Here is a 57671-nt window from a genome sequence, read left to right as displayed (position 1 = left end):
AACACAACTTGCATCAAGCTCTACCATTATGGTGGCATTTTTTAAAGAGGAGTGAATTTTTTTCAAGTTTTTATTTTTGATAAATCCAAAGCTTAAAAGTCTATTTTTGAGTTCTTTTTGAGCGCTTAAATTGACAATAATAGCCTTTTGTCCATCTTTTAAATTATCTAAAGTCATTGTAATTCCTAAATTAATAATAAATATTATAATAAAAAAGTGTAATGAAATTATCCTTCTTATAAAAAGAAGGATTAATATTTAAAAAGAAAAGTGGTTTAAATTTTCTAGATTGATGATTTGATCTAGAATTTTGTTAGCTTTAGCATTATCAAGGTAAATTTGTGCATTGGCTAAAAATTTAGCTTTTAATTCTTCAAAACTTAATGGATTATCAAAATTACCTTTATTTATAAAAACATCTTTTTGGATTGTGCGTCCATCTTGCAAACTGGCTTCTAAATGCCCTGGAAAATATTTTGGAAAGCCTTGAGATTTTCTTTTTTCGTAACTGATTTTTTTAGCAAATTCTAGTACTTCTTCACGCTTTAAATTTTCATAAGATTCAAGAGTGATTTTACCATCAAAGAATCCTAGAGTCATTAAAAAAGCATGGAAAATTTAGCTTCATAAGCACTATTTGGAGTGTATTTTGCTTCCAAAGGATCGCAGATAAAAGAAACAGGAACTTCATCTACAAAACAATGAATACTTTTAATTTCATCAGCTTTTAAACCATCATTTTTTAAAGCAATAGCACAATCAATAAGCCCATGAGCAAAATGACAACTTGGATAAGGCTTGATTCTTGCATAGTTTGCCAAATTTCTCCTAAGGCTTTGTTAAGTTCTGTTTTATCGCATTCTTCTTCTATGCCAAAACATTTAAAGATATTATCCCTACCTTCAAAAATACTCAAAGGTCCACTCATATGGTTTTTAGCAAAATGAGCTACTATAATACCGTTTTTAATAGCATTGGCAATATGCAAAACTTTTGAATTAGATCCATTGGATAAAAACTCATTAATCCCACTTGCAAAACTTCCTGCAAGTCCTAAAGCATTGATGATTTGTTCTTTGTTAAGATCTAGCAAGATTGCACTTGCACTTACGCTTCCAAAAATTCCTGCAATAGCAGTGGTATGAAAACCACGCTTATGAAAAGTACCTTTGCTTGCAATGCCTACTCTAGCTGCAATTTCCCAGCCTACTATAAAAGCTTTGATGATTTTTTTCGCATCTTTGTTAACATGAAAACCATAACTTAAACAAAGTGGAGTTAAAATTGCACTTGCATGCAAAATCGCTTCTGTATGTGTATCGTCAAAATCTAACGCATGAGAAGCAATGCCATCTAGCATGGCTGCGTATATAGGATCTAATTTTTGATCATTTACCCAAATAAGAGTATTTTTTTCTGTGCTTAAATTTTCAAAAGCTTTAAAAGCATTTAAAACACATTCTTCTTTGCTTGCTGCTATAGCTGTTCCAAGGCTATCAAGCATAAGTTCTTTAGCTCTTTGAACAACTGTATTAGGGATATTTTCATATTTAAGATTGAAAATAAAATCCGCTAAAATTTCACTATAGAACATGATTTTTCCTATTTTAAAATAGCACTATTTTTGATTTTTTCCAAAAATTCATCTACAAGTTTTGGTGCATATCCTACATAGGTTGTTGCATCAAGCAAAGCATCGATTTCTTTTTCTTTCAATACCTTAGATACTCTTTTATCTGCAAGTAAAACTTCTTTAAAGGTTTTTTGTTTTTCGATACCTAGCATAGCATTTTCATAAACAATCTCATGGGCGTGTTGTTTTCCATAATGATCGCTTAATGCAAACATAACACGCTCTGCTAAAACAAAACCATTAAGAGTATTTAAATTTTTAAGCATTTTGTCTTTTTTTACTTCTAAATCACTAAGAGCGAATTTCATATTTGCTAAAACCACAGAAAGCATTAAAAACATTTCAGGTAAAAGCTTCCATTCCATTTTTCAAACTTGGACCATCTCTTTCATGTTCATGTCTTTCAATATCACTTAAAATGGCTAAATTTGCTTTAAAGGCATTGCTTACTGTAACTGCATTTTCGCTTACTGCAGGATTTCTTTTGTGTGGCATAGTGCTTGATCCTACTCGTCCTTTGCCAAAAGGTTCAGCAACTTCATCAATTTCATTATGTGAAAGGATTAAAATTTCATGAGCGATTTTGTTAAAGGTTGCGTTGATATTGCCTAGTACAAAACCAAGTTCTATAAAGCGATCACGTGCGCTCTGCCAAGAAATATTAGGCACATCAAGTCCTAAATTTTCTAAAGTGAGTTTTTCTACTTCATTGCACTCATCACTTAAACTTGCTTTAGTTCCTACAGCGCTTACTATACTGCCTACATAAAGTCTTTTTTCAAGTTCAAGTATTCTTTCAAAATGACGCTCAAGTTCGCTTAACCAAATAGCCACTTTATGTCCAAAAGTAATAGGCAAAACTTGAAGTGCCAAAGTTCTTCCCATCATAGCAGTATTTTTATGGGTTTTAGCTAGTTTTGCTAGGGCTTTTGCGATAGCTTTTAATTCGCTTTTTATAAGAGTCATTGCTTCTTTAAATTGTAAAACCAGTCCTGTATCGATGATATCTTGAGTGGTTACTCCAAAATGTACATATTCGCCTAAATTATTATCGCAAGCTTTTTCTAATCCTCTTACAGTAGGAACTAAAGGGTGTTTGGTCTTTTTAAATTCAGCAAAGATAAAGTCCATATCCATAAATTTATAATGAGCTTTTTTTGCGATCTCATCAGCTGCTTTTTTAGGGATAATTTTAAGTTTTGCTTGTGCTTTTGCTAAAGCTGCTTCAACATCGAGCCATTTTTGTATGCGGTTTTGTTCGCAAAAAATAGCACGCATTTCCTGCGTGCTCCATGAGTCTGCTAGTAATCTATGATCAAATACGCTAATTCCTGTCATCTTATCTCCTTATTTTTTAATACTATCAAAAGCTTGTGTTAAATCAGCAATTAAATCTTTAGTATCTTCAAGACCTATATGAAATCTTACAAATGGTCCTCTTGCACTTAGGTCTGTTGCAGTTCTAGGTGGAGTAGTTACGGTGGCCAAGCTTTCATATCCACCCCAGCTAGCACCAATTGAAAAGTATTCTAGTTTATCTACAAATTTAATAGCATCATCTTTGCTATAACCTTCTGCAAATTCTATGGTAATCATACCATTTGCACCTTTATGATCACGCATGAAAATTTTATGATTTGGGTGGGATTTGAGTTTTGGATAGAAAATTGTTTTAATTTCTTTTCTACTTTGTAAAAACTCTACAATTTCATCAGCACTTTTTTCATGGGCTTTCATTCTTACATCTAGTGTTCTCATACCACGAAGTACTAAGTAAGCATCATCAGGACTTGTTGTAAAACCTAAAGCTTCTGGAAGTTTGTCAAAATTTTTCCATTCTTTTTCGTTGATTACTACTATACCCATGGTTACATCAGAGTGTCCGCTAAGATATTTTGTAGCGGCGATAACTGAAATATCCACTCCAAGTTCTAAAGGATTTAGAAAATATCCACTAGAATAAGTATTGTCAATAGCTACAGGGATATTATGCGCATGGGCAATTTTGCAAAGTTTTGGTAAATCTATGATTTCATAAAGTATAGAACCTGGACTTTCACATAGGATAAGCTTGGTATTAGGTTTGATTTTTTCTTCTACATCACTTGCATCAGCTTTTAAAAAATCAATTTCAATGCCCATTTTTTCTAAAAATAATTCGCAAATCGTTCTTACAGGCCCATAAATTGCATCAGTGATTAAAAAATGTGTATCTTTGCTTGCATAGTTTAAAAGCACCATAGCTAATGCTGCAAGTCCTGTTGGGAAAAGTTGTGCTCTATAACCACCCTCTAGAGTGCAAATAAGTTTTTCAAGTTCAAAATTGGTTGTTGTTCTTCTAGCTCCATAACTTAAAACACGATCTGTTTTTCTTAATCCTCTGTATTTTTGCCAAGTTGCGTGATCTTTAAAAAGTATGGTTGATGCACGCATAAGTGTAGGATTGACTGATCTTACTTCAGCGCCTTGATCGCCTCTGCCACAATGAATAAGTTTAGTTTTTGAGTTCATTTTTTCTCCTTTTTAAAGATAGATATAAGTCATAATAACATTTACAATAGCCGCTACAAGCATAGGAATAGCTGTTCTTTTAACCACGGCAAAAGGACTTACTCTTGCAATAGCTGAGATAGCTAAGATCGCTAGTGCAATAGGACTAACACATCTTCCAAAGCCCGTCATGATTTGAATCGGTGCTATCATAGTGATAGTTTCAACTCCAAAGTGTTTTGCTATATTTGGGATAAGTGGGGCAAAGCTAAAAAATGCCGCATTTCCTGAACCCATTAAGAAAGCACAAACCGCAAGTAAGATTGAAACAGCGATAATAATAGCCAAAACTCCAAATCCTGCATTTTTGCAAAATTCTATTAAAGTATCTACAAAACCTACAGATAAAAGACCACTTGCAAATACTTGACCACAAACGATGAGTGAAACTGTGATAACAAATAAATGTCCCATTCCTTTAAAGAAAATCATCATAGAATTAAGAGTTTCTACTATACTTTTATAGCGTATCATTTCAAAAATAATAGCCACAAAAGTTGAAATCACCATTGCTACTGGAACATTCATTTTAATTGCAGTGCTAGCAGCTGCTTTAACTTCTTCAGCGCTACTTATTCCCATTAAAACCAAGATGCTATCAAGCACGGAACTAAATCCTAGGATTAAAACCAAAGGAATTATAGGTAAAATCGCATAAATTCTAGGAGGCTTTTTAAGTTCTTTTTCTTTACCTTCATTTTCATTTAGTTCTTTTTTCAATTTCTTGCGCATTGAAGACAAAATTATCTTTTTTGTCAAAAAATTTATTGCAAAGATATATTGCAATACTTACAGCTATAATGATAGGCAAGGTTGTAGGGAGTTGATAATGAACAAAATAAATTGCAGGATCAACTTCAGCTTTTTCTGAGGCCATGATCACATTTCCACTTCCAGGTCCATGATCGATATATTGACAAATAGCAATCACACTTAAGGCAGAAAGTTTTGAAACACCAGAGCGTACAAGTATAGGATACATAGTAACCATAAGTAAAAGTGCCAAGTCTGCGTGAGAAGGGATGAAAAGAACTAAAAATTGCACGATAAAATAAGCAACTATGAGTAAAACATAAGGAGATTTTACGGCTTTTAAAGGTTTTTCAAAAACTTTAAAAAGTGCATAAGAAGCCCCTACATGATCCATATAAGCAGAAAAACCTGCTATAGTCATAAGTGTAAGTCCAAGCTCTACTAATGTACTTGGACATGGTTTGATTAAAAACTTGAAAAATATCAAAAAAACCTAGATTTAAAGAATCTTTGGTAACAATGTGTGGAGAAAGTCCAAAAATAGCAGCTAAGGAAAGTAAAAGCAAGCCACTTAAAAGCAGTGCCATGTGAGCATTGATTTTTTTATAAAGCATAAAAACAAGTAAAAAAACACTAAATAAAGAAAAAACAATACCTAGCATATTTTATCCTTTTTGAGCGATGACCTCTATCTCTACTTTAGCTTTTTTTGGTAGATCTTTTACTGCAAAAGCACTTCTTGCTGGATAAGGAGCTTTAAAAAATTCAGCATAAATTTCATTAAATGCTACAAAATCATTAATATCAGCTAAAAAGCAAGTGGTTTTAACCACTTTATCATAACTGATACCATTTTCTTCTAAGATAGCACCGATATTTTTCAAAGATTGTTTGGTTTGTTCTTTGATATCATGGCTTTCTATTTCGCCTGAATCAGGGTTGATAGGAAGTTGTCCTGATATAAATAAAAGTCCATTTACTTCTCTGTAAGCTGAGTATGGACCAATGGCCTTTGGATAGTTTGACATGAATTCTCCTTTGTTAAATATAGATTAAGCAGAATGCATTTTATCACTACAATAATAATTTGTCAATAGTTTATTATCATAATAATAAAATTTTATTTTTAAGAAATGTTTTAAAGTATAAAGAGTAGAATTTAATATTATATTAATTTTTTATTGAAGGCAGTTTTATGGATGAGGGACAAAAACAACAATTTATAAAGTTGACATATTTTTTAGGAGAAGTTTTAGGTGAGCAATATGAGATAGTTTTTCATGTAATTACTGAAGATGGGGCCTATATTGCAGCAATTGCTAACAGTCACATTAGTGGAAGAAGTTTAGATTCTCCCTTGACTGCTTTTGCAAGTGAGCTTATGCAAAATAAAAAATATTTAGAAAAAGATTTTTTATGTGATTATAAGGCTCTTGTTGGAAAATCAAAATTAATTAGAGGATCTACTTTTTTTATTAAAAATCATGACAAATTAGTAGGTATTTTGTGTATCAATCATGATACTAGCATTATGAGAGATTTAATATGTAAGATGATTGATTTAGAAAAAATTGGAGATATGGGTGATATTTTAGGAAATATTAGTTTTTCTCAAAATGATTCAAGTATAGAAACATTAAGTCACTCGATAGAGGATATTTTAGTTCAAAGCGTAGATTCTAGTTATTTAAATTCTGATTATCAATTAAGCATTACTCAAAAAGAAGAAATTGCTGAAAAGCTATATGAAAAAGGTATTTTTAATATAAAAGGGGCGGTTCCTATCGTAGCAAAATTTTTAAAAATTTCAGAACCTAGTGTCTATAGGTATCTGAAGAAATTTAAAAAATAACTAAAATTTTTTGATAAATTTTAGTATTTTTAGGCTTATTTTCTTTAAAAAATTATTTTTAGATTTTTTGAGTAAAAATTCTGCCACATCTTTGCGTCCAAACATAATAGCAAAAGTATAAGGTGTCATTCCTAAACCATTGTTTTCATCAATATTTGCTCCATATTTAACTAAAAGTTCACACATAGGTAAGTATCCTTTAAAACAAACTCCCGCTAATGGGGTTTGTCCACGATCGTTTTTTTCATCTACTTTTGCACCTTTTTCTAAAAGCATTTTAGCGCTTTCATAAGAATTATTATAAGCTGCAAGCATAAGCAAGCTATCGCCTTTATGAGTTTTTAAATTTACATTTAAACCTGCTTCTATCATGATTTTAAGATTTTCACATTCATTATTTCTTGCAAAATTAAAAGCCATTTTGCAAAGCTCTTCAAATCTTTTTTCTTCTTCTAAACTAAGAGTTGTCATTGTTTTTCCTTAATTATTATAATCTTTAGTTTGCCACCAAAAGTGGCAAGTAAAAATTATTTTTCTAAAGCTTTTTTAATTCCTTTTGCATAATCAGGTGAAATTTTTTCAAAATGTTCTAAAGCTCTAGTGATAATTTTTTCATCAACTCCCTCCATAGAAGCGGCGATATTATGAAAAAGTTGAGTTTTTTGATCATCATTCATAAGATTAAATAAAGCTCTTGGTTGAGTATAAAAGTCATTATCTAGTGGAGCATATCTTTGTGCTACGCCTTCTAAGACTAAATCAGGTTCAAGATAGCTTTTGTCTTCTTTTGGGCTATTATCATAGCTGTTTGGTTCATAATAAGCTGCATCATTTTTATAACTATCAAAATTCATAGCACCAGCGACATTGTAAGTATTCACTTCGCTTTTTGCACGATTTACGGGCAAAAGATGATAATTAGTTCCTATTCTATATCTTTGTGCATCAGGATATGAAAAAATTCTAGCTTGCAACATTTTATCAGGGCTAAAGCCAATTCCAGGAACGATATTGCTTGGACTAAAGGCAGCTTGTTCAACTTCATTAAAATAATTTTGAGGATTTTTGTTTAGAATCATTTCGCCTATATCCATCAAAGGCACAAGACTATGAGGCCAAATTTTTGTTAAATCAAAAGGATTAAATCCAAGTTTTTCTATATCTTTTTCAGCAAGAATTTGAACTTGAACTTTCCATTTTGGAAAATCTTTATTTTCTATAGCATTATAGAGATCTCTTTGATGACTTTCTCTATCTTTTGCTATAAGCTCGGCAGCTTCTTGGTTGGTAAGATTTTTAATCCCTTGTTGGGTTTTAAAATGGAATTTCACCCAAAATCTTTCATTTTTATCATTAATAAAACTATAAGTATGGCTTCCAAATCCATGCATATGACGATAACTTGCAGGAATTCCTCTATCGCTCATAAGAATGGTTACTTGATGTAAACTTTCAGGACATAAACTCCAAAAATCCCAAGCAGCATTATTACTTCTTAGATGAGTTCTTGGATCTCTTTTTTGAGTATGAATGAAATCAGGAAATTTATACGCATCACGGATAAAAAAAGTTGGAGTATTATTTCCTACTAAATCCCAGTTTCCTTCTTTGGTGTAAAATTTAATGGCAAATCCACGTACATCACGCTCAGCATCTGCTGCACCTGCTTCACCTGCAACAGTAGAAAAGCGTAGGAAAAGAGGAGTTATTTCTCCTTTTTGAAATATTTTTGCCTTAGTATAAGCAGATAAATCAGCGGTGATTTTTATTTCTCCATAAGCCCCACTTCCCTTGGCATGAACGGTTCTTTCTGGAATTCTTTCTCTATTTTGATGAGCAAGTTTTTCAAGCAAAAGATAATCTTGCATAAGCAAAGGTCCTTTTGCACCCGCGCTTAATGAATTTTGGTTATCGGCTATAATGTTTCCAAAATCGTTAGTCAATTTTTTCATTGTTTTCTCCTAAAATAATAAATTTTATCAATTAGTAAATTATATCTATTAAAAATTAAAATTAACTGAATAATTGCATTTTATTGATAATAAATTTCAAAATAAATTTAGTTTTTTTATATTATAATAATAATTATCAAAATATATTTTAAAAATCACAAAGGAGAATTTATGTCAGTTTTGGTTATTGGTGCAGATGAAATCACTCCTATTAGAGCTGTTTTACATGATTTAGGTGCTAAAAAAATAGAACACTGGGATGCGCGTAATGAAAATAGAGTTAATCGTAAGCCGATTCCTTGTGATACAGAATGTATAGTAATGTTAACAAGCTTTTTAAATCATAATACTATGAAAAAAATCAAAAATGAAGCTAAAAAGCGTAAAATTCCATTAGTTTGTGCAAAAAGAAGTGTAAGTTGTGTGTATTGTGAATATTGTAAAATTTTTAATCTTAATAAAGAATTTTCTTGCTATAAAGGTTAAAGATGTTATTTGGATTTGATGATAAGCAAGAATTTATACCGCAAATTTATCGCTATTTAAACAATCAAGAGCTTATGTTGACTTTTTTAACTCAATATAATGCGAGCGTTGATAGCGCTCTAAAAATTCCTCTTTCATATGCAAAAAATACCAAGAGTTTAAAAATGATATTTGGAAATTTTTTACATGATATAATGCATGTTTCATTTGGTAAGATTCAAAATATAAATATCAAGCTTAATGCATACGCTTTTTACTTTCAAAAAAGAAAAAGCTTAATTTTTAATACTAAAATATCTAAGAATGTCGATCTTTTAAGACTTTTAAGAATTTATCTTTATGGCATTTGTTTTGATGCGCAAATTTTATTTAGCTCTTATGTTTATGATAAGGTTTCTTTTCAAAATAATGGAAAAAATATAGATCAAGATGGTGATCTTATTATAATAGATAAGAAATTTGCAATTTTACCACTTTGCAAAGAGATTAATACACATAATTTAAAAATTGAAAATGAAATTCATGGATTATTGAATTTGATAAAAGAAAACAATTTTGAAAAATTTTATATTGTTTGTCCGCGTAACAAAAATTTCACACATTTTATTGAAATAAAACATTTTTTGTGTGATTTAAACAAAACTATGTTAAAATTAGTTCCGTATAAAATATCAAATCAAATTATAAGGAGAAAATAATGTCAGTAGCAGTAATCTATGGTAGTGCTATGGGGAATACAGAAGGAGCGGCTAATACAATTGCTTTAAAACTTGGAATTAGCGATGTTTTTAATATCTCAGATATTGATGCAGCTAAAATAAATTCTTACGATAAATTAATTTGTGGAACTTCAACTTGGGGAAGTGGTGATTTACAAGATGATTGGGATGGTTTTGATTTTTCAGGGCTTAGTCTTGGTGGAAAAACCGTAGCTGTATTTGGTATGGGTGATAGTGAAAGTTATTCTGATACTTTTTGTGGTGGCATGGGTAAATTAGCTCAAAATTTAAAAGATGCAGGCGCAAATTTGGTAGGAGAAGTTTCAACTGATGGTTATACATTTGAAGCAAGTGATGCGGTTGTAGATGGTAAATTTGTTGGACTTGCTCTTGACAATGATAATCAAGAAGATCAAACTGAATCAAGAATTGATGCTTGGATAGAACAAATCAAACCTTATTTTGCTTAATAATTCTTAAAATCAAGAGTTTTTATACTCTTGATTGTCTTTTCTTAAAAATAAAAAAACTCACTATTTGATTTATAATTTTATTTTCTAAAGATAATTGACAGCGTTCTTTATTTCCAAGATAAGCTGTTCTTGCAAGAAGACTTGTTTTTTGAGAATTGTGATTTTTAGAGTTGATTTGTAAATTAACTTGCATAGTATAGTAGTTTTCTACCATCCATTCTCCATCGCTTTCCAAAGGATCAAAATCATAAAAAAATCTTGCTGAAGTTGTGATTTTTTGAGCATAAGAATGCTTTTTCATATCTACAAGATTGATTAAAATTTCATAATCTGCATTCTCTTTTACTTCTTTTAAGCCTAAATTTTTAAGTTTTAAAGCCAAATCTCTATCTAGAGTAGTTTGAAGTTGACTAGGATTTTGAAAGGAAATTTTAAAACTTTGTTGTTTTTGTGATCTGATAAAAATGCCTTCATTGCTTGTTTGAATAAAGCTTTGTGTGAAAGTTGCATTGGTGCAAGCACTCATAAAGAGTGTTATAAAAAAGCTTAAAATTAAAGTAATTTTAGACATTAGGTTTATTTAATAATAGTTGGAGTAGCGCTAAGACCTAATGAGCGATATTTTTCATATAAGGAAAAAACTTCTTTTAATTCTGCATCGCTTACTTTTGGATAATTTTTGATATTTGCATCATAGTATTTGTTTAAAATTGCGATTTTTTCTTTATCATTTTTTGCTTTTTTTGCTTCTTTGTAGATTAGAGCGGATTTTTCAAAAGCAGATTTTCCATGTACTGGAGTTAAAATATAATTAACTTGATAGTTTTTAAGTTCATTATCAATTTGAGCTAAATGTTCTCTACAATAAGGGCATTCAGGATCCGAAAAAACATAAATTGCAGGTTTATTTTTATCTCCCAAAGCTATTACCATGGTTTCTTTTTGTGTTACAGCTTTAGCATTTTTTGTAAAATTTTCTCTTGCTTCTTGAAATTTTTTCATTTCATATTCTTGAGCATAAGAAATTCCCGTTTTCAAGTCGATAAGATCAGGGGTAATAAGACTATCTTTTGTAAAAAGAATGTTTTCTTGTTTTTGTCCATTTAATTCAACGCTTACAATAACACTTTCAAAACCCGTATTACCAACCTTTTGACGATTTGATACACTAACGGTAGTATTTGGAAATTGTGCTTTAATGCTTTTTGAATAAAAATCACTAATTTCTGAATTACTTGCAGCAAACAAAGATGCTGAACAGGCAAGAATTAAACTTAATTTTTTCATAGTTTACAAATCCTTTAAATAAATTATGTTTAATTCTATAATGATTTTCTAAATGTTTGTTAAAAATCTTTTTTCAGCTTCTTTGCTTACTTGAGGAAATTTGTCTAAGTATTCTAAATAAGCAATAGCATATTTTCTTGAAAGATTGAAATATTCTTTCATACTTTGCACATCAAGACTTTGATTTTTTAATAAATTTAAACATTCTTGCATAAGTTTTTCAAGAGCTTGTTTTTCTATAAAAAGATTGTGTGAAAGTCTTACAACTAAGCCTTTTTGGGTAAGTTTTTTGAGTATATTATCTCCGCTTTTTCTATCAAGTTCTAAAAAATCATAAAGATTATAAGGAGCTTCGGGTTTAATACCTTGTTTTTTTAAAATTTCATACATTTGGTTATTGTTTTTTTCTTGAAGTTTTTCAAAATCTATGCCTTTTTTAAAATAAATTCCATTTTGAAAATCCAATAAATTTGACATCTCTTTAAGCCCGAGTTCGCAAAAATTTTCACTTGCCCAAGTAATCCTTAAAGCTAAAGAATGTGCTGAAAGCATGGCATAAGGATTTTTTTCAAGTATGAATTTGATGAAATTTTTAATTTCTTCTAGACTTTGTAAATGATATACATTAAGATTTTTTTCATCAACAAATACTTGATTTAATTCTTTTGCTAATTTCAATGCTTTTTGATGAGAAAGTTTAAATCTCTGATAACTTGAAAGCAAGCCAAAGCCGTATTTGTGTGCGTCTTTTAAGAAAGAAAAAGCCGCTTTAAAATCTTTATTTTTCAAAAACATTAAAAATTTATTTTTTTGTTCTTTTTTTAAAGGTTCGCTTAAAGGATTTAAAACCTTACCACCGCCTATAACACGATTGTTTTGTAATAAAATAAAAGCCTCATCAAAACTTAAAAATACATTTTTATCAAAACTAAAATGCACAAAAAATTCATCATTTTCTAGTTTTTTTAATATATTTATTTTGCATTCTATTTGTCTTGAACCCACGCAAAAAATCATTTTGCTATTTTGTAAATTTTTTGCTTTAACTAAAGCATCGCATTCTTTAAAGGCTTTAAAATAACCTTTTTTACTTAGTAAATAACCTTTTTTCAACTCTTTATAATCACAATTTAAACTTAAAGCCACACGGTTGCAAGCTTTGATTTGCTCTAGATTGGTATCGTGATTTTGTATATTTTTAACAATGAGTTCTTTTTGAGTGTCTAAACAGATGATTTTTTCATTTAAAGTGATACTTCCTTCATTCAAGCTGCCTGTAACGACAGTTCCTATACCTTTTAGAGAAAAAACTCTATCGATATAATAATGAAAAATCAGTTCTTCATCATTTTCTTTGTTTTCTATGGTATAAAGATAATTTTTTAATTCTTCTATGCCTTGATTATTTTTTATACTGGTATGAAATACTTTTAAAATGGGATAATCTAAATTTTTTAACTCTTCTAAAATTTCTACACTTTTTTGCTCTATGTTTTCACAAAGATCGCATTTGCTAAGTACTAAAATGATATTTTTAATATCAAGAATTTTTAAAATTTCTAAATGTTCTAAACTTTGTTCTTTTAAACCCTCGTTAATATCTACGACAAATAAACAAACACTAAAGCCAAAAGCTCCACTTACCATAGTTTTAACCAAATCTTTATGTCCTGGAACATCGATAAAAGAAATGTTTTTATCTTTTAATTTAAGATTTGAAAAACTTAAATTAATGGTGATTTGTCTTTCTTGTTCTTCTTTTAAACTATCGCCTTCAAAACCATTTAAAGCTTTAATGAGTGAAGTTTTTCCATGATCAATATGTCCTGCGGTTCCTATAATAACAGATTTCATAAGTTTTCCATTTGATTAATTGTAAGAATAAGTTTTTGAAGTTCATTTTCTCGTATAGTTCTAAAATCAAGAACAAATTCATCATTTTCAATGCGTCCTATGATATTTTCTTTTCTAAATCGAGTTTGTAGTTTTAAAGCATCTCCTTGAAAAGTTAGTATATAAGTATCTAAACTTTTATCAGGCATAGAACCTCCTCCTACTAAACTTTTGCTTTTTTTGAGTTGGGTTTGAAATTTTAATTCTTTTTGCACTCTTAAAGCTTTTTCTTCTATAAAGGATAAGTCATCATTTAAAAGTTTTAAGGTAATAATTTTTTCATAATCTTTTTGTAAATAAGCTTTTAAGCTTTCATTTAAAAAAGATAGGGTTAATTTATCCACTCTTAGCATTCTTAAAAGTTGATTTTGTTTAAGTTTTTCTATGAGTTCTTTTTTTCCAAGTATAATGCCTGCTTGCACACTACCAAAAAGTTTATCTCCACTAAAACTTAAAATATCACATTCTTGTACGAGTTTTTTGATTTTAGGTTCATTTTTAATCAGCTTTTCATTTAAATTTTCACACCAGCCAGAACCTAGATCATAATAACTCAAAAGCCCTTTTTCTTTTGCTAGTTCATGTAGATCTTTTATATTTACTTCACTATGAAAACCCATAAGAGCGAAATTAGACTTGTGGGTTTTTAAAATTAGAGCGGTATTTTCACTGATAGCTTGTTCATAGTCTTTTAAGTGTGTTTTGTTACTAGTTCCAACTTCGCAAAGCTTTACACCTGCAGCTTTTATCACTTCAGGCACACGAAAACTTCCGCCAATTTCTACAAGTTCTCCTCTTGAGCTTATGACTTCTTTATCATAACAAAGAGAATTAAGCACTAAAAAAACTGCTGCAGCGTTGTTATTGACTACTAAAGCATCTTCGCATTCAAAAAGCATTTTAAGTTTTTCCAATACCAAAGCATAGCGAGAGCCTCTTTTTCCATTTTCTAAATCAAACTCTACATTAGAATAATTACAAATGATATCTTTACACGCTTCATAAAGTTCTTCATGGATTACACTTCTGCCAAGGTTTGTGTGTATAACCACTCCGCTTGCATTAATCACACTTTGTAAATCTTTGCGGTAAAAAGTTTTGATTTCTTTTTTGATTTCTAAAAGTAGTTTATCTTTAGAAATTTCATCTTGGGAAAAATTTTCTTTTAGTTTTGCGACAACTTTTTTACAAAAAAATGCTTTGATATAAAAAGGATAGGATTTTAAACTCTCATCTTCAATAAGAGTGTTAATCTGTGGAAAAGTTCTAAATTTGTTCATCTTAAGCCTTAAGAAAATATTTGGTTATTTTAACATAGAATTTATAAAATGATGTTTTAAAGAGATTAAGGAAGACAATGCAAGATTTTGTTTATATAAAAAATGATGTTTTAATCCCTTTGCCTGATGCTATTGAAATTTTAGATCAGGCAAATGATAAAGAAGCATTAATTTGCAATGATAAAAATCAAAAAGCACAAATTTATGCCCCTGAGATTAATTTTTATCTTAAAAATTCTCAAGATGAAATTTTAGATCAAAGTAAAAATGTTTTAACGCTTTATAAAGCAAGAGCTAGCGTTTATGATTTAGGGCTTGATTTAGAACAAAGCAAAGAAGTGCAAAATCGTTTGATTTTAGTAGATAGTGATACTCAAACTGTCGAGTTTTTAAAAGAACATGGATTTAAGGTTATTGCTTTAAGCAGTGCAGAAATTTTAGCTGTTTTTGGAAGTGTAGGGGAGCTTTGTGCTGTGGTTAAAAATCAAGGCGAAGAAGTGGAAATAGATTTTGATTTTTTACTTTTTAAAGCTGAAGATTTAAGCGTTGTGCGTAAAGATTTTACAAGACAAAGTGGATGTTATAATCTTTTAAATTTTGAAAATCTTGAAGTATTGCTTGAGTTTTTGCAAAGTAAAAGTCCAAAATATCCTTATAAAACTTATATTAGCTATAATGCTAGCGTGTGTCAATACCACGAAAGACGCAGTGAACATTGTGCAAAATGTGCTGAAATTTGTCCTACTGTAGCGATTTTAAAAGATGATGAAAAAAAGCATTTAGAATTTTCTCAAGTGGATTGTTTGGGTTGTGGAGGATGTATTAGTGTGTGTCCTAGCGGATCGCTTGATTATGCTCCTATGCCAAGAGAAAGTTTTTTTACCCTTTGTGAGTTTTATAAAGATAAAAAAATTTTAATTATTCCTAAAAAAATGTCTTTAGAAAATTTAAACCTTGCTTTACCAAAAGATGTTTTACCCTTTATGATAGAGGGTGAAAAATGGCTTTCTTCTATGCATTTTTTAACACTTTTGCAAAATAGTGGTGCAAATTTGGTTTTTTATACGGACTTTGTATCTCGTGGTAGCAATGAAGCCATTATGCTTTTAAATACTTTTTTTGAGAGAAAATTTCAAAAAAAAGCTATTTTTGTTGCTAAAGATGAAAAAGAATTGCAAAATGTTTTAAAAGAGCAAGAATTCATACAAGATTTAAAATATGATTTTCATAATAACACCTTAACTACAAGAGAAAATTTTGCCAAAAGAATGCAAGAAATGATAAAAAATGAAGATTTTGGTAGTATAGAAAGTGGCGAATGGTTGCGTTATGGTAAGGTAGAAATCAATCCTAATACCTGTACGCTTTGTCTTTCTTGTGTGGGTGCCTGTAATGTAGGAGCTTTAATCGCTGATAAACAAGAAAATGCTTTGAAATTCAATGCTTCTCTTTGTACGACTTGTGGGTATTGTGAGTTAAGTTGTGCTGAAAAAGATACTTTAAAATTATTTCGTAGTGGAATGGAGTTTAGAGCTTCTTATTTTGAATATCAAACCATGGCAAAAGATGGGCTTTTTTCCTGTATAGAATGCGGTAAAGAATTTGCGACCAAAAAAGCTGTAGAAAAAATAGCCAATTTAATGAAACCTAAATTTGGTAATGATGAAAATAAAATCAAAACACTTTATTGCTGTGCAGATTGCAAGGCAAAAGTGATGATAAAAGCAATGGGTTTTGCGGGGCAAAATTAGATCTTAATTTTGCCTTCTAATTCTTCTTTATTTGTAAGTTTGCTATCAAATTTAACAACAAGATTTTTAGAGTTTTTATAAATATCTACAACCCCTAAATTTTCACTAAAAGTACTGAAATTTAAAGGTGTTTCTAAAGGTAGATAAAGGTTTTTAAAATCAGCTGGATTTTTTAAGAAAAATAATGCTACAAGCCAAATTAGAGCTAAAATTACTAAAATAATAGCTAAAAGATTTAAGGCATCTAGATGTAAAAATATCCCTCCGATAATACCACCTATAAAACTTCCACCATATCCAAAAGCATTAAACAACCCTAATGCCGCACCTTTTTCATGAACTTTACAAAATTTTGATGCACAACTTTGCATAATAGGCTCATGTAAATTAAAACCTATAAAAAAAATCACAACTGCTATGATAAAAAAATCTATAGAATTACTAAAAGCAAAGAAAAGATAAGAAAGTATGAAAAAAACAATTCCTAAGAGTAAAATTTGTTTAGCTAAACCTCTTTTTTCGCCTAAACTTCCAGCAAAGCCCATAGCGATAAAACCTGCTACCATAGAAGCGCTATAAACAATCCAAAGTTTATCAGAAGCAAAGCCTAAATGTTTTACTAGAATGATAGGAATGCTTAAAAATGCTATACTCATAAGCATTTTTTGCATGAAATTAGTAAGATTCATAAGGGCTAAATTTTTTTGTTTAATAAGATGAAAAAAAGGAGTTTTTTCATTTTCATGAGTGATTTTGTTTTCTTTAGGTACAATAGTATAAAGCAAAATTATACATAAAAGAGACAAAGCTGCACTAAGATCAAAAAGGCTAGATAAACCCCATTTTGCACTCATTAAAGGAGAGATCACCATAGAAGCTGCAAAACTAAGTCCTATAAAAGAACCCATTACCGCCATGGCTTTACCACGATTTTCTTCTGTGATAAAATCACTTATCATTGCTGTAGCCACAGCTCCAATAGCTCCTGCACCTTGGAGCATTCTTCCTAAAAGCATGGTGTAAATATTTTCCGCAAAAGAGCAGATTAAAGAGCCTATTATAAAAATAATCAGTCCAATGAGCATGGTTTTTTTACGACCAATTTTATCACTTAAAATCCCAAAAGGCACTTGTAAAATCATTTGAGTTAAGGCATAAACACCAACTAAAAGTCCCACTAAAAATTCATTAGCACCTTCAAGTTTTAAAGCATAAAGACTTAAAACTGGCAAAACTATAAACAGCCCAAAAAATCTTGTTCCAACTATGAAAGATAAGGGTAAGACATAATTTAGCATTATCAATTTCCTATTAAATTTGAAATTTAAATTAGGATAATTTTACTATGAAATGGATTAAGCATTGATTAACATCGTTTTATCATTTGATATTTAAAAGCTACGCACAAGGATAAATTTTATAAAATCATATTTTTGTTTTTGATATTATTTTGGAGCTTTTGTTATGAAGATTATCCTAGCTACGAGCAATAAACATAAAGTTTTAGAACTTAAAGAAATTTTAAAAGATTTTGAAATTTATGCTTTTGATGAAGTTTTAATGCCTTTTGAGATTGAAGAAAATGGAAAAACTTTTAAAGAAAACGCCTTGATTAAAGCAAGAGCGGTTTTTAATGCTTTGGATGAAAAGCAAAAAAAAGATTTTATCGCTTTAAGTGATGATAGCGGCATTTGTGTAGATGTTTTAGAAGGAAATCCAGGAATTTATTCTGCTCGATTTAGCGGTAAGGGCGATGATAAAAGTAACCGTGATAAACTTGTCAATGAAATGATAAAAAAAGGTTTTAAACAAAGTAAGGCGCATTATGTTGCTGCTATTGCTATGGTAGGTTTGATGGGGGAATTTAGTACGCATGGAACCATGCATGGAAAAGTAATAGATACAGAAAAAGGTGAAAATGGTTTTGGTTATGATAGCCTTTTTATTCCAAAGGGTTTTGATAAAACCTTAGCCCAACTTAGCGTGGATGAGAAGAATAATATCTCTCATCGTTTTAAAGCTTTAGAGCTTGCAAAAATCATTTTAAAGATTTTAAATAAAGGATAAAAATGAAAAATTTTTTAAAATATATAGCTATTATTGTTTTAATATATGCTCTTTATGTTGGTTTGGAAACTTGGTTTTCTTAGAATAAATAGTTATTAAAAAGCTTGGTAATAAGAACAAACTTCCACTTAAAAGCAAAATCATTACAAAAACGGTTAAAATTCCAAAATAAATCGTTGGAATGAAATTACTACTCATCATAACACTAAAACCTAAAACTATGCTAATTGTGGTATAATAAAGTGCCGAACCTATACTAAGGTGAGAAATCATAATGGCTTCTTCTAGGCTTTTGTTTTTAATTTCTTCCCTAAAACGATAAATATAATGTATAGCATCATCAACGCCTATACCTATAGCAATAGCAGCTATAGTAATACTCATCATATCCAAAGGAATACCTAAAAGCCCCATAAGAGCAAAAACCACACTTAAAGGAATAACATTTACCAATATAGCCGCAACTGAAAATTTTAAATCTCTAAAAACAATGATAAAAAGTATAAAAATAGCTAAAATTACAAATATAAGAGTATCAAATTGCGATGAAAAAAGACTTTGGAGCATATTATTATAAAGTACCATTATACCTGTGATTTGAACTTCTACTCCATCATTTTTTACAAGCTCGTTGAGCTGTTTTTTAAGATCTATTAAAAATTCATTACGTCTTAAATTCGGATCAGAATCAACAATACGCATACTAAATCTTAACTCGTTATTCTCTATACTTACAAAAGGTGAAAGCAAGTCTTGTTTAAATTTAGCAGGTAAATTCTCATTTAAAAACGCAAGAGCAAAATCATCTAACTCTTTTCCATCGTTGATATTTTTCCCTAGGGTTAAAAGACTATTAAGACTTAAAATCGAGCCTACAAATTCTTTATTTTCTAAAAATTCATGAACTTTTTTTGCAATGCGTGTTTTTTTAGAGTCAAACCAATAAGTTTCTTGTGTGGCTAAATTTTCAAATTCGCTTTCAAAACTATCAAGAGTATTGCTTGTATTTTGATCGTTTTTATTATTTGGAAAACGAATGATGACTTCTAAAGGCAAGGTTCCACCTAGATTTTTATCAATAACCAAAAGTCCTTTTTTGATTTCACTGCCATCTTTGAAATAATTGACAAAAGAATTTTCAACTCTGAGTTTTGAAATGCCTATTAAAGCTAAGATTATAGCAAGAACTGAAATTCCATAAATCATGCGACGCTTTTTAGGATCAAGAGCGGTTTTAGCACAAAAGGCTAAAAGATTAAATTTAAACTCTTTTTTATGATAGTTTTTTGGTTTTAAAAGAACTAAGATACTTGCTAAAAATAAATAACTAAAGATAAGAGCTAAACCTATACCTATACTCATCATAATACCAAGTTTTATGATAGGTTCGATATTTGAAAGCATTAAAGAAAAAAATCCTATCATCGTTGTAACAATGGCATAAAGGCTAGGATTTGCTTTGGCTAGTAAGGTTTCAAGCACTATGCGCTCAACTTTAGCTTTGGGATGATTTTGGGTATTTTCGATAAAATGCGTGATCAAATGAACAACTACACTTAAGGTGATAATTAAAACCAAAGCAATGTAATTTGATGAAATAACTGTGATTTGAAAATTTAAAAGTGCAAAAACTCCACTAGCTGCACTTAAGCTTATAAAACAAATAAAAAGAGGTAAAAAAACAAAGCGCCATGAACGGAAAAAATAATAAAGTGCAAGTCCTAGTAAAAATACAAGAGAAACACCATAAAGCACAAGATCAGATTTTATATAAGCTATCATATCATCAGCGATCATGCTTACGCCACCAAGGTAGAGCGTATCTTTATTTTTTTCATAATTTCGAACTATGCTTTTAATAGTATCTAGACTTTGTTTCGTGATAACTTTTTGCTTGTCTTGATGTTCTTTTATGGCAAGACGAATTTGATCTTTTTCATCGGTAGCAAGATCGCGTTTTTCTATAAGATTATTATAAACTGTATCAGGCTTTAAGTAAATAATAAGCCCTGTTACTTTTCCATCTTTTGAGATGATATTATTTTTATAAAAGGGACTATTTAAAATTTCATTTCGGGCTTTTGTGCGGTTTATATCTTGGCTTTCTATGTTTGGGATATTTTTTAACAGTTCTTTTAAATCCGTATTTTGTGAATTTTGAAGCAAAGGGGCATTGATGATGCTAAAAACGCGCTCTACTAAAGGGGCCTTTTCTAATTCTTCATGAAGTTTTTTTAATTTGGCTAAATTTTCATTTGAAAAAGGTTTTTCATCATAGGGTTTGAAGGCTAAAAGTAAAAAATTATCACTTTTATAATGTTTTGAAATTTCTCTAAAAGTTTTTAAATCTGTATCATCTTCTAAAAGTAAACTTTCAGCACTTGCATCTACACTAAGCTTAAAAGCAAAAAAGCTTAAAAACAGGCATATAAACAAGGTTCCAAAAAAAGTACTTTTTGGACGAGAAATAAAAAACTTTAAAAGCTTTGCAAACATTATTCTATGACAATACTTTCAAGTTTTTGAAGTAGGGCATCAAAGCCTTGGTTGGTTAAAATATCTCCAAATTGTGATCTATAAGTTTGTACTATACTCACACCTAAAACATCTACATCATAAATAAGCCAGTTATTATTATCATTGTAAAATTTAAAAATGATATTTTTTTCTTCCCCATCTACTACCATAGAAGTAGTTAAAAAATAGCGTTTTTCATTTTTTAACTCACCATTTTTGACCTTTAAAACCTGATCTTTATAAAGACTGAGTTTATCGGTAAAACTTTTTTTAAGACTTGCTTCAAAGGCTGTGGTAAATTTTTCTTGTTCTTTTGGATTTAATTTAGAATAATTTTTCGAAAGACTGAGTTTTGCCATGAGTTTATAATCTATTATGCTATCAAAAAGTTTAAAAATTCCATCAGCAGCTTGTTTTTTGTCTTCTTTGCTATCTTGTAAAAGTTTTAAGCTTGCATCAATGTTTTTTTGCATAGTACTAGAAATTTCATCTAGCTGCAAGGCAAAAGCATTAAAAAATAAAACCAAGATTAAAAATATTTTTTTCATTATTTTCCTTTATTTGCTAAGTTCATTGCGTCTTTGCTCGTAAGCATCACGCAAGAATGGATATAAATTAGGCGTGTTGTGATAAATTTCATCAATTTCATCAAGTCTAAAACTAAGTTCATTACCAAATCCATAAGCACTTATAGCTATACTTGCCCAAGTAGGATCAATGTAAGCAGTAAAACTTGCATACCAAGTTGCAGGTAAAGCAAGAGTATCTCTAAGATTACTAGGGCCGAGTATAGGTAAGACAATATGAAAACCGCTTCCTACACCCCAGTGAGCCAAAACGGTTCCTAAGTCCGCGGGATGTTTTTTAAGACCCATTTTTGATGCCACATCCATAAGTCCACCAAAGCCCATAATGGTATTGGCGGTAAATCTTTTAAATTCTTCTCCCGCTTCTTCAAATTTAAACTGCAAAATATTGCCTACAAAACGCAAAGGAGCAAGTAAATTATCAAAGAAATTTCTTACCCCTAATCTTATAAATTCAGGAGTGATAGTGTTATAGCCCTTAAGAACGGGACGCAAACCATAATCATACAAAGCCACATTAAAACTTGTCATAGCTTTGTTATATCCTGAAAGTGGATCGTTTACTTGATAGTTTTGGTATTCTTGTTCGAAATCATCTAAATTTTGTTCTTTAGCAAAAGCAAAAATAGCAAAAAAAAATAAAATAAAAGATATAAATTTTATTCTCAAGCAAAAACTCCTAAAAATTTTAAAAGTAAAATTATAGCAAATTTTTAATCAAGGTTTATATCCCAGTAAAAATCCACCCATTCAGTAGCTTCTTTTACTTTAAAATCAGGCTCTAAAAGAGCGGTTTTTTTGTAAAAAATGGTTGTAATTTTAAGTTCTATATGAGGAAATTTTTCAAGCAAAACTTTTTTTATTTCTGCTAAACTTTCTCCACTATCTACTATATCATCAATGAGTAGAATTTTTTTGTGCTTGCTTAAATCAGGAATGTTAAAAATTTCAATAGTATCAAGTTTTTTCGTATTATCGTAATGAATTGAGTTTAAAGCAAAAAGTTGACGCGTTTTTAAAGCCGCTGCTAAAGAGTGTCCTAAACTCATTCCCCCTCTTGCTATAGCTAAAAGTGCATCAGGGTTAAAATCTTCTTTAATTTCTTTAGCAAGAATTTTTACATCTTCTTTAAATTCTTCATAGGAGTAAAATATCATTATATATCCTTATTTATTGTAGTGCCATAAGTAAAAAATTACCCAAAGATAATAAACTTAAAACTATAATGCCAAGATTGATTTTATCCCATTCGCGTTTAAAAATTCTTACAAGTAAATAAGAAAGAAAACCAAAAGCAAAACCTGTGGTGATGGAGTAAGTAAAAGGCATCATGATGATAGTAAAAAAGCTTGCTACAGCTATAGCACTATCTTTAAAATCTATATTTTTAACTTCCATAAACATTAAAATTCCAACCATTACAAGTACGGGGTATATTGCGTTTGCAGGAATGGCTTTAAAAAGTGGCAGTAAAAAAAGTGTAAAAGCAAAACAAATAGCTACAACTAAAGCTGTAAGCCCAGTTCTTCCTCCGCTTTCAACCCCTGTAGTGCTTTCAACAAAGGCTGTAACTGTAGAAGTGCCTGTCATAGCTCCTAAGGCTGATCCTGTTGCATCTGCCATTAAGGTTTTGCTTAGTTTTTTTTCTCCATTTTTGGGATCATCAAAAATCTTTCCTCTTTCACCCACACCTGTGATAGTTCCTATGCTATCAAAAAGTTGAGTGATAAAAAAAGTAAGAATTATAGGTATCATAGTAATATTTAAGGCGCTTTTGATATCAAGTTGTAAAAAGATGGCTCCTAAACCATTTTCCATGCTAAAATTTGGCCAAGAAAAGATTTGCACAGGAAAACTTGCATTGTCTAAATGGAAAATCCAAGCAATAATAGAGCTTGCTAATACCCCCAAAATAAAAGCTCCGCGAAGTTTTATAGCCCAAAAAAAGATGATTAAAGCTAGAGCAAAAATTCCAAAAAGCACATGAGGGCTTTTGAAATTTCCTATGCTTACTAAGGTATCTTTATTATGCATTATCACACCCATTTGACTTAAGCCTAAAAATGCAATAAAACAACCTATGCCCGCACAAATTGCAAGGCGTAAATCTTTTGGGATATTGCGGATTACCCAAAGGCGAAAATGCGTAAAAGAAAGTATGAGAAAAATAATACTTGAAATAAAAACAGCTCCTAAGGCACTTTGCCAAGCTATGTTTTGACCTAAACAAACCGCAAAGGTAAAATAAGCATTTAAACCCATTCCTACACTCATAGCTACAGGAGTATTGGCAAAAAAAGCATTAAAAGCACTTGCAACTATGGTAATTAAAGCTGTTGCGGTGATTAAAGCTTCTATAGGCATTCCTGTATTTCCTACTATGCTAGAATTTACGGGGATAATGTAAACCATAGCTAAAAAAGTAGTAAGTCCTGCTATAACTTCGGTTTTAAAACTCGTATTGTTTTCTTTGAGTTTAAAAAAGCTCATTTTTTCTCCTTAGTAGGTTTTTAGCTCATTGTATAAACTATCGCGTTCTACAGGAATAAGATTTGAAGTTTTTATCATATCGATAAAAGTTTTTAAACTTGTGCCTTTGGCGGACTTTGCACCACCTGCACTTTGTATACTTTCTTTTTCTATAGTGCCGTCTAAATCATTAGCTCCAAATTCTTGTGCTACCATGGCTAAATTTAAAGTCATTGTTGCCCAGTAAGCTTTGATATTTTTGATATTATCAAGCACTAAACGAGAAATGGCAATGGTTTTTAAAATTTCTTCACTATCCATGATTTTATCAGTTTGTATAAAGCTATTATCCCTTTGCCAAACTAGAGGGATAAAAGCATTGAATCCACCGGTTTGATCTTGAAGATCACGCAGTCTTAACATATGATCGATCCTGTGATGTCTTTCTTCTATATGTCCAAAAAGCATGGTAGCATTACTTTGCTTGCTTTTTTCATGCCAAAGTTTATGAATTTTAAGCCAATTTTCACTGCTAACTTTTCCATGACAAATTTTCTTACGCACTTCTTCATCAAAAATTTCAGCTCCACCGCCTGGCATGGAATCAACGCCGTATTCAAGCATTTTTTCTATCACTTCTTCATAACTCATTTTAAAACGACGATGTAAAAAATCAATTTCAGCAGCAGTCATAGCTTTTACATGAAGATTAGGATATTTTTCTTTTATCATTTTAAAAATTTCTAAATACCATTGCCAAGTTGTATCTTTGTTGTGAGCTGAAACGATATGCACTTCTTTGGTTTCTCGTTTTACAGTTTCATCGACGATTTTCATGATTTCTTCATGAGTCATCAAATAAGGATTAGGATTTTTTCGGTGCGCTGAAAAGGCGCAAAATTTACAGGTGTCTGCACAGATATTAGTTGGGTTGATATGGCGATTGATATTAAAATAGACTTTTTTTCCATGAAGTTTAGTGCGTTTTTTGTGAGCGTATTTGCCTAAGGTAAAAAGATCTAGATCCCAAAGTGCATTGGCTTCTTCTTGGTTTAATCTTTCTTCATTTTCTAGTTTGGCGATTAAATTTTTCATTTTAATTTTACTCTTTTGCTGTTTTTAAATAAAGCATTATAATTTTTGCTTACTGAAAAAGAGTTTATAGAAAAAGCCAAAATAAAAGATATTTTTGTTAAGATTATTATTAAAATATTAAAATTTTAAAGAGAGTAGAAATTTTGTTAAATAAAGAATTAGAAATTTTTAAAAAAAATCTTAGTTCCTATACCCAAAGTTGTAGAAAATTTTTTCTTAAGCAAGGGGCGTTTAGCTTATATCATTCTAAAAATATGGATAATTTCATAAAAAAAGCTTATGATATAGTTCTTAAAGATTATTTTGATGATTTTTCACCTCCAAGTGATAATATCCCTTTTTGTGTTTTAGCAAGCAAAGCATATGCAAATAATAGTCTTTGTTTTAATGAAAGTATTTCTTTGATTTTTGTTTATAAAGATATTAAGGCTTTTCATTTAAAACCTATGATTAAGGCTTTTATCGAAATTTTAAATGATGCGCATTTGCAAATTGATTCGGTTATCTTAGAATTTAATGGACTTTATAATGCTAGCAATGAGCTTAAGACTTCTATAATACAAACTCGTTTCATATGTGGTTCTAGGATTTTATTTAAAGGGATTAAGACAAAATTTGAGAGTATTTTAAAAGAAAATAAAAATGATTTTGCCAAGCTTTTGCTAGAAAATTTTAAAGAATTTGACATTCCATTTATAAAGCAAGAATTTAATATCTTAAAAGATTTTGGCGGATTAAATCATTTAAGATCCTTAGAGAGTTTGCTTGTTCTTTTTAAGACTTCTCCAAAAAATTATGCTTTAAATTTTATAGATGAAAAAAATTTAAGCGAGTTGCGTTTAGCTGGAGATTTTTTACTTTCTTTAAAATCAGCGATGAATTTATTAAGTGCTAAAGATGAGGATGAATTTTTACTTATTAATGTTCATGATTTGAGTGAATTAATGTATAAAAAAGCTAAAAAACATTTTGGAGCAAATGAGTTGTTGGTTCAAAAGGCTTTGCAAAGTATGCATACTATAGGTTTTTATACACACTTTTTAGCAAAGCAAATTCAAGATGGATTAAATCATACTCTTAAACAAGAATATAAATTTAAAACTCTTGTGGAAGTTTTAGAATACTTATTAAAACTTGAAGATAAACATGTTATTTTCGATCTTAACTTGGTTTTTGCCCTAAGAAGATTGAAATACGGTAAAAAAGATATAGAAAAAGCTTTAATACTTTTTGAGAAAATTTTTTATAAAAGGCATAGTTTTTGTGTTTTAAAACTTTTGCTTGATAGTGGAATTTTAAAAGATTTATGTAAGCCTTTTTGGACAGTTCGTTTTTTAAGCGATGAAGAAGGAAATTATAGTTTTGATGAGCAAGTTTTTCTTATGTTAAGTGAATTTGAAAAATACGAAGATGAGCTTGAGATACTCCAAAAACTTAAAACCGATGAAAAAATGATTTTAAAGCTTGTGATACTTTTAAGCGCTATAGAAAGTGAAAATGAAATTTCTTTAGCAGGCATATATAGAGCGTATTGCTCTAAATTTGATTTAAAGAATGAAATTTTAGAATGGGGTCTTAAGATATTTAAAAACAATAATGCCTTAAAAGATCTTGTAGAAAAAGAAGATATATACAATCCTATTGTTGTAAGTAGCTTGGTTTCTAAGCTAGAAAATTTAGAAAATTTAGAGCTTTTATATACTTTAACTTGGCTAAAGGCTAAGGCTTTAAATTATAATGCTTTTTATTTTAGAGTTCTTGATAAACTTTTAGAAAATGCAAAACAAGGTTTTGAAGATGAAAATCTACTTGAAGAAAGCGCAAGAAGAGTAAAAAAAGAATTAACACTTAAAAGAAGTAAGATTTTTTTAGAGCAAGATGAAATTTTGCAAGATAAAATCATACATATCAAATCAAATCTTTTTATTATAAAAAATACTTTTGAAGATATTGTTATGATTTCTAAATTAGCCAAAGAAAATGATTTTAAATTTTGGTTTAATAATGAAACAAATCTTAGTTTGCAAATTGTTGCACCACTTCATTTTAATATTGCCATTATTTTAAGTTCTTTAACAAATTTAAATCTTATTTTCATGAATTTTTTTGAACTTTTTGATAATAAAATTTATTTAAGATTTGAATATGATAATATTATCAGTGATGAGCAAAAACTAAAACTTTGCGAGCTTTTAAATTCAAATCTTTCTGGTTTTAATTTGAAAAAAATTAAAAAGCCAATCATTAAAAAAGATGAGTTAAAATTAGACTTAAACTATTCTAAAATGTATGCTAAATTAGGTCTTAATACGAAAGATCAGCAGGGTTTAATGGCGTATTTGATGAATGTTTTTAATGAACTTGAACTTGTTTTATGTGCAGCAAAAATTCAAACCATAAGACAAAGGACGCGTAATATTTTTATTTTTCAAAAGAATGAAAAATTAGAACATAGCGAGCAAAAGTTAGTTAATTTATTAATAAGTGAGTAAAAAAATGTGTGGAATCGTAGGTTATATAGGAAATAATGAAAAAAAACAAATTATACTAAATGGACTTAAAGAATTGGAATATCGTGGCTATGATAGTGCGGGTATGGCAGTGATGCAAGAAGGAGAGCTCAGTTTTTTTAAAGCTGTAGGAAAGCTTGAAAATTTGGCGAATAAATGCACGGATTTTGAAAGTCAAGGTTATGGTTTTGCTATAGGTCATACAAGATGGGCAACTCATGGTAAGCCTACTGAAATCAACGCACATCCTCATTTAGGACAGTATTCTTGTGTGATTCACAATGGTATTATAGAAAATTATAAAGAAATCAAAGATAAACTTGAAAAAGAAGGCGTGAGTTTTTTAAGTCAAACCGATACAGAAGTTATTGTCCAGCTTTTTGAATTATATGCAAGAAATTTGGGAGTTTTTGAAGCTTGGCAAAAAACCATCAAAGAACTTCGCGGTGCTTTTGCTACTTTGTTAGTAACAAAAAAAGATCCCAATCATGTGTATTTTGCAAAAAATGCTGCTCCTTTGATTATCGGTAAAAATGCAAATAAAGAATGGTATTTTTCTTCAGGTGATGCGCCTTTGATAGGAAGTTGTGATGAGGTAATGTATCTTGAAGATTTAAGCTTGGGATACGCGAGTAAAGATGAGCTTGTCGTTTATGAAAATGATATTTTAAAATCACTTTGTTTTTCTAAGCTTTCAGGCGATAAGGCTTATGCAAAAAAAGACGGCTTTCGTTTTTTTATGGAAAAAGAAATTTATGAACAAAGTCGCGTGATGAGTGAAGTTTTAATGGGGCGTATTCAAGGCGATGAAGTCGTTTTTGATGAGCTAAACAATGAAGATTTAAGTCAAGTAGATGAAATCACGCTTTGTGCTTGTGGAACAAGCTATCATGCTGCAATGGCAAGTGCTTATTTGTTTGAAAGAATTGCTAAAGTTAAAGCTAAAGTAGAAATTGCAAGTGAATTTCGATACCGTGAAGCAATTATAAAAAAAGATTCTTTATTTATCGTTATTTCTCAAAGTGGAGAAACAGCAGACACTTTAGAGGCTTTAAAGATTGCAAAAGAGCAGGGTGCTAAGACTTTTGCAATTTGCAATGTGGATAATTCTAATATAGTGCGTTTAGCACATCTAAGTCTTTTAACTCGTGCGGGCATAGAAAAAGGAGTTGCTTCAACTAAAGCTTTTGCTACTCAGGTTTTAACACTTTGGATGCTTGCTATTTTTATGGCACAAAAAAGAAATTTAAATGTTTCTGCTGAAATTAAAGCACTTTTGCATACTCCAAATTGCGTGAGTGTAAAACAGGCTTTACATGAAAAAATTCATCGTTTATCCAAGCGTTATTTAGATGGACATGGCTTTTTCTTTATAGGCAGAGATGTGTTTTATCCTTTGGCTTTAGAAGGAGCTTTGAAACTTAAAGAATTATCTTATCTTCACGCTGAGGGTTATCCTGCAGGAGAGATGAAACATGGCCCTATTGCTTTGGCTGATTCTAAGCTTTATACTATAGCTTTAATGCCAAAGCACATGCTTTATGAAAAAACAAAATCAAATGTTGAAGAGCTTATTGCTAGGGATTCTACAGTGCTTAGCATTTCACCTTTAGAATTTGATTTAAGTGATGATTTTATAAAAACCAATGAGCAAGATCATTATATGTGTGAATTTTTTGAAATGATGGTCATTACTCAACTTTTGGCGATGGAAATTTCCATAAGACTTGGCAATGATGTGGATATGCCAAGAAATTTGGCTAAAAGCGTAACGGTAGAATAGAAATGAAAAAATTTTTTTGTTTAACTTTAGTTTGTAAACTTTTTGCTTTAAGCGAATTTGAACTTCATCATATTGATAAAGTACATAAGCTAGGGTATAGTGGAGATACTATTATAATAGGTGTAGCCGATGATGCTTTTAATCAAGATCATATTAGTTTAAAGGATAAGATTTTAAAGTCTACTTATCCTACTGATACAGCTGGGAAACAGCTTATACCTGATTTGAAAAAATCAACACACGGAAGTCATGTAGCAGGTATAGCTGTTGGAGCAAAGATAGGCGATAGCAAACCTTATGGAGTGGCTTATGGGGCAAAATTTTATGGAGCTGGGGTGTTTCCAAATGGCTCTTACACTCAAATTCCTGATATTTATAATTTTTTCAAAGATGTGAGTATTATTAATAATAGTTGGGGTATTAATTTTTATCCTTATTTTAATCTTAAGGCTTCAAATTCTGGATTAGTAGATTGTGCTCAAACTAATCAAGGGACAAGCTATAATATCTGTAATACTCCTTTGGAATATGTTATGAAAGCAGATAAGGTTGCTAATGATATGATGAGGCTTAGCAAGGACAAGGGAGTATTAAATGTATTTGCTGCTGGTAATGAAGGAATTCTTAGCCCTGCTTTGCATGCGATTTTACCAAGTTATGATGAATCTTTAAGAGCTTGGTTGGCTGTTGGAGCTTTGGATGCAAATGAGATTACTTTAGAATCAGATGGGACTTTAATAATTAAAAGTCAAGGTTTGGCTGATTTTAGTAATGGTTTTAAGGGAGCTACGAATTTTTCTTTAGTTGCTGCTGGAGTAAATATTAATAATGTTGATTCAAGCACTAATGATAAGTTTACAAAAAAAAGTGGAACTTCTATGGCAGCACCTATGGTAAGTGGAACAGCGGCACTGGTCAAGCAAAATTTCCCCTTTTTGGATGGTAAGCAAATTGCTGATATACTGTTAAGTACAGCAAATAAAAATTATAAGGCTCCAAAATTTACTGTTAAACAAGTAACCGATGGAACAAATCAACCTAAATTTCTTATTGTGTATATTTCGCAAGATCCGCCTAGGATAGAAGATGAAATAAAACGGGATTTAAAACAGCTTTACAATGGAATACAAGTTCAAGTTAATGGACAATGGATTGATTATAGTGATTATATTTGGGATAATAGAGATAGTGCGCAGTCACAAAAACTTAATACTTCTACTATTAGTTCTATTAATGGAGTAGTTAGAGTTGAGAAAGAAGAATTATTTGGACAAGGAATTTTAGATGCACAAAAGGCGTTAAAAGGACTGAGTATTTTAGATGCAAACAGACTCAGTGATCAGGATGTATTAAAATATGAGCAAGAACCTAATACAGCTTATTATACTATAAACACTGCAGGTTATGATGCTGAATTTTCTAATGATATTAGTCAAAGAAAATGGGATGAAAGTACTCATTTATCAAGTGCTATTAATAAACCTACACATTTAGCTAATCTTAACATAGGATTATCTAAAGAAGGTGAAGGTATTTTGATTATCAGTGGTCAAAATACTTATGAGGGTGCAACTTTAATCAAACAAGGAGAATTAAAGCTTAAAGGAAAAGTTAAAAATAATGCTTATGTAGAACAAAAAGCAATATTAAGCGGTAATGGTATTGTAGGGCAAAATTTAAACAATAAAGGCATAGTTAGACCTGGAAATGAAGATTTGAATGATTTAACCGTGCAAGGAACTTATACTCAAGAAGGAGTTGACTCTAAATTGCAACTTGATTTTGGTAATTATAAAAATTCTAAACTGATTGCAAAAACTTATGATATTAAGAGCGGGAATTTAGAATATATTCCTTTACCTAAATACTATATCTTAAATAAGCCAGTGAAAATTAATTTAGGAGATTTGGAAAAAAGTTTATCATCTTTTAATCATGTTTTGATACAAAATACCTATGCTTTAAATTTTGATTTTGTTTTAAGTGATGATTTAGTGAGTATTAATAAAACCTTAATAAAACCTAATTTAAAGCCAAATGCTTACGAAATTCCTAATACAAGCTTGGGAAATGCTTTAAGACAATTGCGATCTAGGGCAGACTTGAGTCAGACTTATCAGGAATTTTTTGCTTCTTTAGATAATGGAATAGATGTAAAGACTAAATTAAATAGAATAGAAGGTTCAGGGTATTTAAGCACTTTTAGTAATCATAATCAATCTAATTTAATGCAAAATAATATGTTATTTACCCTTCATCCTCTTAATATTAATAATTTTGCACAAAACAATAATATCTTACTTGCTAGTACTTATTTACCTAGAATTTTTAGCAATGAAGAATATTTTTGGCATCTTACTCCAAGTTATAAATACTATAAAGATAAAGATTTTTCAGGTCAAAAAACAGGTGCTAATATCTCTTTAGGAGAAAATTTCTCATCAGGCTTTTTAGCTTATGCTTTATCTCTTTCTAGCGCTAAATTTAATTTTAATAATGGTAGTGATTTGAAGAGTTATAACATGGATTTATTGCTTAATTATAACCATGATTTAGATTTTATAAAAATATTAAGTGGATTAGGTATAGGTGTAGGATTTAATACTCTTAATCGTTTTGTAGTAGAGCAGCCAATTGAAGGCAAATATAAAACATTGCAAACTTCAGCCCAGCTTGGTGTAACTAAAGATATTATTTTAGGTCAAGATTTTATTTTTAATCCTTTAATGTATTTTACACATAGTTTTTTTTATCAAGAAGATTTTAAAGAAAATAAAAGTCCTTTTGCTAAAAATTATGAAAGTTTAAAACATCATAGCATAAATGCAAATTTAGGTTTTAATCTTGCTAAAAATATAGAGCAAGATGATTATCAAGCTTCTTTTTCTACTTTTGTAATTTTTGAAAAAAGAATTTATGGAAGAACTTTAGAAAATAAGGCTAGTTTTGTTGATTTTCCTATTACTTTTATTCAAAAATATAAATTAAAAGATAATATTTTAAGTCAAGGTTTTAATTCAGAATTTTTATATAAAAACAATGTATTTTGGCAGTTTATGTTAATGAATAGATTTTCTCATAATGCCTATGAATTGCATTTAATGAGTTCAGTAGGAAAACGTTTTTGAAAGTATTTATTTTTTTAGCTTATAATAAATAAAATTTTAATCAAAGGAAAAAATTATGGAATACAGAGTTGAACATGATACCATGGGTGAAGTTAAGGTCCCAAATGACAAATATTGGGGAGCTCAAACTGAAAGAAGTTTTGAAAATTTCAAAATCGGTTGCGAGAAAATGCCAAAGGTTTTAATCTATGCTTTTGCAAATCTTAAAAAATCTTTAGCTTTGGTCAATAACAAACTTGGCAAACTTGATGATGCTAAGAAAAATGCTATAGTTCAAGCTTGCGATGAGATTATCGCAGGTAAATTTGATGATAATTTTCCACTTGCGATTTGGCAAACAGGTTCAGGCACACAAAGCAATATGAATATGAATGAAGTTATTGCAAATCGTGCCACTGAAATCATGGGCGGGGATTTTCGCAAAGAAAAGCTTGTACATCCAAATGATCATGTTAATATGAGTCAAAGTTCAAATGATACTTTTCCAACAGCTATGAGTATCGTTGCGGTTGAGCAAGTAGAGAAAAAGCTTATCCCTGCGCTTGATGAGCTTATTGCAACTTTTGAAAAAAAAGTAAAAGAATTTGATAGTATTATCAAGATAGGACGCACGCATTTACAAGATGCTACTCCACTTACTCTAGCACAAGAATTTAGTGGATATCTTTCTATGCTTTTGCATTCAAAAGAGCAAATCATCGCTTCTTTACCAACTTTAAGAGAACTTGCCATAGGAGGAACCGCAGTAGGAACAGGGCTTAATGCGCATCCAGAATTAAGCCAAAAAGTAAGTGAAGAGCTAACTCAACTTATAGGTACGAAATTTGTTTCAAGTCCAAATAAATTTCATGCTTTAACAAGTCATGATGCGATCAATTTTACTCATGGAGCTATGAAGGGTTTGGCTGCAAATTTAATGAAAATTGCAAATGATATAAGATGGTTAGCTTCAGGCCCAAGATGCGGTCTTGGTGAGCTTATCATCCCTGAAAATGAGCCAGGAAGTTCGATTATGCCAGGTAAGGTAAATCCTACCCAGTGTGAAGCTGTTACTATGGTTGCTGTACAAGTGATGGGAAATGATGCAGCTATCGGATTTGCAGCAAGTCAAGGAAATTTTGAACTTAATGTGTTTAAGCCTGTGATTATTTATAATTTCTTGCAAAGTCTTGATTTGTTAGCTGATTCTATGCATTCATTCAATATCCATTGTGCTGTAGGCATAGAACCAAATCGTGCAAAAATCGATCATAATCTTCATAATTCTTTAATGCTAGTTACCGCTCTAAACCCATACATAGGTTATGAAAACGCTGCTAAAGTAGCCAAAAATGCCCATAAAAAAGGTATTTCTTTAAAAGAAAGCGCAATGGAGCTTGGTTTGGTTAGCGAAGAAGATTTCAATAAATTTGTTGATCCTACTAAAATGATAGGCCCAAAAGCCTAGAACATAAAACTTGCCTTTTTTAAGGCAAGTTAAATTAAATTCTTATCTTTTAAAATCACATACATTCTTAAAGTTGATACAAAAAAAGTTAAAATCGCAGGACCTAGTATAATACCCCAAAAACCAAAGGTTGAAATTCCTGCTATCATGGCCAAGAAAATTAAAAGTTCGTTGATTTTAGTGGGAGTTTTTACAAGTTTTTTGTTGATCCATTTGATGATTAAAGGTTTGATTAAAGTATCTGCTATAAAAGAAATTACAATTACAGAATAAATAAAAATAACAAGAGCTGAGTTAAGATTGTTTGAGGCAAATTCATAAAGACTTACAGGCACATAAATTAAAGCTCCTCCTATAGCAGGTATGAGAGAACTTACAGCAAAAATTACTCCCATTAAAATTCCATCATAACCATAAAATATTGTGATTAAACCAAAAAGTGCACCTTGAAATATTGCTACAATTACCATAGAGTAAAGCACAACAGCCATAACATTACCCACTTCGCTTAAAACATCATCGAGTTCTTTTTTATCAATAGGAATGATGGATTTAAGATAGATAACAAGTTCTGTTCCATATAGATTTGCAAAGAAATAAAACACACAAATTAAAACCATATCTATAAGAAATTTAGCTCCTGATTTTGTAAAACTTGAAGCATAACTTAGAATTTGTTTAGAAATACTATTTAAATCTATAGAAGCTAAAAATTCTTTAATTTTAGGTTCTAAAAAATTAAAGCTTTCAGGCAAGGTGAATTGATAGTTTTTGACATAATCAAGTGTTTGTGTAACTAAATTAATATCAAAATTCTTTAAAGCTTTGGCAAGTTCTATCATAGCATAAACAAAAGGTGCAAAGAAAAGCAAAACCATACAAGCTGTTGTAAGAATGGAAGCTAAAAATTTATGTCCTTTAGTAAGATTTAAAAATTTTGCATTGATGTTTGAGGTAGCTACCGCCATTAAACTAGCTATGATAATTACAAGTAAAAAACCTTTAAAAAGGTAAAGTAAAAGAAATAAAATAACTAAAATAAAGCTTATAAGAAAGAATTTTCCATTTTGCAAAATTTACTCCTCAAATAAAGTTTTTTCATAGTTTAGTTTTAAAGCACTATAACTTTTTGCACTTGCTATACGCCCTTTTGCAGTGCGTTCTATATAGCCATTAGCTAGTAAATAAGGCTCGATTACATCTTCTATGGTATTTTCATCTTCACTTAAAGCCGCAGCAATACTTGCAAGTCCGATAGGTTTTTGTTTGGCAGCGGTTAAAAGTTCAAGATATCTTAAATCCATCGCATCAAAACCAAGCTCATTAACTCCTAAAGAATTTAAGGCCTCATTAGCTCTTTTTTCTGTGATAATCTCTTCATCATTAACATCGGCAAAATCTCTAACTCTTTTTAAAAGCCTTAGAGCTATTCTAGGAGTTGAACGACTTCTTTTAGCGATCTCAAGTGCGGCTTTTTCTTCGCAAGTTTTATTAAGTTTTAAAGCTGCTTTTTGCAAGATTAGGGCAAGTTCGCTATCTTTGTAAAATTCTAATCTAAATTGCATACCAAAACGATCACGTAAAGGATTGCTAAGCATACCTGCACGCGTTGTAGCCCCTATAAGAGTAAATTTTGGTAAATCGATTTTTATGGTTTGAGCAGCTGGACCACTACCTATGATAATATCAAGGCGGTAATCCTCCATTGCAGGGTAAAGCACTTCTTCGATAGCAGGACTTAAGCGATGAATTTCATCGATAAAAAGTATATCTCCTTCGCTAAGATTGGTTAAAATAGCGGCTAAATCTCCGCTTTTTTCTATCATAGGAGCGGCGGTTGTTTTGATATTTGCACCCATTTCATAGGAGATGATATTAGCTAGTGTTGTTTTTCCAAGTCCTGCAGGACCACTAAAAAGTATATGATCTAAACATTCATTGCGTTTTTTGGCTGCAGCTATAAAGATATTTAAATTTTTTTTAATGCTTTCTTGACCTATATAACCATCAAAATTTGAAGGACGCAACGAAGTTTCGTAAGTTTCATCAAAGGAGTATTTTTCTATTTCTACTATTCTATCCATATCTTTGCTTATATTTTGGAAAAATTAAAATAAGATTTTAGCTAAAATTTGCTAGAATTTATATTAAACTTTAATGATTATGGTTTAAAAATGGGAATTTTAACAAAATTAGAATTAGATTATGAAATTGACGATATAGAAAAATTTTTACAATTTTTTAGAACCATGTGCGATAGGTTTGAACCTTTAATCATCAAGCTTGGAAGCGATAGCGTGCGTTATAAAGAAGCCATAAAAGAGCTTGAAACTTTAGCACACAATACCGCTTGGGCAGCAAGACGCTTAAATCTTGAAGAAGTGACTGATTTTTGTGTATTTTGTGAAGAGATGATGGCGCAAGCAAATCGCTTTAATGGGCCTGCTAGTGATGAATTTACGGATTGGATGCTTTTGATGAGTGATCAGTTTGAAAAATATTGTCGTTCATATGAAAATGATGATTCTGTTTTAGCGGTTTTTAATCCTTTAATTGTTAATGTTCCAAATATTATTTCTAAATAAGGGAGCGACTTGGCTTCGACAGGAGTAAGTCTGCTTAGATGGCATGTCGCTTTGGGCAAAGCGTAAAAAGCCCAAATAAAATTAAACGCAAACAACGTTAAATTCGCTCCTGCTTACGCTAAAGCTGCGTAAGTTCAGTTGAGCCTGAAATTTAAGTCATACTATCTAGCTTAATTTTCGGTCATCTTTGATAGTGTAGCCTTGCGTTTGACAAGCGTTGAGGTGAAATAAAGTCTTAGCCTTGCTTTTGAGTTTTGGAAGATGAGCGAAGTAGGGTGAAGTAGTCATCTTTGCTAAGCATGTAGAGGTCTTTGTGGGATTATTTTTGGACAGGGGTTCGATTCCCCTCGCTTCCACCATCACGCTAATTTTAAGTAAATCATAAGTTTATTTCAAATTTTTAGAATTTTTTATATGAAGTTAAGATCGATTTATTACCCTTAAAACTTTGATATATTAGGTTTTATAATTTTTCATTAAAAATTTATAGTTTTATTTTTAAGCTTATTTTTAGGGGGGGGGGTATAATTTTCCTTCAGTTTAAATTTATTGAAGGAGAAACTTATGAAGAAAAATGCTTCGAGCAAGATATTGCTAAGCTTAGGTGTAGCAACTTTGCTTTATTCAGGTGCTTTTGCGCAAGAAATCAATCTTACAGAGTCTTCAGATATAGGAAATTATTTTGAAGAAAATGGTAAGGATATCAATCTCAAAAATCCTGATAATTACAAAGGGCAAGATTTAAGTATCAAAATGAGTGTTTGGGATTTACCAAACGATGATTATGATAGCGCTGATTATCGATTTAACATTGGTATCGGCAAAAACAATACTTTAAGCTTTAAACACAATAATAGCGAACATCCTGCTTATGTAACAAATCTAAACGCTACTGCTAAAGAGGTTAAAACAACAGATATAGTTTTACAAGCTTTTGCACCTTCGGTGATTAATGGAGATTTAACTATGACTAGTTCATTAGATGAAGCCATTACCGAGGATGAAAAAAGGCTCGGGTATAATTCTTTATAATGGAACAGTTGAAGGAAAAAGTGCTAATGGTAGTTTAACTATAAATGGAAATTTTACTGCCGATAAAACTCTTTTTGCTACTTATGGAAATTTTGTTAAGGTAAATGGAGCTGCAAATCTTACAAATTCAAATTTTGGACTTATGAAACGCTCTTATACAGACTTAGAAGCAAATAATGTAGTAATAGTTCAAGCTAAAGATTTTAACAAAGATATCTTAGAAGAAAAATCAAATAATAACGCGGGTGCATTACTTTTAAAATTCGCAAGTGATTATATCTCAACAGATGTTCAAGGCAAAGATCCTTTGGAAGCAGGAACTATAATAGATATTAGCGATGAAGATAAATACGGCGATGGAGAAAAAGGCTTAGTAGATTATAAACTTAGCGTTCAAAACTGCGGTGGCAATAAATGCTTAGTGATCAATGGAGGTGCTACTGCAGCGGCTAAAGATAAGCTAGTTCAACTTCAAGTAGATATAGATACTATCGATAAATTGCTTGAAAATGAATTTGATTCCGATCAAGATGAAGAATGGGCAAAAGCCAAAGAAGCTCTTGAAAAACAAAAAACTGAACTTCAAACAATGTTAGAAGAAGCTGAGAAAAACGGCGGTAAAATCGATGATGAAAAATACATTGATTTAGTAAATAAAAATTCAAATTGAAATCTTAACTCTAATGATAAAGCTTCTATCCTAGCACTTCGTTCTATCACAGAACAATTAGGAAGTATAGGAGCAGATTTAGCAAGTAGAGAAGGTGTAAAACTAGCTTTAGATATCAAAAAAGATACAGACAATACAGGTAAATCTGTATCTAATCTAAATTCAGCTTCTAGTGCAGTAAATACCACTATGAATATTTCTAATGATGTTTCTATAGGTTCTCGTGTAGCAATGTTAAACAATCCTTTTGGAACTTATGCTTCTAAAATGAATGGCCTTAAATTTGCTGCTTTAGATAGCGATATGAGACCAAACTATGTAAATGAATATACCAATAGTGTTTGGGCTAATGCTTTTGGTGGTGCTAACATTATCGATGGAGATAGTGGTGCAATGTATGGTGCTACTATAGGTGTAGATAAACAAGCTAATGATGATGTTTTATGGGGTGTTTATTTTACTTATGCAAATGCTAAAATCAAAGACAATAATCTAGAACAAAAAAGTGATAACTTCCAATTAGGTATGTATTCTACTATCAATATAGCTCCACAATGGGAACTTAATCTTAAAGCTTATGCTCAAGTTTCTCCAACTTAACAAGACAATGTTCAAATAGATGGTGCATATAACTCAGATTATACAAGTAAATTCTTAGGACTTAGTGCTAATGCAGGTCGTGTGTTTGACTTTAGTGATAATACTTTATTTATTAAACCTTTTGCGGGAGTAAATTATTATTTTAGTTATACTCCATCTCATACAGAAAATGGTGCTATTGCTAAAGATATTGATTCTATGAAAAACAATTCTGTAAGTATTGAAGTGGGTGCTGAATTTAGAAAATATATGAATGAAAACTCTTATATTTATGAATGAAAACTCTTATATTTTTGTAACTCCAAAAATAGAACAATTTGTTATCAATAGTGGTGATGATTACACAGCTAACCTAGCTGTAAATAATGCTTTCTTTACTAGTGTAGAAGCTAACAACAAGAAAAAAACATACGGACAAATTATCGTAGGGGGTAATGTAGATTTTACAAATCAATTCAGTATGAATCTTGGCTTTGGTGCTAAACAAATACTAGCAGGTAAAGTAGATAATAAAAATGAAACTTACTTAAGTGGTCAAGTAGGACTTAAGTATAAATTTTAATCTTAAAAATCATTTCTAAATCTTTTTATAGTTTAGAAATAATTGTTTATTTCTATGGGAAATCTCCTAGGGCTTTATCTTAAAGCCCTTTTTTATAACAAACAAGTAAATAAGTCTTTAGAGTAAAAAACCCTAAAAACTTTTAGTTTTCTTTGAAAAGTTTGGAAGCTAAGTGCGTTGCACGACTTTGATCTGTATCTTTTTTAAGTGTTTTATAAATTTTACTTACATATTCTTCTAAGGTTTGTTGAGAATCTATGATTTTTTCAGAAGAAGGAATTTTTTCATATTCTCCATTATTTTTAAGCTTATAAGCTAAAACATTATCACTAAGTTGCAAGCGTAAAAATTGAGCTAATTTAGCTTTGCTTCTTTCATCATATATAGGAGTCATAAGTTCTAAACGGCGTTCTAAATTTCTTGGCATCCAATCTGCACTCGATATAAAATAATTTGGCTCACTATGTTTAAAATAAAATACTCTAGCATGTTCTAAGTATTTTCCTATGATGCTTCTAACGCGTATGTTTTTGCTGTATTCTTCATCAGGTTTTAAGCAACAAATTCCGCGTATGATAAGATCGATTTGCACTCCTTCCATACTTGCTTCATAAAGCGCTTGTATGATATCACTATCCACAAGAGAATTCATTTTAGCTACAATCACACCTTCATTTTTCTTGCTTGTTTCAATGCGTATCATTTCTAAAACTTTTTCTTTGATTTGATTTGGGCTCATTGAAAGAGTTTGAAGGCGACGATTTTTACTAAAGCCCGATAAGATGTGGAAAAAGCTTGTCGTATCTCTTGCAAATTCTGCTTTGCTTGTAAAATAACTCACATCAGTATAAATTTTAGCACTGCTTGCATTATAATTTCCTGTGCTTAAATGCATATAAAATTTAAGTTTATCTCCTTGTTTGCGTATGACTTGAGAAACCTTAGCGTGGACTTTAAAACCTGTAATGCCATAAATAACATGAGCTCCGGCATTTTCTAAAGCTTTCGCCCAATGAAGATTATTTTCTTCATCAAAGCGTGCTTTTAATTCTACCATCACAGTTACTTGTTTTCCATCATTTGCAGCATCAATTAAAGCTTGAACTATATTGGAATTTTTTTCGACTCTATAAAGTGTCATTCTTATGGAAATTACTTCAGGATCTTTGCTTGCTTCTTTGATAAATTTATAAACTGGATCAAAACTTTCAAAAGGTTGTATGATGAGTATATCTTCTTTTTCTACAGCGTCAAAAATAGATAAATTTTCATCAAAAGGTGGTAAAGTTTTAGGCGTGTAAAGTGGGCTTAAAAGATGCGTAAAGGTTTTATTTCCTGCGATTTGCCAAAGGCTAGGGAGATTGAGTAAAATAGAATATTCATAAACATCTTTATGAAAAATTTTCATGTGAGTATTAAGAAATTCTACGATTTGCTCATCTGCATCTTTTTGAATTTGCAATCTTACAAAAGCTCCTTTTCTGCGAAGTTTTAAGCCTTGTTCTAAAATCATCATAAAATCATCAGCTTCTTCCTCTTCTATTACCATATCTGCATTTCTAGTCACTCTAAATGCTGCTGAAGCTAAGAGTTTATAGCCTGGAAAAATTTCTTCTGCGTGTTGATGGACTATACTTTCTATAGGAACATAAATATTTGCACTTACTTCATAAAAACGAGGTAAAACTCTCGGAATTCTAATCATTCCAAATTTTACAAGTTCAGGATGCGCTTTATCGCAAATTTTAACCGCTAGTGAAAAAGATAAGTTGTTTAAATGCGGAAAAGGGTGAGTAGCATCAACAGCTATTGGAACAATAACAGGAAAAATATTGGAGAAAAAATACTCATCACATTTTTGTTTTAAATTTTCATCTAAATTTTCATAATGTTTTATGAAAAGATTTTCTTTTTCTAATTCACTTGTGATTTCATTAAAATAACGCTCCAAAAGCTCTTTTTCTTGATGTAAGTATTTGCGTATGGCTTTTAATTGTTGTAACGGGGTCATTTCATCGCTACTGCTCGCATTAACTCCAGCTGAAAAAAGTTGTTTTAAGCCTGCGACGCGTATCATATAAAATTCATCTAAATTAGTGCAATATATAGCTATAAATTTTAATTTTTCTAACAAGGGTAAATTTTTAGAACATTGGTCTAAAACACGAGAATTAAAGCGAAGCCAAGAAAGTTCGCGATTGATAAACATATCAGGACTTGTTTGCATTAATTTTTCCTTTTTTAGTTGTATTTTATCATTTATTTTGAAATTATTGAATAAAAGTTTTAAATTTTTTTAGGTTAATTAAGAGTAAATATATCTTTAAAATTATATTAAATTCATCTATGTTAAAATTAAAAAATTTATTTCTGGGAAATTCTGTGACATTGTTGTTTCATTGAAGATTTTAAGAAATGATAATTTTAAGGAGGAAAATTTTGAAGAAAACTTCGAATCTTTTTACTATTTTTCTTGTTTTGCTTTTTGTTTTCTTTGCGGTTGGGTTTTATACTTTTTATAACGCTAAGGGCACATCTTATTTAAGCAATGCAAGTGAATCTTGTAATAACTGCCATATTATGAATGAAGTTTATAACGAATACATGGCAGGACCACACTCTCAAAAAGTCAAAGGCGAACCAAGAGCAACTTGTGTGGATTGTCATTTGCCACATAATTTTGTAGCTAAGTGGATAGCTAAAGCGCAAAGTGGTTTAGGACATGCTTATGCTTTTACTTTTAAACTTGATGAGTTGCCTACAAATTTGAGTGCGACTGAAAAAAGCAGAAAAATGGTGCAAGAAAACTGCATACGCTGTCATGCAGATTTTGCTCAAACAGCTATCAATGCTACAACAAATCCACATGCAGACAAGTCATTAAATTGTGCTTCTTGTCATAAAGATGTTGGACATAAACACGGAATTTAATAAGGAGAAGATGAATGAAAAAAAATATTTTACGCTTGGGTATTGTTGTTTTGGTTTTACTTATAGCGGGAGTTTTATGGCTAAATAATGATATCAATCAAAAAAAAGAAGATGAAGCAAATAAAAATGCCATTGCAGCAAATGCTGATTTTTCTTTGCTTAGTGATGATGATCCAAATTTTGAAAAATGGGGTAAGGTTTTTCCAGAGCAGCTAAAAATGTATTTAACAGTTGAAAAAGAAGAGCCTAAAGCTACTGAATTTGGTGGTAATTTAGCTTATTCAAAATTAATTCGCTTTCCTCAATTAACCATACTTTGGGCAGGATATCCTTTTAGTCTTGATTTCAATGAAGAAAGAGGGCATTTTTGGGTTCAAGTAGATCAAATGAAAACAGCAAGAAACAACAAAGATTTTCTTAATGCTCACGGCCTTGCTGCTTTTAAAGGCCAGCCCGCAGCTTGTATGAATTGTCATAGTGGATGGACTCCATGGCTTATAAAAAATGTTGCTAAAGGAGATTTTACTGCTTTTAACTCTACAAATTATTGGACTATGATTAAAAATATCCCAGCCGTTGATGGTATAGTGGAAAATTCACCTGAACATGCAGGTCCACATGGTGGTAAAAGAATGGGTGTAACTTGTGCAGATTGTCACAATCCAAATGATATGAGTTTAAGACTTACTCGTCCAGCAGCTATTAATGCTTTAGTTTCTAGAGGATATGAAAAAGATCCAGTGCAAGGTGTAAAAGCTACAAGAGAAGAAATGAGAACTTTAGTTTGCTCTCAATGCCATGTTGAATACTATTTTAAACCAACAGGGGAAAAAGTAAAAGTAATGGGTGAAACTATTGTAGATGATAGTTCTAAAAAATGGTGGAATGGAACTCAGAAAAATTATGATGAGTATGAATTTTGGAGAGATGGTAATAAAGCTAAAGAGATTGAAACCGATGGTATAGTTTTAACTTTTCCTTGGAGTGAGTGGAAAAAAGGGCAACCATTTAGAATTGAAATGTTAGATGATTATTATGATAAAGTTCGTGGAGTATTTGGAGCTGATTTTACTCATAAATTAACAGGGGCACAAATTATTAAAATTCAACACCCAGAAAGTGAACTTTATAGTGGCGGTGTGCATGCTGCAAATGGAGTAAGTTGCGTGGATTGTCATATGCCTTATGTTAGAGAAGGGGCTAAAAAGGTTACTCAACACAATATCACCTCTCCTTTAAGAGATATTAACTCTGCTTGCAAGTCTTGTCATAAACAAAGCGAAGATTATTTAAAAGCTCAAGTGCTTGACATACAAAATAGCGTTGCGCATGATCAAAGAACGGCAGAGTATGCAATTGTTAGTTTGATTATGGATACTAAAAAACTACGTGATGAACTAGGCAATATGGAAAAATTCCAAAGCGATGGAAAAGCTGATGCGAAAAAAATTAGCGAAGAGCTAAAAGAAGTTTTAGAACTTCATCGTAAAGCTCAAATGAGAGCAGATTTTGTTAATGCTGAAAACTCAACTGGTTTTCATAATCCTCGCGAAGCTTCAAGAATGTTATTGCAAGCTGTTGATATGGCAAGAATGGGACAAACTAAACTTGTAGAAATTGCAGCGGCAAATGGAATTAAAGATTTTAAAACTTCAAATTTAGGTTTTGAAGATATTCAAAAATTTAATCCAGGAGAGCTTTATTATAAAGTAGATGTTAATAATCATAAAGCTGGAGAGCGTTACTATGCAGATGAAAAAGATGTTAATGGCAATCCTCCAAAAGAACTTTTAGAGCATGATAAAGAGCTTGCTCCTTATAATTATCAAGTGATTGATAAAAAATAATTCTTAAGCCCTATAATCATAGGGCTTTTTCTTTTCTTTGTTTTAAAAAATATAAACTTTTTATTTAAAATTCACTTTTGCTTCACTTTGTTTTGTCAAAATATCACAAATTTTGATAATCAAAAAGGAGTTAAAATGATCAATAAAAATAAATTGTTTAGACAGGTTCATATCTATCTTAGTTTGTTCTTTTTGCCTTGTGCTTTGCTTTTTGCTTTAACGGGTATAGCGTATATTTTTGGTATTAATCAAGATGTGGGCTTAAAAGTTGAGCAGTATCAATTGTCAAAAGTTATAGAAAGTGGTAAAGAAAGAGAAGCTTTAATAGAGTTTTTAAAAACAAATGGTTTAAAAGTACCATCTAATACAGATATCATTAAAAGTAAAGATAAAGGTATAACAATAGGTGGAACTCATTATAGTGCTAATATAACTCAAAAATCTACTAATGAATACAATATTACCTTAAAAACAAGATCTTTACTTGGCGATATGATTATGCTTCATAAAGATAAGGGTGCTTGGTATTTTTCTGTGCTTAGTGTAGGCTTTGGTATTACTTTATTTATGCTTTATATTTCAGGGCTTATGATTACTTTGTTTGCAAATAAAAAAGATAGAAGTAAGCAATTTGCAGTTCTTGGAGTAGGGGTTGTTGTAACTTTGCTTTTGGCTTATCTTAGCCTTTGATTTTTCCTAGCTTTTTAAGCTAGGTATTATTTATTTTTTTGTATAATTACACTTTACTTTATTGGACAGATGGGTGAGTGGCTGAAACCACACCCCTGCTAAGGGTGCAGATCTTAACGGGTCTCGAGGGTTCAAATCCCTCTCTGTCCGCCACTAAAAATTTCTTGAAAATCCCAAGTATTTTATTAAGTATCGAAGCAAGAGACTAGCCCTTGCGAAGTTATATTATTTTACAGCGTTTTTGATTTCTAAAATCATAGTTTTTAAAGACTCTAGTCCATTTCCACTTGCTAAATACCAGTATTCTGGATCAAGATAGATGATTTTTTTGTTTTGTGCTGCTTTGGTTTTAGCGACAAGCACATTATCGAGTATGCCTTGAGCGCGTTCTTTGTTGCCTACGATGACATTTCTATCAACAACAAAAATATAATCAGGATTTTTTTCTAATATAAATTCAGAGTTGATACTTTTTCCGTGTGTGCCTACTTTTATATTCTCATCTACTGCATTAATCCCTAAAACATCGTGAATAATCCCAAAGCGAGATTGAGGACCAAAGGCTGAAATTTTGTTAGAATTTGTAAGAATGATAAGAGCTTTTTTATCTTCATCAACTATACTTTTGGCTTTTTCAATTTCATTTTTAATATCTGAAATTTTTTCTAAAGCTTCTTTTTCTAAACCATAAAGTTTTGCAACGCTTAAGACATTGTTTTCAAAAGAGCTTAAAAAATTTGCATTATCAAGACCTACAAATAAAGTTGGAGCTATTTCTTTTAACTTATCATAAAATTTACTTTGGCGTCCAGAAATGATGATAAGATCAGGTTTTAAAGCATCAATGGCTTCAAAATCAACTTGTTGTACTCCACCTACACTAGGTTTGTTTTTAAATTGTTGTAGGTATTTTGGTAAATTTTTAGCAGGAACGCCAACGACTTTATCATTTAATTTTAAAGCATCAAAAGTATCTAAAATTCCAAGATCTAAGATCACTACCTTAGAAGGATTTTTAGGGATTTTATTTTCTCCTAGACTATCCTTCACTAAAAAACTATCACCCTCATCGCTCATACTAATAGGCAAAACTTTCACCGTAGCAGTGTTGGTTTTTGTTGTAGAACTTGCGTTGTTTTCATTTGAGTTTGAATTACAAGCTGTTAAGATTAGACTTAAAAAAAATGCAAAAAATGCAAAAACTAAAGATTTTTTCATATTTTCTCCTTTTTAAAAATAAATACAAATTTTCTTACCATTAATTTGACTTACGGGTATATCCATATCATAAATTTGTTTTAAATTTTCTTGATTGATGATTTCATCTTTTGAGCCTTGTTTTAAAAGCTTCCCATCTTTTAAGGCTATGATTTCATCAGAATAAATCGAAGCAAAATTAATATCATGTAATACAACAGCTATACTTTTGTTAAAGTCTTTGACTAAATTTTTCATTAGTTGCATGATTTGTACGCTATGCTTCATATCAAGATTGTTCAAAGGTTCATCAAACATTATAAATTCAGTATCCTGAGCGATGATCATGGCTATAAAAACTCTTTGCTTTTGTCCCCCGCTTAATGTATCTAAAAATTCATTTCTTAAGTTGTTAAGTTCCATGTATTCTAAAGCTTCATTGATTTTGATTTTATCGTTTGTATTAAGTCTTCCTTGAGAATGCGGAAAACGCCCAAAAGCGACTAATTCTTCAACTTTTAATCTTAAATTGATATTGTTTTGTTGTTTGAGAATGGAAATTTTTTGTGCTAAGATTTGCTCTTTATAATTTTTTAAATTCATTCCATCGATATAAATTTCTCCACTACTAGGTTTTATCAAACGACTTGCTAGAGCTAAAAGAGTGGATTTTCCAGCGCCATTGGCTCCTATTATAGAAGTGATTTTGCCTTTATGAAAATCAAGGCTAAGATCTGAAATAATGACTTTATTATCATAAAATTTGGTGATATTTTTTAGTTTAATCATAATTTATTACCCTTTAATACAAGATAGATAAAATATATCCCACCTAAGAAATTAATAACCACGCTTATAGTGGCATTATAATCAAAAACTCTAGAGACAAAAAACACCCCTCCAAGTAAAGCCAAAATACTAATAAGTATACAAGCGCTTAGCAAAATACTATGCTTTGCAGTTTTAAATAGTTCATAAGTGATATTTACCACCAAAAGCCCTAAAAAGGTTATAGGACCTACAAGTGCGGTGCTAATAGAAGTTAAAATAGCTATGATAATCATTAATTGTTTTGAAATTTTTTGATAATTTATCCCTAAATTTATCGCTAAATCTTTGCCTAAATTTAAAGGATCTAAAAATTTCATATAGCGAAAAATCCATATAAAACTTAAAAAGCTAATAATATAAGCAAGAATTAAAACATCAAAAGCAATATTATCAAAACTAGCAAACATTCTTCCTTGTATTACCATGAATTCATCAGGGTCGATTAGCACTTCAAAAAAAGAGCTTAAAGTGCTAAAAAGTGTCCCAAAAACTAAGCCTAAAAGCATGATAAGATAAATACTTCTATCGCTACTAAATAAAATTTTATAAAGTCCTAGTGAAAAAACCACCATACAAACTAGAGTGATTAAAAAATTGATATCGTTTTTATAAACACTTAAATTAGCTGCACCAAAAGAAAAGATAAGAGCACTTTGAAGTAACATATATAAAGAATCTAATCCTATGATGGCAGGGGTTAGAATTTTGTTATTGCATAAAGTTTGAAAGATTACTGTTGAAACAGCGATACAAATAGCTACTATGATAATAGCTGCAATTTGTAAAAAACGACTTTTTAAGGCATACTCATCAAAGCCATTTAAATCCACAAGTATAAAAATCCCTATCATACCAAGTGTTAAAAAGCTTAAAATCAGCATTTTTTTACGCATAAGCTTTCCTTTTTAGCAAAAGAAAGATAAAGATTAAAGATCCTAAAACACCTGTAGTGATACTTAAAGGCATTTCAAAAGGAAAGATGACAAGTCTTGAAATGATATCGCAAACAAGTAAAAACAAAGCTCCACAAAGTGCTATATAGATAAGATTTTTTCTAAGATTATCACCTAGATAAAGAGCTGCTAAATTTGGGATAATTAGCCCTAAAAAAGGGATAATTCCAACGCTTACAATCACTAAGCTAGTGATAATGCTTACAATCATCAAGCCTAAAAATAATATCCCATTATAAGAAATTCCAAGATTTAAAGCTATATCTTCGCCCATGCCAACTATGGTGATTTTATGAGCTAAAAAATAAGCAAGTATAAAAAGTGGTAAAGAAATGTAGAGCAATTCATAATTTCCCTGCATAACATTTGCCATACTGCCTTGTAGCCAACCTTGGATATTTTGTATATAATTTAAAGCATAGGCAAAAAAAGTGGTTATAGCACTAATAATACCTCCAAACATCAAGCCTATCAAAGGTACAAAAATCACATCTTTGAGTTTGATTTTTCTTAAAATTTGGATAAATATAAAAGAACCCAAAAGTGCAAATATAGAAGCAATGATAGCTTGAGTGAAAAAAGACGCTCCAGTAAAAAATATTAAAGAAATAAGTATGCCAAATTTAGCACAATCCATGGTCCCTGCTGTAGTTGGGGAAACGAATTTATTTTGCGTGAGTTGTTGCATGATAAGCCCACATATACTAAGACTCATTCCTGTGAGTAAAATTGCTATAAGTCTAGGAATTCTTGTGAGAGTTATGATTTCTAGTTGAGTGGAGTTAAGATTAAGAATATCTTTTACATTGATACTGATAACTCCTATAAATAAACTTATCATTCCAAAGAATAAAAGTAAAGCTATAAGCACTTTTAAACTCAATATATGCTTAAAAAACAAATCTTTCCTTATAGTAATAATAATTATCAAAAATGAAATTGTAATGAAATTTGTTTTAAGAAATGATAAAACTACAAAGGATATTTTAGTAAGAAATCAAAAATCCAGTGGAAAGTCTTTGCAAGTGTTTGTTATAGTCTATAAGGCTTTCTCCATAGCCATTAAAGTATTGTAAATACCAATAAATTCCGTTATTAAAAATATCATATCCTAGATCAACTTGTATAGCGCCTTTGTTATTGTGGAATTTAAGATTATTTCTTAGCATAAGATTGATAAAATAATCATCACCTAAATACGCTAAATTCACATCAAAATTTCCCATATAATGCAAGATGGCAGGATTATCATCATCTTTTTTGTTTTCAGGAATTCTATACCAAAGGCGTGGAACAAATAAAAATTTATTATATAAAATAGCAGTAGATACATAAATTCTATTCCATGAGCGAGATTGTAAATTCTCATCTCCCTTGCCATTGCTTTCATGCAATATACCTACGCGTAGATTGTTAAAAAATTCATAATCTTTAAGATATAAAGGAAGATCTATAAAAAATTCTGGTTGATAGTTGGTTTCTCTAAAAGGAGAAGAATGCTCATAAATTTGCCACCAAGAAGTTTGAGTATAGGCTATATAATATTTTTCATCTAGTCCTAGTAAATTTTCAAAAAGTCTTTTTTTAACACTAAGTTGGAATTTCGCCTCACTCTTATTATTATTTACTCCTAAAGAATTAAAACTATAAGCAAAAGGTAAAAAATAATTCATCTTATAAGAGCTAATGCCAAGGGGATTAAAGCTTTCATTTTCACCAAGATAATTAGCCAAAGCTAAGCGAGAAAAGTCTTGTTTTTCTTCTTTTTTTATAGTGATAGAATTTTGCGTTTGTGTTGCTTGACTTGAGTTATTTTGTTCTTGAGAAATCAAAACAGATGAATTTTTTAAAGCGAGTTTTTTGTAAATTTCCATAGCTTTTTTATAATCGCCTTGTTTTTCATACTCTAAAGCTTGTTGTAAATCACTAGCCCATATAAAAACACATAAGCTTAAAAATAAAGCAATTTTTCTCATTTTAACTTGCTTTTAAATTTTTCATATTCTTCATAAAAATTAAGATTTAAAAAAGCATCTTCATCTTCAAATTCTACAAATTTGGTTTTAATCTCAGAAAATAAAAGTCCTATTTTTTGTTCATTTTTTTCTAAGAAATTTTTACAAGTTTGAGCTAAAGAGCTGTGATAAAAGCCACATAAGGGATGTTTATGCAAAGGGGTTTTTGCTATGATTATTTTATAGTTTTGTTCTAAAAAAGGAAGCATTTTTAAAAGTTCATTTTCACCTACTTTAGGACTATCTACACTTAAAACAAAAACAAATTCATTTTTAAAATTTGAAAGTATAGAGTAAAGCGCAAGCATAGGAGAGTAAACTTCAAATTCTAAAGAATCTTTTATCAAGCTAAAATGGTTTTCAAATTTGTCTTCTTTCGCACTCACATAGACATTTTTAAAAATTTTAGAAAATTTATCTACTTGAAATTGAGTTAAATTTTGATTTTTAAGAATCAATTTGCTTTTATCTTGTCCCATACGGCTAGATTTACCACCACATAAAATCACGCAATTTAGCTCATTAAGCTGCACAAATTTCCTTTTTAATGTAATTCTACCACAAAATTCGCCAAAATATTTTATAATTTCTTTTATGAAATACACAGAACTTTTACAATTACAAACTTTTTTTTCTCGGTTTAAAAAAATTGATTTTATCAAGCGTATCAATGACAATATTTTGGAATTAAGCTTTGATAGAGAAAGATTTATTTTTGATCTTACTCGTGCAATGAGTGCGATTTATACAGCTAAATTTAATGCAAAAAATTATAATGCACCTTTTGATTTTATGCTTAAAAAGTATTTTAGCAATGCTTTTATAAAGGAAGTTAAAGTCCTTGAAGGCAATCGTATTTTATGTTTTAGTGTAAAAGCTAATAAGGCTTATAAAAGCTATGAGAGCAAAATTTATTTTGAATTTACGGGTAAAAATACCAATGTTATTCTTACAGATGAAAAAGATTTGATCATAGAGGCTTTAAGACACATTGATAAAAGTTATCGTGTTGTAAAACCTAATGTGATTTTAGAGTCTTTAAAGCCTTATAAAATGGATGAAAATTTTAAGGAAATTAAAGACTTTGCAGATTATTTTTCTCGCAAATTTACAAGCATTTATGAGAGTAAAATCAAACAAATAAAAAATTTAAAACTTGCACAAGTGGATAAAAAAATACAAAATTTACAAGAACTTTTTTCTAGTTTAGATGAAGAAAATTCTTTACTCTTAAAAGCTTTAGAATACAGAAAAAGGGCTGATGTATTGTTTGCAAATTTGAGTGTTTTAAAAGATTATGAAAGGGAATTTAAGCTTGATGATTTTGAAGGCAAAGAGCTTGAATTTAAGCTTGAATTTAATCCTAAGCAAAGCGCTAATTTATATTATAAAAATGCTAAAAAATTAGAACAAAAAGCTAAAAATTTAAACATACAAAGACAAAATTTAAAAGAAAAGTTAGATTTTACCTTGAGTTTGAAAGAATTATTGCTTCAAGCTAAGAGTGAGATAGAGCTTGAAATTTTACTACCTAAAAAAAATAGCAAAAAAAATCAAGATCATAAACAAGAAGATCTTGTGGCAAATTTTTATTTTAACGAGTTTAAAATTTGCGTGGGTAAAAATGAAAAAGGCAATGAATTTTTACTTAAAAATGCTAAAAAAGATGATTTGTGGCTTCATGTAAGGGATATTCCTAGCGCACATACTTTGATTGTATCAAACAAGCAAAAAATCAGCCTCGATGTGATAGAATTTGCTGCAAGGCTTTGTGTAAGCTTTTCTAAGTTAAAGAAAGGTTCGTATTGGGTCGATTATACTTTAAAAAATTTTGTTAAGGTTCAGCAAAAGGCGTTTGTAAATTATACAAATTTTAAAAGTATTAATATCACAAAGGATTAAAATGCCAGTTAGCCCTTTAGGAAATATCAATTATATAAATCAGAATATGGCTTATCCAGCTATACAAGCAAGCAATGAGCTTGCAAAAGAAGGTTTTGCAGCTACGCTAAATATGGCTGAATTTAATGAAAAAGAAAAAACTTTGAACAAGCTTGAAAAAGTCAATGAGACTCATGAAATCAAAGAAGAGATCAAAGAAAAAGCCGAACAAGAAGAAAAAAAGAAAAAACACAATCAAGAAGCTAAAACCAGCGATGATGAGAAAAATGAAGAAGATGAGTCTAAAGATCCAAATTTTAAAGACGCACAAAGCATTCATCGCTTAGATATTAGTATATAAGGAAAAATATGTTTAATACAACTAGAATTATTTCAGCTCTTGTGATGATAGGGGCTATTATTATTATCGCGTTGATTGATCAATTTTTTATCAATTTTATCGTTTTTGCGGTTTTATTGTATCTATCTTTTAGTGAAGCAAAAAAACTTTTTGCTTTAGAAAATATCTCTATTATCCCTTTGGCTATAGCTTTTATTTTGGGAAGTTTATCGCATAAAGCTTTGCTTTTTGGGATTTTAGCTTTGTTATTAGTCGTTGGATATTTGGTTTATAAAAAGGCTTCCTTAAAACCAGCTCTTATTTATATTTATCCTAGTTTGCCTATTTTAGCACTTTGGCAAGTGTATTTAGATCAGGGTATGTTTGCACTTTTTTGGCTTATCATTATCGTTGCAGCTTGTGATAGTGGGGCGTATTTTATCGGAAAACTTATGGGTAAAACTCCTTTTTCTCTAACAAGTCCAAACAAAACCTTAGAAGGTGTTATAGGTGGCTTGATTTGTGCGAGTGTTATTGGAACTATTTTGGGAGTTTTTGTTTATAGTTTTTGGCTTTCTTTGCTTTGTTCGTTTTTTGTAGCGATTTTTGCAGTGATTGGAGATTTGCTTGAGAGTTATTTTAAAAGAGAAGCAGGTGTAAAAGATAGTGGAGATCTTATCCCTGGTCATGGGGGCGTGCTCGATAGGATCGATGCGGTGATCATTGCTGCTTTTGTGATGGTTACTCTTTTATGATACTTTTTGGAAGCACGGGCAGCATAGGAGTAAACGCTCTTAAACTTGCTGCTTTAAAAAACATTCGTATTTCTGCTTTAGCTTGTGGGGATAACATCGCTCTTTTAAATGAGCAAATCGCAAGGTTTAAACCCAAATTTGTTGCCATAAAAGATTCAAAAAATAAGCATTTAGTTAAACACGATAGAGTTTTTATAGGGCAAGAAGGTTTAGAGCAAATTTTAACAGAATGTCAAGATAAGCTTTTACTCAATGCCATTGTAGGTTTTGCAGGACTTAAAAGCACTTTAAAGGCTAAAGAGCTTGGCAAAAACATAGCTTTAGCTAACAAAGAAAGTCTTGTAGTAGCTGGGAGTTTTTTGAAAGGGGCTAAATTTTTACCCGTTGATAGTGAGCATGCAGCTTTAAAATTTTTACTCGAAGGTAAAAAAAATATAGCAAAACTTTATATCACAGCAAGCGGCGGAGCTTTTTATAAGTATAAAATCAAAGATTTAAATCAAGTCAGTGTCAAAGATGCTTTAAAACATCCTAATTGGAACATGGGAGCAAAGATCACTATAGATAGTGCGACTATGGCAAATAAGCTTTTTGAGATTATAGAGGCTTATCATTTATATGATTTTAAAGAAATTGATGCTTTAATAGAACCAAGATCTTTAGTGCATGCAATGTGTGAATTTAAAAATGGAGCTAGCACGGCGTATTTTTCAAAAGCAGATATGAAACTAGCTATTTCAGATGCTATATTTGAAAAACAAGATACGCCTATTTTAGAGGCTGTTGATTTTAGTAAAATGCCTGCTTTAAAATTTCATCCAATCAGCACAAAAAAATATCCTATTTTTAAGCTTAAAAATACATTTTTAAAAGAGCCAAATTTAGGTGTTATCATCAATGCTGCTAATGAAGTTGGTGTTTATAATTTTTTAGAAAATAAAAGTGGATTTTTAGACATTGCTAAATGCATTTTTAAAGCTCTTGATCATTTTGGAGTACCTAAAATTTCAAGCATAGAAGAAGTTTTTGAGTATGATTTTAAAACAAGAGAGTATTTAAGGAGTTAAAATGAAATTTTTTTTAACAATTTTATTTTTTATAACAAGCATTTTTGCTTTAGAGCTAGACTTTAGCGTAGGAGAAAATGGAAAAAGTCTAGATGATAATAATACAGTTTTAATTTTTGGTGGAATTCAAGGTGATGAGCCTGGTGGATTTCATGCGGCAAGTTTGCTTTTGAGTGATTATAATATCACCAAGGGTAAGATTATAGTGGCTCCAAATTTAGCTTTTGATAGCATTATCAAGCGTTCGCGTGGGAATAATGGGGATTTAAACCGTAAATTTGCAAGCATTAGCCCAAAGGATCCTGATTATAAAACCGTACAACGCATTAAAGAGCTTATTTTACTTCCTGAAGTTAGTATGGTGATCAATCTTCACGATGGTTGGGGTTTTTATAAACCTACTTATATCGATGCGATGCAAAATCCTAAGCGTTGGGGAAATTCAAGCGTGATTGACACAAGTGAAATCAATGCAAGCAAATACCCTGATCTTGAAAATATCGCCACTCAAACCGTAAATAGTGTCAATTCTTCACTTGCTGATCCAAAGCATGCTTATCATCTTAAAAACACCAAAACCCAAGAGCTTGGCGATACGGAAATGCTTAAAGCTTTAACTTATTTTGTGATTTCAAATCACAAAGCCGCTTTTGCAAATGAAGCAAGTAAAAATCTGCCTGTAAATTTAAGAGCTTATTATCATCTTTTGGCAATTGAAAATTATTTAAAAACCGCAGGAATTGAATTTAGCAGAGATTTTGAACTCACTCCACAAGGGGTTGATAAAGCCATAAACCGAGAGCTTAAAGTAAAGCTTTTTAATGATAGAATTTTACTTTCTTTAAAAAATCCAAGAAAGATTATCAACTATGTGCCTTTTCCGGTAAATAAAGAGTTAAATTATAACACAAGCAATGAACTTACGGCTGTTATCGCAGAAGGAAATTCTTTTTATATCCAATATGGCAATCGTTTTCAAACAAGATTATATCCTGAGTATTTAGAATTTAGCGATGCTTTTAATGAAGTGACTTTTCAAGTTGATGGCAATGAAACCACAGTTCCTTTTGGAACCAAGGTAAAAGTAAAAGAGAATTTTCTTATTCCAAAGATAGCTAATGTGCGCGTAAATATCATAGGCTTTGATCACTCAAAAGATGAAAGTGGTATTTTAGTTCATAAAAAAAATATGCAAACACAATATTCTTTAGATATGGCAGGTAAAATTTATAGAGTGGAATTTTATGAGTTAAGAGGGGCGAATTTGCAACAACTTTTAGAAGCAAATACCAATAGCAAGTTGATCAAAAATGCTAAAAATTTGGATTTAAACACTCTTAAAATGGCAAGATCAAAAGATAAATTCTTAGGTTCTATTTTAGTGGAATTTGAATGAAAAATCTTATCCTAGCTATAGAAAGTTCTTGTGATGATAGTTCTATAGCTATCATTGATAAAAACACCTTAGAATGTAAATTTCATAAAAAAATTTCCCAAGAATTAGATCATAGTATCTATGGGGGAGTGGTACCTGAACTTGCTGCAAGACTTCATAGCGAGGCTTTACCAAAGATACTTAAGCAATGTAAAGAGTATTTTAAAAATCTTTGTGCCATAGCTGTGACAAATGAACCTGGACTTAGTGTTTCTTTGCTCAGTGGAATTTCTATGGCAAAAACCTTAGCAAGTGCTCTAAATTTACCCTTAATCCCTATAAATCATCTTAAAGGTCATATTTATAGTCTTTTTTTGGAAGAAAAAATTTCTTTAGATATGGGAATTTTGCTTGTTAGTGGTGGGCATACCATGGTGCTTTATCTTAAAGATGATGCAAGCTTAGAGCTTTTAGCAAGTACAAATGATGATAGCTTTGGAGAAAGTTTTGATAAAGTGGCTAAAATGATGAATTTAGGTTATCCTGGTGGGGTCATCATAGAAAATTTAGCAAAAAACGCCAAACTTAAAAATATCTCTTTTAATATACCTTTAAAGTATTCTAAAGAACTTGCTTTCAGTTTTTCAGGGCTTAAAAATGCAGTGCGTTTGGAAATTTTAAAGCATGAAAATTTAAATGAAGACACAAAAGCAGAAATAGCTTATGCCTTTGAAAATACAGCTTGTGATCATATCATGGATAAATTAGAAAAAATTTTTAATCTTTATAAATTTAAAAATTTTGGCGTTGTAGGTGGAGCTAGTGCAAATCTTAACTTGCGTTCGCGTTTGCAAAATTTATGTCAAAAATATAATGCAAATTTAAAACTAGCTCCTTTAAAATTCTGCTCTGATAATGCTTTGATGATAGCAAGAGCTGCGGTTGATGCTTATGAAAAAAAGGAATTTGTAAGCATAGAAGAAGATATTTTAAGCCCTAAAAATAAAAATTTTTCAAGGATATAAATGAAAAAAGCTTTTACCATATTAGAACTTGTTTTTGTGATTGTTATTTTAGGAATTTTAGCTGCTATTGCTTTACCAAAAATGAGTTCAAGTAAGGATGAAGCTGAAGTTAGTAAGTCTTTAAATAACCTTAAAACTTTGATCAACGATATAAGCATTTATACTTTAAAAAATGATCATTTAAGCTCTATAAAAACGATGAGTAATGTAAGCGGGGTTGAAAATGTTGATCTTAGTAATTTTAACGGTATAAAAGAAGTAAATTTTCGCGTAGGTGATGATAAAGAATGCTTAAAACTTGTTTTTATAAATAAAGCTGATTTTATACTCATGGGAATTTCAAGCAATGAAGCAAGTAAAAATGCTATCATCAACGCAGCCAATCAAAGCCATGAAGATTTAGAAAATATAGACTTTACAAGCTCTTCTAGTAATAAAGCTTGTGTGATTTTAAGTAAGAATGAAAATTTTAAAAACCTAGCGAGTAAAACTTATCTTTTAATAGGGGGAATGTAATGATAGTGAGTAAAACTTATGAGATCGACTCTTGTGATGATGTAGAACTTGGTATAAAAAGAGAATCAAAGCTTGAATTTAAGCTTTGTTTTGATGATGAAAAAGAAATAAAAGCTTTAGTGTTTATCATCCCTGGGCTTGGTGGAGATGCGGATGAAAATTACCGTGAACACTTGGCTGAATTTGTGGCTGGTGAGTATAATGCAGCTGTAGCTAGTGTGAATTATCATTGTATAGGAAATCGCCCGCAAACTGGATCAAGCTTTTTTATGGATGATATAGACAAACTTATTTTAAAAACAAGTTGTGAAGCTTTAAATATACAAGTTGATTTAGATAAGTTAAATTCTTTAGAAGAATTAAGCTCAACACTCAAAGAAGTTGATCACATCTTAGAAGAACAAAAAAACCAAAAATTAATTAATCCAAATTTTAAATTAAGCATTCATCTAAGTTTGCAGCCAACAAAAAACGAATATCAAAATTTTGGGATCATGCAAGCTCAAGATCTTTTAAATGTCGCACTTTATCTTAAAAAACATGCTCCTTTTGATACTATGGGGGGGG

51 protein-coding genes, 1 tRNA gene, 1 other RNA gene and 4 pseudogenes (1 of these 57 only partly in view) are annotated in these 57671 nt (G+C 30.5%); 28 read left to right on the top strand and 29 right to left on the bottom strand.

The features are described 5' to 3' along the window. The 7 genes and pseudogenes from AJ889_RS08890 to AJ889_RS08865 all read right to left on the bottom strand — a co-directional run. Positions 1–177, bottom strand: the 5' portion of a protein-coding gene (locus tag AJ889_RS08890; protein WP_002859677.1) for a ferrous iron transport protein A. The gene continues 48 nt to the left of window position 1, outside the view; only the first 177 of its 225 coding nucleotides appear in the window; it begins with the start codon at positions 175–177; the stop codon falls past the left edge of the window. A gap of 81 nt (positions 178–258) precedes the next feature. Then, a pseudogene (locus AJ889_RS08885) lies at positions 259–1594 on the bottom strand (MmgE/PrpD family protein). An 8-nt stretch (positions 1595–1602) separates the two neighbouring features. Further along, positions 1603–2971 (bottom strand): annotated as a pseudogene (purB, locus tag AJ889_RS08880) (adenylosuccinate lyase). A 9-nt stretch (positions 2972–2980) separates the two neighbouring features. After that, entirely contained in the window at positions 2981–4144 is a 1164-nt protein-coding gene (locus tag AJ889_RS08875; protein ID WP_070293365.1) for a PLP-dependent aspartate aminotransferase family protein, read from the bottom strand. Between the two features lie 12 nt (positions 4145–4156). Then, positions 4157–5330 (bottom strand): annotated as a pseudogene (dcuC, locus tag AJ889_RS08870) (C4-dicarboxylate transporter DcuC). Further along, on the bottom strand, positions 5296–5598 hold the full coding sequence (locus tag AJ889_RS09835) for a hypothetical protein (RefSeq protein WP_230108786.1): 303 nt from the start codon (positions 5596–5598) through the stop codon (positions 5296–5298). The pseudogene dcuC and the gene AJ889_RS09835 overlap by 35 nt, the downstream one beginning before the upstream one ends. Positions 5599–5601: 3 nt before the next feature. Further along, positions 5602–5964, bottom strand: a complete 363-nt coding sequence (locus AJ889_RS08865; RefSeq protein WP_002869572.1) for a RidA family protein — start codon at positions 5962–5964, stop codon at positions 5602–5604. Positions 5965–6131: 167 nt separating this feature from the next. Here AJ889_RS08865 and AJ889_RS08860 point away from each other — a divergent pair, with 167 nt between their 5' ends. Next, entirely contained in the window at positions 6132–6788 is a 657-nt protein-coding gene (locus AJ889_RS08860) for a transcriptional regulator (protein ID WP_002858310.1), read from the top strand. On the opposite strand, the gene AJ889_RS08855 is transcribed toward AJ889_RS08860, so the two are convergent. Both AJ889_RS08855 and AJ889_RS08850 read right to left on the bottom strand, forming a co-directional pair. Then, positions 6789–7259, bottom strand: coding sequence for a Cj1386 family hemin-binding protein (locus AJ889_RS08855; protein WP_002858381.1), 471 nt, complete (start codon positions 7257–7259; stop codon positions 6789–6791). A gap of 56 nt (positions 7260–7315) precedes the next feature. Next, entirely contained in the window at positions 7316–8740 is a 1425-nt protein-coding gene (locus AJ889_RS08850; protein ID WP_002869571.1) for a catalase, read from the bottom strand. 171 nt (positions 8741–8911) lie between these two features. On the opposite strand from AJ889_RS08850, the gene AJ889_RS08845 reads away from it, so the two are divergent. The 3 genes from AJ889_RS08845 to fldA are packed head-to-tail and all read left to right on the top strand — an operon-like array spanning position 8912 to position 10415. Then, positions 8912–9226 carry a DUF2325 domain-containing protein gene (locus tag AJ889_RS08845; protein ID WP_002855637.1) on the top strand — a complete coding sequence of 105 codons (315 nt, stop codon included), beginning with the start codon at positions 8912–8914 and terminating at the stop codon, positions 9224–9226. A 2-nt stretch (positions 9227–9228) separates the two neighbouring features. Next, positions 9229–9924, top strand: a complete 696-nt coding sequence (locus AJ889_RS08840) for a hypothetical protein (protein ID WP_002869570.1) — start codon at positions 9229–9231, stop codon at positions 9922–9924. Then, positions 9924–10415 carry a flavodoxin FldA gene (gene fldA / locus AJ889_RS08835; RefSeq protein WP_002875987.1) on the top strand — a complete coding sequence of 164 codons (492 nt, stop codon included), beginning with the start codon at positions 9924–9926 and terminating at the stop codon, positions 10413–10415. The genes AJ889_RS08840 and fldA overlap by 1 nt, the downstream gene beginning before the upstream one ends. A gap of 22 nt (positions 10416–10437) precedes the next feature. Here the strand turns inward: fldA and AJ889_RS08830 are convergent, their stop codons facing one another. From AJ889_RS08830 to selA, 4 genes are read right to left on the bottom strand one after another with little or no spacing between them, the layout of a single operon-like run. Beyond that, positions 10438–10989 carry a hypothetical protein gene (locus AJ889_RS08830; protein WP_032584832.1) on the bottom strand — a complete coding sequence of 184 codons (552 nt, stop codon included), beginning with the start codon at positions 10987–10989 and terminating at the stop codon, positions 10438–10440. 5 nt (positions 10990–10994) lie between these two features. Continuing rightward, positions 10995–11705: a thioredoxin fold domain-containing protein gene (locus AJ889_RS08825; RefSeq protein WP_002934889.1), complete on the bottom strand. Its 711-nt coding sequence runs from the start codon at positions 11703–11705 to the stop codon at positions 10995–10997. Positions 11706–11753: 48 nt separating this feature from the next. Beyond that, entirely contained in the window at positions 11754–13559 is a 1806-nt protein-coding gene (gene selB, locus AJ889_RS08820; RefSeq protein WP_002857930.1) for a selenocysteine-specific translation elongation factor, read from the bottom strand. Next, on the bottom strand, positions 13556–14878 hold the full coding sequence (gene selA, locus AJ889_RS08815) for an L-seryl-tRNA(Sec) selenium transferase (RefSeq protein WP_002909651.1): 1323 nt from the start codon (positions 14876–14878) through the stop codon (positions 13556–13558). Before selA ends, selB begins: the two co-directional genes overlap by 4 nt. A gap of 77 nt (positions 14879–14955) precedes the next feature. On the opposite strand from selA, the gene AJ889_RS08810 reads away from it, so the two are divergent. Then, positions 14956–16629, top strand: a complete 1674-nt coding sequence (locus AJ889_RS08810) for a 4Fe-4S dicluster domain-containing protein (RefSeq protein ID WP_002887933.1) — start codon at positions 14956–14958, stop codon at positions 16627–16629. Here the strand turns inward: AJ889_RS08810 and AJ889_RS08805 are convergent. Continuing rightward, positions 16626–17927: an MFS transporter gene (locus AJ889_RS08805; RefSeq protein ID WP_002860407.1), complete on the bottom strand. Its 1302-nt coding sequence runs from the start codon at positions 17925–17927 to the stop codon at positions 16626–16628. The genes AJ889_RS08810 and AJ889_RS08805 overlap by 4 nt on opposite strands. Before the next feature lie 166 nt (positions 17928–18093). Between AJ889_RS08805 and rdgB the strand changes: the two genes are divergently transcribed. Beyond that, positions 18094–18696: an RdgB/HAM1 family non-canonical purine NTP pyrophosphatase gene (rdgB, locus tag AJ889_RS08800; RefSeq protein ID WP_002855675.1), complete on the top strand. Its 603-nt coding sequence runs from the start codon at positions 18094–18096 to the stop codon at positions 18694–18696. A 30-nt stretch (positions 18697–18726) separates the two neighbouring features. Here rdgB and AJ889_RS08795 read toward each other — a convergent pair whose 3' ends face one another. The 6 genes from AJ889_RS08795 to mqnE are packed head-to-tail and all read right to left on the bottom strand — an operon-like array spanning position 18727 to position 25364. Next, on the bottom strand, positions 18727–21192 hold the full coding sequence (locus AJ889_RS08795) for an RND family transporter (RefSeq protein WP_032584840.1): 2466 nt from the start codon (positions 21190–21192) through the stop codon (positions 18727–18729). Continuing rightward, positions 21192–21761 (bottom strand): ABC transporter substrate-binding protein, encoded by a 570-nt coding sequence (locus AJ889_RS08790; protein ID WP_032584842.1) that lies wholly within the window; start codon positions 21759–21761, stop codon positions 21192–21194. The genes AJ889_RS08795 and AJ889_RS08790 overlap by 1 nt, the downstream gene beginning before the upstream one ends. 9 nt (positions 21762–21770) lie before the next feature. Further along, positions 21771–22469, bottom strand: a complete 699-nt coding sequence (locus tag AJ889_RS08785) for a VacJ family lipoprotein (protein WP_002902439.1) — start codon at positions 22467–22469, stop codon at positions 21771–21773. 44 nt (positions 22470–22513) lie between these two features. Further along, a complete protein-coding gene (locus AJ889_RS08780) occupies positions 22514–22957 on the bottom strand; it encodes a phosphoribosyltransferase (protein ID WP_032584843.1) in 444 nt (147 codons plus the stop codon). Between the two features lie 13 nt (positions 22958–22970). Next, the gene (locus AJ889_RS08775; protein WP_032584844.1) at positions 22971–24290 is read right to left on the bottom strand and encodes an NCS2 family permease; all 1320 of its coding nucleotides are present in this window, start codon (positions 24288–24290) and stop codon (positions 22971–22973) included. Between the two features lie 9 nt (positions 24291–24299). Next, the gene (gene mqnE, locus AJ889_RS08770; protein WP_032584846.1) at positions 24300–25364 is read right to left on the bottom strand and encodes an aminofutalosine synthase MqnE; all 1065 of its coding nucleotides are present in this window, start codon (positions 25362–25364) and stop codon (positions 24300–24302) included. Between the two features lie 143 nt (positions 25365–25507). On the opposite strand from mqnE, the gene AJ889_RS08765 reads away from it, so the two are divergent. The 4 genes from AJ889_RS08765 to fumC are packed head-to-tail and all read left to right on the top strand — an operon-like array spanning position 25508 to position 34232. Next, entirely contained in the window at positions 25508–27856 is a 2349-nt protein-coding gene (locus AJ889_RS08765) for a nucleotidyltransferase (RefSeq protein ID WP_002868467.1), read from the top strand. 4 nt (positions 27857–27860) lie between these two features. Continuing rightward, a complete protein-coding gene (glmS, locus tag AJ889_RS08760) occupies positions 27861–29657 on the top strand; it encodes a glutamine--fructose-6-phosphate transaminase (isomerizing) (protein ID WP_002869562.1) in 1797 nt (598 codons plus the stop codon). Between the two features lie 2 nt (positions 29658–29659). Next, a complete protein-coding gene (locus tag AJ889_RS08755) occupies positions 29660–32785 on the top strand; it encodes a S8 family serine peptidase (RefSeq protein WP_032584851.1) in 3126 nt (1041 codons plus the stop codon). A gap of 55 nt (positions 32786–32840) precedes the next feature. Further along, entirely contained in the window at positions 32841–34232 is a 1392-nt protein-coding gene (gene fumC, locus AJ889_RS08750; RefSeq protein ID WP_002859652.1) for a class II fumarate hydratase, read from the top strand. A gap of 29 nt (positions 34233–34261) precedes the next feature. On the opposite strand, the gene AJ889_RS08745 is transcribed toward fumC, so the two are convergent. Then, the gene (locus AJ889_RS08745; RefSeq protein ID WP_002859651.1) at positions 34262–35305 is read right to left on the bottom strand and encodes an AI-2E family transporter; all 1044 of its coding nucleotides are present in this window, start codon (positions 35303–35305) and stop codon (positions 34262–34264) included. Between the two features lie 3 nt (positions 35306–35308). Beyond that, positions 35309–36316, bottom strand: a complete 1008-nt coding sequence (ruvB, locus tag AJ889_RS08740; protein ID WP_002859650.1) for a Holliday junction branch migration DNA helicase RuvB — start codon at positions 36314–36316, stop codon at positions 35309–35311. A gap of 90 nt (positions 36317–36406) precedes the next feature. Between ruvB and AJ889_RS08735 the strand changes: the two genes are divergently transcribed. The 6 genes and pseudogenes from AJ889_RS08735 (at position 36407) to AJ889_RS09880 (ending at position 39681) form a co-directional block, all read left to right on the top strand. Next, positions 36407–36817, top strand: coding sequence for a hypothetical protein (locus tag AJ889_RS08735; protein WP_002783915.1), 411 nt, complete (start codon positions 36407–36409; stop codon positions 36815–36817). Continuing rightward, positions 36818–37176: a transfer-messenger RNA gene (gene ssrA / locus AJ889_RS08730) on the top strand. It abuts the gene before it with no gap. A 205-nt stretch (positions 37177–37381) separates the two neighbouring features. Then, positions 37382–37849, top strand: coding sequence for a hypothetical protein (locus AJ889_RS09895; RefSeq protein ID WP_002860417.1), 468 nt, complete (start codon positions 37382–37384; stop codon positions 37847–37849). Continuing rightward, positions 37818–38519: a hypothetical protein gene (locus AJ889_RS09890; protein WP_002902430.1), complete on the top strand. Its 702-nt coding sequence runs from the start codon at positions 37818–37820 to the stop codon at positions 38517–38519. The genes AJ889_RS09895 and AJ889_RS09890 overlap by 32 nt, the downstream gene beginning before the upstream one ends. Positions 38520–38708: 189 nt before the next feature. Beyond that, positions 38709–39398 (top strand): annotated as a pseudogene (locus tag AJ889_RS09885) (autotransporter outer membrane beta-barrel domain-containing protein). Then, positions 39373–39681, top strand: coding sequence for a hypothetical protein (locus AJ889_RS09880; protein ID WP_269468188.1), 309 nt, complete (start codon positions 39373–39375; stop codon positions 39679–39681). The pseudogene AJ889_RS09885 and the gene AJ889_RS09880 overlap by 26 nt, the downstream one beginning before the upstream one ends. Positions 39682–39823: 142 nt before the next feature. On the opposite strand, the gene AJ889_RS08710 is transcribed toward AJ889_RS09880, so the two are convergent. Next, entirely contained in the window at positions 39824–41908 is a 2085-nt protein-coding gene (locus AJ889_RS08710) for an RNA degradosome polyphosphate kinase (protein ID WP_002934883.1), read from the bottom strand. 188 nt (positions 41909–42096) lie between these two features. Here AJ889_RS08710 and nrfH point away from each other — a divergent pair, with 188 nt between their 5' ends. The 4 genes from nrfH to AJ889_RS08690 all read left to right on the top strand — a co-directional run bounded on the left by nrfH (position 42097) and on the right by AJ889_RS08690 (position 45302). Continuing rightward, on the top strand, positions 42097–42612 hold the full coding sequence (nrfH, locus tag AJ889_RS08705) for a cytochrome c nitrite reductase small subunit (protein ID WP_010891930.1): 516 nt from the start codon (positions 42097–42099) through the stop codon (positions 42610–42612). A gap of 14 nt (positions 42613–42626) precedes the next feature. After that, positions 42627–44459, top strand: a complete 1833-nt coding sequence (locus tag AJ889_RS08700; protein ID WP_002867305.1) for an ammonia-forming cytochrome c nitrite reductase subunit c552 — start codon at positions 42627–42629, stop codon at positions 44457–44459. A gap of 135 nt (positions 44460–44594) precedes the next feature. Beyond that, positions 44595–45149 (top strand): membrane protein, encoded by a 555-nt coding sequence (locus AJ889_RS08695; RefSeq protein ID WP_002884169.1) that lies wholly within the window; start codon positions 44595–44597, stop codon positions 45147–45149. A gap of 63 nt (positions 45150–45212) precedes the next feature. Continuing rightward, a tRNA-Ser gene (locus AJ889_RS08690) sits at positions 45213–45302 on the top strand. Between the two features lie 72 nt (positions 45303–45374). Here the strand turns inward: AJ889_RS08690 and ceuB are convergent. From ceuB to AJ889_RS08660, 6 genes are all read right to left on the bottom strand, one after another. Beyond that, positions 45375–46367 (bottom strand): enterochelin ABC transporter substrate-binding protein CeuB, encoded by a 993-nt coding sequence (ceuB, locus tag AJ889_RS08685; RefSeq protein ID WP_002867307.1) that lies wholly within the window; start codon positions 46365–46367, stop codon positions 45375–45377. Positions 46368–46379: 12 nt separating this feature from the next. Continuing rightward, positions 46380–47135: an ABC transporter ATP-binding protein gene (locus tag AJ889_RS08680; RefSeq protein ID WP_002867308.1), complete on the bottom strand. Its 756-nt coding sequence runs from the start codon at positions 47133–47135 to the stop codon at positions 46380–46382. Continuing rightward, on the bottom strand, positions 47132–48070 hold the full coding sequence (locus AJ889_RS08675; protein ID WP_002884174.1) for an iron chelate uptake ABC transporter family permease subunit: 939 nt from the start codon (positions 48068–48070) through the stop codon (positions 47132–47134). Before AJ889_RS08675 ends, AJ889_RS08680 begins: the two co-directional genes overlap by 4 nt. Beyond that, the gene (locus tag AJ889_RS08670) at positions 48063–49031 is read right to left on the bottom strand and encodes an ABC transporter permease (protein ID WP_050457999.1); all 969 of its coding nucleotides are present in this window, start codon (positions 49029–49031) and stop codon (positions 48063–48065) included. Before AJ889_RS08670 ends, AJ889_RS08675 begins: the two co-directional genes overlap by 8 nt. A gap of 85 nt (positions 49032–49116) precedes the next feature. Further along, positions 49117–50106, bottom strand: a complete 990-nt coding sequence (locus AJ889_RS08665; protein ID WP_002864239.1) for a phospholipase A — start codon at positions 50104–50106, stop codon at positions 49117–49119. Next, complete coding sequence (locus AJ889_RS08660; protein WP_002867312.1) at positions 50103–50678, bottom strand: molybdenum cofactor guanylyltransferase; 576 nt, start codon at positions 50676–50678, stop codon at positions 50103–50105. The genes AJ889_RS08665 and AJ889_RS08660 overlap by 4 nt, the downstream gene beginning before the upstream one ends. Before the next feature lie 61 nt (positions 50679–50739). On the opposite strand from AJ889_RS08660, the gene AJ889_RS08655 reads away from it, so the two are divergent. The 8 genes from AJ889_RS08655 to AJ889_RS09825 form a co-directional block, all read left to right on the top strand. After that, positions 50740–52047: an NFACT family protein gene (locus AJ889_RS08655; protein ID WP_002860790.1), complete on the top strand. Its 1308-nt coding sequence runs from the start codon at positions 50740–50742 to the stop codon at positions 52045–52047. Between the two features lies 1 nt (position 52048). Continuing rightward, positions 52049–52387: a hypothetical protein gene (locus AJ889_RS08650; RefSeq protein WP_002934880.1), complete on the top strand. Its 339-nt coding sequence runs from the start codon at positions 52049–52051 to the stop codon at positions 52385–52387. 8 nt (positions 52388–52395) lie between these two features. Further along, positions 52396–53121: a phosphatidate cytidylyltransferase gene (locus AJ889_RS08645; protein WP_002875974.1), complete on the top strand. Its 726-nt coding sequence runs from the start codon at positions 52396–52398 to the stop codon at positions 53119–53121. Continuing rightward, the gene (dxr, locus tag AJ889_RS08640; RefSeq protein ID WP_002860792.1) at positions 53118–54188 is read left to right on the top strand and encodes a 1-deoxy-D-xylulose-5-phosphate reductoisomerase; all 1071 of its coding nucleotides are present in this window, start codon (positions 53118–53120) and stop codon (positions 54186–54188) included. The genes AJ889_RS08645 and dxr overlap by 4 nt, the downstream gene beginning before the upstream one ends. A 1-nt stretch (position 54189) precedes the next feature. Beyond that, the gene (locus AJ889_RS08635) at positions 54190–55584 is read left to right on the top strand and encodes a M99 family carboxypeptidase catalytic domain-containing protein (protein WP_052817872.1); all 1395 of its coding nucleotides are present in this window, start codon (positions 54190–54192) and stop codon (positions 55582–55584) included. Beyond that, complete coding sequence (tsaD, locus tag AJ889_RS08630) at positions 55581–56588, top strand: tRNA (adenosine(37)-N6)-threonylcarbamoyltransferase complex transferase subunit TsaD (RefSeq protein WP_004316942.1); 1008 nt, start codon at positions 55581–55583, stop codon at positions 56586–56588. Before AJ889_RS08635 ends, tsaD begins: the two co-directional genes overlap by 4 nt. Further along, positions 56589–57104, top strand: coding sequence for a type II secretion system protein (locus AJ889_RS08625; RefSeq protein ID WP_002799196.1), 516 nt, complete (start codon positions 56589–56591; stop codon positions 57102–57104). Next, positions 57104–57671 (top strand): DUF2920 family protein (locus AJ889_RS09825; RefSeq protein ID WP_261661009.1); only part of this gene is annotated, 568 nt, incomplete at its 3' end. The genes AJ889_RS08625 and AJ889_RS09825, both read left to right, overlap by 1 nt.

The sequence above is a fragment of the Campylobacter sp. BCW_6468 genome (genome assembly GCF_001762865.1).
Lineage (GTDB): Bacteria > Campylobacterota > Campylobacteria > Campylobacterales > Campylobacteraceae > Campylobacter_D > Campylobacter_D jejuni.
The sequence above is the reverse complement of the archived record's forward strand: the minus strand, read 5'-3'. Positions and strand labels throughout refer to the sequence as shown.

Coding starts and splice junctions, on each gene's coding strand:
- AJ889_RS08875 (WP_070293365.1), bottom strand. CDS start 4,144: ATGAACTCAAAAACTAAACTTATTCATTGTGGCAGAGGCGATCAAGGC.
- AJ889_RS09835 (WP_230108786.1), bottom strand. CDS start 5,598: ATGCTAGGTATTGTTTTTTCTTTATTTAGTGTTTTTTTACTTGTTTTT.
- AJ889_RS08865 (WP_002869572.1), bottom strand. CDS start 5,964: ATGTCAAACTATCCAAAGGCCATTGGTCCATACTCAGCTTACAGAGAA.
- AJ889_RS08860 (WP_002858310.1), top strand. CDS start 6,132: ATGGATGAGGGACAAAAACAACAATTTATAAAGTTGACATATTTTTTA.
- AJ889_RS08855 (WP_002858381.1), bottom strand. CDS start 7,259: ATGACAACTCTTAGTTTAGAAGAAGAAAAAAGATTTGAAGAGCTTTGC.
- AJ889_RS08850 (WP_002869571.1), bottom strand. CDS start 8,740: ATGAAAAAATTGACTAACGATTTTGGAAACATTATAGCCGATAACCAA.
- AJ889_RS08845 (WP_002855637.1), top strand. CDS start 8,912: ATGTCAGTTTTGGTTATTGGTGCAGATGAAATCACTCCTATTAGAGCT.
- AJ889_RS08840 (WP_002869570.1), top strand. CDS start 9,229: ATGTTATTTGGATTTGATGATAAGCAAGAATTTATACCGCAAATTTAT.
- fldA (WP_002875987.1), top strand. CDS start 9,924: ATGTCAGTAGCAGTAATCTATGGTAGTGCTATGGGGAATACAGAAGGA.
- AJ889_RS08830 (WP_032584832.1), bottom strand. CDS start 10,989: ATGTCTAAAATTACTTTAATTTTAAGCTTTTTTATAACACTCTTTATG.
- AJ889_RS08825 (WP_002934889.1), bottom strand. CDS start 11,705: ATGAAAAAATTAAGTTTAATTCTTGCCTGTTCAGCATCTTTGTTTGCT.
- selB (WP_002857930.1), bottom strand. CDS start 13,559: ATGAAATCTGTTATTATAGGAACCGCAGGACATATTGATCATGGAAAA.
- selA (WP_002909651.1), bottom strand. CDS start 14,878: ATGAACAAATTTAGAACTTTTCCACAGATTAACACTCTTATTGAAGAT.
- AJ889_RS08810 (WP_002887933.1), top strand. CDS start 14,956: ATGCAAGATTTTGTTTATATAAAAAATGATGTTTTAATCCCTTTGCCT.
- AJ889_RS08805 (WP_002860407.1), bottom strand. CDS start 17,927: ATGCTAAATTATGTCTTACCCTTATCTTTCATAGTTGGAACAAGATTT.
- rdgB (WP_002855675.1), top strand. CDS start 18,094: ATGAAGATTATCCTAGCTACGAGCAATAAACATAAAGTTTTAGAACTT.
- AJ889_RS08795 (WP_032584840.1), bottom strand. CDS start 21,192: ATGTTTGCAAAGCTTTTAAAGTTTTTTATTTCTCGTCCAAAAAGTACT.
- AJ889_RS08790 (WP_032584842.1), bottom strand. CDS start 21,761: ATGAAAAAAATATTTTTAATCTTGGTTTTATTTTTTAATGCTTTTGCC.
- AJ889_RS08780 (WP_032584843.1), bottom strand. CDS start 22,957: ATGATATTTTACTCCTATGAAGAATTTAAAGAAGATGTAAAAATTCTT.
- AJ889_RS08775 (WP_032584844.1), bottom strand. CDS start 24,290: ATGAGCTTTTTTAAACTCAAAGAAAACAATACGAGTTTTAAAACCGAA.
- mqnE (WP_032584846.1), bottom strand. CDS start 25,364: ATGAAAAATTTAATCGCCAAACTAGAAAATGAAGAAAGATTAAACCAA.
- glmS (WP_002869562.1), top strand. CDS start 27,861: ATGTGTGGAATCGTAGGTTATATAGGAAATAATGAAAAAAAACAAATT.
- AJ889_RS08755 (WP_032584851.1), top strand. CDS start 29,660: ATGAAAAAATTTTTTTGTTTAACTTTAGTTTGTAAACTTTTTGCTTTA.
- fumC (WP_002859652.1), top strand. CDS start 32,841: ATGGAATACAGAGTTGAACATGATACCATGGGTGAAGTTAAGGTCCCA.
- ruvB (WP_002859650.1), bottom strand. CDS start 36,316: ATGGATAGAATAGTAGAAATAGAAAAATACTCCTTTGATGAAACTTAC.
- AJ889_RS08735 (WP_002783915.1), top strand. CDS start 36,407: ATGGGAATTTTAACAAAATTAGAATTAGATTATGAAATTGACGATATA.
- AJ889_RS09895 (WP_002860417.1), top strand. CDS start 37,382: ATGAAGAAAAATGCTTCGAGCAAGATATTGCTAAGCTTAGGTGTAGCA.
- AJ889_RS09890 (WP_002902430.1), top strand. CDS start 37,818: ATGAAAAAAGGCTCGGGTATAATTCTTTATAATGGAACAGTTGAAGGA.
- AJ889_RS09880 (WP_269468188.1), top strand. CDS start 39,373: ATGAAAACTCTTATATTTATGAATGAAAACTCTTATATTTTTGTAACT.
- AJ889_RS08710 (WP_002934883.1), bottom strand. CDS start 41,908: ATGCAAACAAGTCCTGATATGTTTATCAATCGCGAACTTTCTTGGCTT.
- nrfH (WP_010891930.1), top strand. CDS start 42,097: ATGATAATTTTAAGGAGGAAAATTTTGAAGAAAACTTCGAATCTTTTT.
- AJ889_RS08700 (WP_002867305.1), top strand. CDS start 42,627: ATGAAAAAAAATATTTTACGCTTGGGTATTGTTGTTTTGGTTTTACTT.
- AJ889_RS08695 (WP_002884169.1), top strand. CDS start 44,595: ATGATCAATAAAAATAAATTGTTTAGACAGGTTCATATCTATCTTAGT.
- ceuB (WP_002867307.1), bottom strand. CDS start 46,367: ATGAAAAAATCTTTAGTTTTTGCATTTTTTGCATTTTTTTTAAGTCTA.
- AJ889_RS08680 (WP_002867308.1), bottom strand. CDS start 47,135: ATGATTAAACTAAAAAATATCACCAAATTTTATGATAATAAAGTCATT.
- AJ889_RS08675 (WP_002884174.1), bottom strand. CDS start 48,070: ATGCGTAAAAAAATGCTGATTTTAAGCTTTTTAACACTTGGTATGATA.
- AJ889_RS08665 (WP_002864239.1), bottom strand. CDS start 50,106: ATGAGAAAAATTGCTTTATTTTTAAGCTTATGTGTTTTTATATGGGCT.
- AJ889_RS08655 (WP_002860790.1), top strand. CDS start 50,740: ATGAAATACACAGAACTTTTACAATTACAAACTTTTTTTTCTCGGTTT.
- AJ889_RS08650 (WP_002934880.1), top strand. CDS start 52,049: ATGCCAGTTAGCCCTTTAGGAAATATCAATTATATAAATCAGAATATG.
- AJ889_RS08645 (WP_002875974.1), top strand. CDS start 52,396: ATGTTTAATACAACTAGAATTATTTCAGCTCTTGTGATGATAGGGGCT.
- dxr (WP_002860792.1), top strand. CDS start 53,118: ATGATACTTTTTGGAAGCACGGGCAGCATAGGAGTAAACGCTCTTAAA.
- AJ889_RS08635 (WP_052817872.1), top strand. CDS start 54,190: ATGAAATTTTTTTTAACAATTTTATTTTTTATAACAAGCATTTTTGCT.
- tsaD (WP_004316942.1), top strand. CDS start 55,581: ATGAAAAATCTTATCCTAGCTATAGAAAGTTCTTGTGATGATAGTTCT.
- AJ889_RS08625 (WP_002799196.1), top strand. CDS start 56,589: ATGAAAAAAGCTTTTACCATATTAGAACTTGTTTTTGTGATTGTTATT.